The following is a 57,671-nucleotide window of genomic DNA, read 5'->3' on the forward strand; positions in this document are numbered from 1 at the left end:
TCCAGGATACGCTGGTTCCCTACGGCGATTTCGACACCAACGTCGTCCAGTACTACTTCGACGCTGGCAACGGCTTCTCGGCCGTGGTCTCTCTTGAAGAAGGCGCGGGCGCTGGCACACCTGGTTTCTACGGCAGGGGCACGATCGACAGCTACGTTCCGCATGTCGTCGGCGGCGTGAAGTACACGCAGGGCTGGGGCGCCATCACCGGTGTCGTCGCTTATGACAGCAACTACGAAGAAGTTGCCGGCAAGGTGCGTTTGGACGTGAACGTCAATGACGCCATACAGCTGTGGGTCATGGGCGGTTATGGTTCCGATGACAATCTCTCGGATCCGACCTATGCCATTCCGGCTGGCGGTCGCGGCTTCTTCAAGCAGTGGGGCGGCAACTGGGCGATCTGGGGCGGTGGCACCTACAAGTTCAACGAGAAGACCTCGTTCAACACCCAGATTTCGTATGACGAAGACGAGAACCTCGGCATCGCTGCGAACATCGCCTATGACGTCGTTCCCGGCCTCACGGTCACAGCCGAAGTCGACTACGTCAATGCGGGCAGCTTCCCGGCGTCTAACTGGACCGGCGCTGACGATGACAGCGCCATCGGCGGTCTCCTCCGCTTCCAGCGCTCGTTCTAAGGGCTGGTTCCTTACAGGTGAAATCCAGCCCGGGCGCTTCAACGCCCGGGCTGTTTTTGTTTCGTGACTGGGTTTGGGCAGACAGAAGGAAAAGGGGGATTCGGTAGCTGAAAAAGTCTGAAGGGTGATTTCGTGGGATCCTCCCTAGGGTGGATGAAATCGACCGTCCGACTTAAAACTCTTGAAAGGACGTCTCCGAGCGGCTAGGGCTGGACCTATCCACTGGGGGGGCGTGGCTCACAATGACAAACGAAGCGATTCAAGAGGGATATCCCTCTGACCATTTTGCGGTGTTTTCTTCTCAGAATTCGAAGTTTAACTACACATACAACAAGCTCCGAGAAGTAAAGTCGTATAGGGTTGGAGAGCTATTTTTAGCGTACCGGGACATATTATGGGATGATGGGCGGCATAAATACAATGTCAGCTCTTTCATCGGCGAGATAGATGAGCTTCTCCTTGGAGAGCGATTCAGCGCCTTTGACCAGAGTACCCTGGACAATCTTATCGGCACCTTGCGCCAGCGCGGCAACAGCAACGCAACCATCAATCGAAAGATGGCTGCCCTCAGCAAACTGCTGCGCAAGGCTCATAAGATGGGAGATATCCACAGCCTGCCCGAGTTCCGCCGCCAGAAGGAGCGGGCGGGGCGGATTCGTTTCCTCGAAAGGGACGAAGAGGCACGGCTGTTCACCGCCATCAAGAGCCGCAGCGAGGACGCTTACAGGCTTTCCGTGTTCCTGGTCGATAGCGGCTGCCGTCTCGGAGAGGCGCTTGGGCTGATCTGGAACGACATGCAGGAGCATCGCGTCAGTTTCTGGATCACCAAATCCGGTCGCAGCCGGACGATTCCGATGACCGAGCGGGTCAAGGAGGTCATCAAGCTGCCACCCACCGAAGGCCGTCGACCCAAAGGCCCATTCACCAAACTCAGCCAGGCCCAGTTCCGTGCCATCTGGAATGATGCGAAGGCCGAGGTCGGCCTTGGCGCCGACGACCAGGTGGTGCCGCACATCTTGCGCCACACCTGCGCCTCGCGTCTTGTCCAGGGCGGCATCGACATCCGGCGCGTGCAGATGTGGCTCGGTCATCAGACGCTGTCGATGACCATGCGCTACGCGCATCTGGCCACCAACGATCTCGACGGCTGCGTAGTCGTGCTGGAAACACCTCGATGCGCTGGGGCGGACAGCCCTTCTTCATCGGCGAGAACGCAGGAAACAAGGAGCGAGGCGCCCGCAAGTAAAGCACTCAAGGTCGCCAAAAGTGCCAAGTCTTGACGGAGCTTTCCAATTTAACGCCATTCTAATGCATGTCGCCCAAAAGTGTCCTCGGTTTTGGGGGAACGACATGCATGAAACAAGGACCTGAAGCGGGTCGCCTGAATCCGTTCAAACACGATACGCTCTAGCCGAGCCAAGGATTGCTCTCAGGCAGTTGGGCAGCCCTGAATCGCGTCTCCTCCCGACGAACGCTTAGTACGGTCCACCCTTAGGTGCTGCGCCGCGCCGCTCGAGCGCGGTCTTGCGGATGATTTCCGCGATTTCCGGGCTGCTGCTGCACAGCATCTGGAAATCCGCCGAGTGCAGCGACAGGAGTGAGACCGCCGTCGCGGCACTGACGGTCGCCGAGCGCGGTTCGCCGCTGATCAGTGCCATCTCGCCGAAGAAGGCGCCAGGGCCAAGCTCCACCGGGTTCGGCGTCGCGACGCTGACGCGCCCCTCCACGACGAAGAACATCTGATCACCGGTCTCGCCATTGCGGCAGATCACGGCGCCCGCCGGCATGACGCGAGGTCTTAACGCGCGCACGATCTCGACCAGCACGGCCGGGCCGAGCTTCTGAAACAACGGCACAGCGGCGACCAATTGCCAATTACGGACGAAATCCTCGCGGCGGACTTCTTGATAAAAGCCGGTGGCAAGAATGCCAGCCCAGAGCGCGAAGATGCCGATGCCACTCATCATGACCGCCCCGGCCAGGACGCGGCCGGCGAAGCTTTCCGGAATAGCGTCGCCATAGCCGGTGGTGGACAGCGTGACCACTGCCCACCACATTGCCTGGGGGATGCTGCCGAACTTTTCCGGTTGGACGTCGCGCTCGATGACATAGGCCGCAAGCGCGACACCGAACAGAACGACGCCGAAGAGCGTCGTAACGCCGATCAGGTTGCGCGCTTCGTTGGTCAGGATCCTGCCCAGCAGCGGGAAAAAAGTCGAGTCTCGCAGCGGTTTCAGCAGCCAGACAGCACAGTAGAGGCTCCGGTCGGGCATGCCGACGAGCAGAAATGCGGCGAGCGGAACCAAAACCGCGAGCACATCAATTGCGATTGCCGGCGCCCTGTCTCGAACATCTTTCGCCCGGCGCTTGAGCAGCGTCTCCGCCAGTTGCAGGAGATAGACGCCCCAGATGACCGCGAGGACTGCAGCCAGCGCCAGTCTGCTTCGTCCGGACATGTCCGGTGTCGTGAGCGTAGCCACCGCCACAAGCCCAATCGCAGCCAGCAGCGCGTTGAGCGGCGCGTAAATTCTTACGAAAGGCAGTGACATTCTATGCCCACGAGCAGCTGCTACCCTCCCAAACTAATATGCCTTCAAGGCAAGTGCAAAGGTGCTTGCAGTCGCTGCGATGTGCATCACCAACGGTGAACTCAGATATCCCGGGTTGCTTCGTGACCGGACGTGAACAGACAAGCCACAACCGACGAGAATGACCCGATCACGACGCTCACTCCGGTCAGTGGTAACGTCCGGATTTGGCGCGCGATTCCGACCTCAGCGAACGAACTTATGACACGCCATTCCAGTGTACGATTGCTTCGCCAAATTGGGTGTGCGCTGCAATAGCAGCCCGAGACAGCCGCGCTTGCCGAAGGGGCTGTCGGCTCTGACGGGATTGGCGTAAGCTACAGTTAAGGGGGTGCACACATGCACCGCATCATCGCCATAGCGATCTTAGTTCTCGCGGCCGCGTTCAGCTCCGCGCGGGCGGAGGTGCTGATCGGCGTCTCGGCTGCGATGACGGGACGGCTCGCGTGGATCGGCGAGCAGGGACAGCGCGGCGCGGAGATGGCAGTGGCCGACGCCAACACGGCGGGCGGCGTGCTCGGCCAGAAGGTGAGGCTCATTTCGGTCGACGACTTCTGCGATCCCGAGCAAGCTGTGGCGGCCGCCAAGAAGCTGGTGGCTGACGGGGTCGTGCTCGTCGTCGGGCATTATTGCTCCGGGGCCTCGATCCCCGCATCAAAAGTGTACGAGGAGGCGGGCGTCGTTGAGATATCCCCAGGCTCGACCAATCCGCAACTGACCGAACAGGGCCGTGCCAATGTCTTTCGCACCATTGGCCGCGACGACGCGCAAGGTTTCATCGCCGGCAAATACCTTGCCGATCGCTGGGGCAACAAGAAGATTGCGATCCTCCACGACAACTCGACCTATGGGAAGGGTCTCGCCGACGAGACCAGGAAGCAGCTGAACAAGCGGGGCGTGACTGAGGCCGTTTACGCCGCATACATTCCCGGGAAGGACGACTATTCGGCCGAGGTCGCTGCGTTGCAGACCGCCGGCGTCTCCGCCTTATATGTGGGTGGGTATCATGCCGAGGTTGCGCTGATTGCTCGCGCTGCACACGACAGTGGCTACACGGTTCAGCTCATATCCGGAGATGCTTTGGCGACTGAGGAATTTGCCCTGATCGCCGGCCCCGCGGCAGAGGGGACCCTCTTCACGTTCCCGGCGGACCCGAGGCGAAGCCTCGAAGCGGCCGCGGTCGTTGAGCAGTTCCGGGCGGAGAATTTCGAACCCGCGGGCTACACGCTATTGAGCTACTGCGCGGTCCAGGTTTGGGCCCAGGCAGTCTCGAAGGCAGGTTCGCTGGAGCCGAAGGCCGTCATTGCGGCACTGCACGAACAGGAATTCGACACCGTCATCGGCCGGGTCGATTTCGACGACAAGGGCGACCTCACGAAGCAGAGCTGGGTTTGGTACGTCTGGCGCAGCGGAGAATACGTGCCGGTTGAATAGGGTTCGCTGATCGCCGGCATGCCGGCTGAGATGTCTAGTCTGATGCAGACCAGTGTGGCCGGACTGTTCCGACTCGCCGAGATGCTTGAACGCCTCGGCATACGCGGCCGGCTGTTGCTCGCCTTTTTCGGGATCAGCGCCCTTGCGGTGCTGGCAACCGCTGCGGCGCTTTATGCCTTCCTCCAGGTTGGCAACGTCGTCGACCGAATTACCACGGATCGAGTGCCGTCGGCGCTCGCCTCCCTCCAGCTGTCGCGCCAGGCCGAACGGGTCGCTGCTGCCGCGCCATCGGTGTTGGCAGCGACAAGCAGGGCTCAGCACGGCGAGGTTTCGGCTGCCGTCGCGCTCGAGATGTCCCGCCTCGAGGCCCTGCGCAGGGACCTCCGGGATGCCACGTTGGGCACAGTGCCTTTGGCCGAGATCGAGGAAGCCGCGATTGTTCTGAGGCGCAACCTGAAGGAGCTCGACGCTCTTGTTGTCGCCCGGCTCGACGTGGTCGCCCGCAAGGAGGAGCTCCTGAACCGCCTCGCCGCGACGACGACCGGAAGCCAGCGCCTTGTCGCCACCGGCATCCTAGTGATGGATTCCAGGCTCCCGCAATGGCGGGCGGTCGCGGCCGACACGTCGCTGTCGCCCGATCAACGCGCAGCGGCGATGGCCGACCTAGTCCAGGCGATTGCCGCCTACATCCCCCAGCAGAAGGCGCAGCTGGAGATCTCGGCCGTCAACGACGCGCTGGTGAAGGTCGCGAACGCGCCGACGCCGGGCGACCTGGCGTTGATCCTTTTCCCGCTACGCCGTTCGCTCACTGCTCTTGAAAAGGTTTCCACGGAGATCGACGAAAAGCTGCGGACCCGATTCCGGCAGCGTGTCGACGAGTTCAAGGGTTTGACCGACGGCGAGGACAGCATCCCCAGGGCGCGGGAGGACGAGTTTGCTGTCCTGGCACAGGGCGAAAGACTTCTGGCCGAGAACAATCGACTGTCGCGCAATCTCACCGCTGGCGTCGATGGCCTAGTCGCCACGGCAGACCAGGAGATCGCTGCGTCCGGTCGCGAAGCCGCGCTCGTCCAGCGCTACGGCACTGCGGTTGTGCTCGGCTCCGCCTTCCTCAGCCTCCTGAGTTCGGTTCTGGTTGTCTGGCTCTATGTCGACCGCAGCCTCCTCGCCCGACTAGGGGCCGTGAGCCAGGGCATGCTCGCGATTGCGGGGGGCAACCTTCGTGCGCCACTGCCCGCGGCTGGCAGCGACGAAATCGGGCGCATGGCCGAAGCGCTGAGACTCTTCCGGGATACTGCTGTCGAGGTCGAGGAAAAGAACCTGCGCGACGTTGCGGAAGCTCGTCAGCGGCTCATCGATGCCATCGAAAGCATCTCAGAAGGATTCGCTCTGTACGACTGGGAGGATCGGCTCGTCCTCAGCAACAGCCGCTACCGCGAATTGCTCTACACCGGTCTGGAGACCGAACTCACGCCCGGCACGACATTCGAGCAAATCATTCGCCGATCCGCTGAGCGCGGCTACATCAGGGACGCCGAGGGGCGGGTCGAGGAGTGGGTCGCCGAGCGCCTCTCGCGGCACCGCAACCCTGGCGAACCTTGGGTGCAGCGGCGAGGCGACGGGCGATGGATCATGATTAGCGAGCGGCGGATCAGCGCCGGCGGCACGGTCGCCGTCTATTCGGACATCACTGAGCTGAAGCAAAGGGAAGAGAACCTCGCCGAGAAATCCGTGGTTCTGGAGGCGCTTTCCAGCAAGCTGGCGAAGTATCTGGCGCCCCAAGTGTATCGCTCGATATTCACCGGCCGCCAGGAGGTCAGGATCGCCAGCCAGCGGAAGAAACTGACAATATGCTTCTCCGACATCGCCGGCTTTACCGAGATCACTGACAAAATGGAATCCGAGGATCTCACCCAACTCCTCAATCACTATCTGACGGAAATGTCGAAAATTGCTTCGGATCACGGCGCGACGATCGACAAATATGTCGGCGACGCGATCCTGATGTTTTTCGGCGATCCCGAGACTCGCGGCGTCAAGGAGGACGCACTGGCTTGCGCGCAGATGGCACTTGCAATGCAAAAGCGGATTAGCGAGCTTGCCGAAGTCTGGCGGGACATGGGGATCGAAACACCGCTGCGCTGTCGCATCGGCATCCATACCGACTACTGCACCGTCGGTAACTTCGGCAGCGAGGACCGGATGGACTACACGATAATTGGCGGCGCCGTGAATCTCGCCTCGCGCTTGGAGCAGGAGGCGCCGCCGGGGGCCATCCTCATTTCCTACGAGACGTTTGCGCAAGTGAAGGACTCAATCGACTGTGAGGAGCTGGGGCACGTCCAGGTCAAGGGGATCGCCTATCCCGTCGCCACCTACCGCGTCATCGATCTGAAGGCCAATCTGGCGGCTGCTCGTCGTGCTGTTCGAACCGAGCTGCCGCACTTCAGGTTGGAACTTGAACCGGAGCTGATGTCCCCTGACGAGCGTGGCGATGCCACCACTGCACTTCGAGACGCGCTGGATCGGCTTTGTCACAAGCCCGGGTAGGTAGCGAGTTCGCTGATTGCGGGGCGATCTGGGGTTTTTTGCTAATACAAATTGAAAATTGCGCCGTCATGTTTCACAACAGGTCGGTACAGCCAGGGGGTTCCGAAACCTGCGGGTTTGTCACGGTCCTCAAGGCGAGAATTCGAAAAGACGTTCAACAATGACCCAGCACGCAGAAAATGCTCGAATTCTCATGTACAGCCACGACACGTTCGGGCTCGGCCACTTGCAGCGCTGCCGGACGATCGCGCATTCACTGGTCGAGGATTTCCGGGGACTTCAGGTGCTGATCATTTCGGGTGCGCCCATCGCGGGCGCCTTCGACTACCGCGCCCGTGTCGACTTCGTGAAGATCCCCAGCGTCATCAAATTGCGCAACGGCGAGTACACCTCGCTGGAAAAGGATATCGATCTGCACGAGACGCTAAGGATGCGTCAGTCGATCATCCGCCACACAGCCGAGACCTTCCGGCCGGATATCTTCATCGTCGACAAGGAACCGCTCGGCCTGCGCGGTGAGATTGAGGACACGCTGTCCTACCTCAAGACGCGGGGAACCACGCTGGTGCTTGGCCTGCGCGAGGTGATGGATGCGCCGCATCTGCTCGAAGCAGAGTGGGCGCGCAGGGATGTGATGCGCAAGATAGGCCTGTTCTACGACAAGATCTGGGCCTATGGTCCGCCGGATTTCTACGATCCGTTGACCGGCTTGGATGTGCCGCCGCTTGTCAGGGCAAAGATGAGATTCGTTGGTTTCCTGCAACGGAGCCTGCAGCGGAACGAGTTGCCCGGCCACCGGCCCGAGGGCGATTATATCCTGGTTACCACCGGTGGCGGAGGCGACGGCGCCGAACTGATCCACGACGTCATCGATGCCTATCAGCAGGATCCGCAATTGCAACACAGGGCGCTGATCGTCCTTGGACCTTACATGCCGGCGCGCAAGCGCAACAAGCTGATCAAGAAGGGGTCCAAGATCCCCTACATCAAGATCATCGAGTTCGACAACCGCATGGAAGACCTGATTGCCGGCGCCAAGGCGGTTGTGGCGATGGGCGGTTACAACACCTATTGCGAGATACTATCTTTCGACAAGCCGGCGCTGATCGTGCCGCGCGTCGAGCCCCGCGAGGAACAACTGATCCGCGCCCGGCGCGCAGCCGAACTCGGCCTCATCGAGATGTTTTTGCCGGAAGAAGCCAAGGATTCCCAGCGGTTTGCCGATGCACTGGTGGCACTGCCGGACTGGCCCCGCCCGTCACAGAGCAATCCGCATCTGACGCTGGAAGGGCTGCCTCATATTTCCGAAATCGTCGCGGAACTGCTCGACCGGCGGCCCGGCCATCGCCTGTCGGTCATTGAAGGAATGAACTGACTTGCGACATCGCAAGATTGTCGTGGTTCTGAAGGGCTATCCGCGCGTCTCGGAAACCTTTATCGCGCAGGAACTGCTCGGTCTGGAGCGTGCGGGGTTCGAGCTGATACTCGTCGCGCTCAGGCGGCCGACCGACGCAAAACGCCACCCCGTGCATGACGAGATCAAAGCGGCCGTCCACTATCTGCCGGAATATCTGCATGAAGAGCCGCTTCGCGTGCTTCGCTCGCTGTTCGCTTGTTTGCTGCGGCCGGGCTTCTGGCGCGCGCTCGGATCGCTGGCTGCCGATATCCCCCGCGACTTTACCCGCAATCGCGTGCGCCGTTTCGGGCAAGCGCTCGTGCTGGCGGCCGAATGGCCGAAAGACGCGGGGTGGTTGCATGCACATTTCGCGCACACGCCGGCATCGGTGACGCGCTATGCCAGCCAGCTTCTTGGCCTGCCCTGGAGCTGCTCAGCCCACGCCAAGGACATCTGGACTTCGGCGGACTGGGATTTGGCCGGCAAGCTTTCCTCGGCGCGCTGGACGGTCACCTGCACGAAGACCGGCTTCGACCGTCTGAAAGAACTTGCTAACGGCAACTCGTCTGTGCATCTGAGCTACCATGGGCTCGACCTCGATCGTTTCGGCAGTTTTGGCGAGGCGCGAAAGCATCATGACGGCTCGGCGCTGGACGAACCGGTTATCCTTCTGAGTGTCGGGCGCGCCGTTGAAAAGAAAGGCTACGATACCTTGCTGGAGGCTCTTGCCCTCTTGCCTGGCGATTTGGCGTGGCGTTTCGAGCATATCGGCGGCGGCGAGGAACTGGAACGGCTCAAGGTATTGGCGCAAAAGCTAGGACTGAGTGGTCGCGTCTCTTGGAAAGGCGCGCTTGCGCAGGAGGAGGTGCTTGAGCACTACCGCTGCGCCGACATCTTCGCCCTGGCCTGCAGGATCACAGCTAATGGCGACCGGGACGGTCTGCCGAATGTTCTGATGGAGGCGGCTAGCCAGCGGCTTGCCTGCGTGTCGACCAATATTTCGGGCGTGCCGGAGTTTTTATCGCCGGATGAAACCGGGCTGCTGGTTCCGACGGAAGACCCACTTGCCTTGGCACAGGCACTGGAGCGCCTGATCCGTGATCCCGTGCTGCGCGCCCGACTCGGCGAGGCCGCAGAGCGGCGCGTGCGCGGCAGTTTCGATCATCTGGCAAGCATTGGACAGCTCAAGGAACTGTTCGAGCGCGAGTGGCGGGCCGCCGATTGAACCGGCTGCGCGCCTTTCTTTATGTCCAGCACCTGCTCGGTATCGGCCATCTCGCGCGCTCTAGCCGCGTCGCGGCGGCTCTGGTCGATGACGGGTTTGACGTAACCGTTGTGACCGGCGGAGCGCCGGTCGCGGGGTTTCCGGGACTCGGGGTGAAATCTGTAACCTTGCCACCTGTCACCTCCGGTGATGAAGGATTTTCCGGACTTGTCGATTTGCAGGGCAAACCCATCGACGATGATTTCAGGAAACGGCGTTCAGAGATGCTGCTGCAGGCATTCCGGGATTGCAGGCCGGATATCGTCATTATCGAGGCGTTTCCATTTGGACGCCGGCAGATGCGTTTCGAACTCTTGCCGCTGCTCGAGGCCATCGACGCGGCGTCGCCCAGACCGCTGCTGGCGACGTCCGTGCGTGATATCCTTCAGGAGCGCGTCAAGCCCCTCCGAAACGAGGAAACGGTCGATCTCATTAACCGGCATTTCGACCTTGTTATGGTCCATGGCGACCCGGCTTTCGCAACCATCGACAAGACATTTCCGCTGGCTGGGGCGATCAGGGCCGAAGTCACCTATACAGGGCTCGTTGCCGCGCCGCCGTCGCCCCTGGGCTCCGAGCGCTTCGACGTTCTGGTGTCGGTTGGCGGCGGGGCTGCTGGAAAGAGCCTTGTCGGCTCCGCCATCGCAGCGGCGCGGAACGCCAACAACCGTTGGAAATGGTGTCTGATCACCGGCCCAAACCTGCCGAAAGACGAGTTTGACGCGATCGCAGGCGATGCCACGCCGGGCCTGTCCATCTTCCGGTTCCGCGAGGATTTCGCCAGCCTGCTGACCGGCGCCCGCCTGTCAGTGTCGCAGGCGGGTTACAACACGGTCTGCGATGTCCTGCGCGCGGGTTGTCGCTCCCTGCTCGTCCCATTTGCAGCCGGCGGGGAAACCGAACAAAACGTTCGCGCCCTGATGCTCGAAGAACTCGGTCTTGCAACGGTGCTGATGGAAAAGGACCTAACGCCTGAAGGTTTGACGCAAGCGATTGAACAGGCGCTTGTGGCGCCGACGCCATCCGCGCATCGTCTCGATCTAGAAGGCGCGCGTCACTCGGCGCAAATCCTGCGCGAACGGTATCGAACATGGTCCCTAAAAATGCGGCCCGGTTTCGGAAAAGCTCATGATCAAACGGACCTTGGATCCTAGACTTGGTCTAGACCGCTCCGATCAGCATGAAGCGCGTATAATTTTTTGTCGGCAATTCGCCGGAGAACCGCACCTCCCGTAGCGCCGCCATTGCTTCGAAGGCTGCCAGCGAAGCCACGCAGTTGATGTGCGTCGGCTCGCTGAAATAGTCGTTCGATTGCAGCAGCACATTCGTGCCCCGCGGAAGCAGAGCAAGCCAGGCGCGCAGATCGGCTATGTGTTCGCAGCTCGTATTGACCGTCAGGTCGGGCCGCCCGGCCGCATAGTCGAGCGCGTACATATCTGCCGTCAGCGCCCGGAACCGGTCGCCGGCGTCCCGGTTGAGAGTCCGGGCGACCGACGCGACTTCGGGATCGATGTCGATGCTGTCGACCGCCGCGATGTCGAAGCGAGCGTCGTTGAAAAGCATTGCGGGCAATACGCCGTACCATCCACCCAGAACCCATATGCGGCCGAACCGGCCGCCGCAGCTTTCGAACAGCCTGTCGAGCGCCCACATCTTGCAGGCGACCTGCTTATGGTTGAAGGCGTTGGCGATATCGGCCTTCGGATGCTTGCTGATGACGCGCGCCAGCCCGGCAACGAGAGGGTCGTTGACATAGGCAGCAATTCCCCGCGTGAGGTCCAGTGTTTGTTCGTGCCAGTCCATGCCGGCATTGCGTGGTTGCGTGACATCCATCATATTCGTCTTGTATGTTGGGATTTCGGGCGACACAACGCAATCTTGCCTCCCGCAAGGCTGTTCGTTCCGCGGACGTGATCATGCTGCAAGCCGCTTCGCCATTGCCCGATGCCGGAGAGAGCCGGCTGCGTCTGTCCGGACCATCGGCGTCCATCTGCCAGTACCAGCCGCGCAGCTGCAGCCTCGTGCTCGCCTATTCGCCAAAACCCTTCGGAAGCCGCGAACCGTCTGAGCGCAGGACAATCTCCCTGCACTGCAGGTTTGAGATTGTCGTTGGCAACGAAGAAATTGCCGATATCCTATTTGCCAGCAGGTGCGTCTCCATCCCGCATCCTTCCAACTGAAGGATCCACAGTCTCATATGGAACCCAGCCTAGCCCGCTATATCTGGACGCACACCAAGAAGCAGCAGCTCTGGATATTGATGATCGTCCTGCTTTCGATGATCCCGTATTTCATGTCATTCGACCTGCCGAAGCTGATCGTCAACGGCCCGATCCAAGGCAAGGGTTTCGAGCAACCGGGCGCGACCCAGCCATTCATGAGGCTGCACTATAACGTGCCGTTCATTGGAGAGGTTCAGTTCTTCTCCGGCTTTCAGCTCGACCGTAAGGAAACGCTGTTTGCCCTGAGCCTTGTGTTCCTCTTGCTGGTCGTCATCAACGGCCTGTTCAAACTCTACATCAACACCTACAAGGGCCGCCTCGGCGAACGTATGCTGCGGCGTATCCGCTTCGATCTGGTCGATCGTGTGCTGCGGTTTCCGCCGGTCTACTTCAAGCGGGTAAAATCCGCCGAAGTGGCGACCATGGTGAAGGACGAGGTGGAGCCGCTGGGCGGCTTCATCGGCGATGCCTTCCTGCAGCCGGTGCTGCTCGGCGGCCAGGCGCTGACGTCCATGCTGTTCATCATGATCCAGAACGTCTGGCTCGGAATGATAGCGGTCGTGATCGTGGTGATCCAGATCGTGCTCATCCCGCGAATGCGGCGGCGGCTGATCGTGCTCGGGCGCCAACGGCAGTTGACGGCGCGCGCGCTTTCGGGCCGGGTTGGCGAAATCGTCGACGGCATCGGCGCGGTTCACGTCCACGACACATCAAACTACGAGCGCGCCGACATAGCTGCCCGGCTCGGGCTCATCTTCAAGATCCGCTTCGATCTTTACCAATGGAAATTCATGGTGAAGTTCCTCAACAATTTTCTCGCGCAGCTCACGCCCTTTCTGTTCTACATGATCGGCGGGTATCTGGTCATCCAGGGGCGGCTGGACGTCGGCCAGCTCGTGGCCGTGATCGGCGCCTACAAGGACCTGCCCGGACCGATGAAGGAACTGATCGACTGGGATCAGGATCGGCAGGATGTCCAGGTCAAATATCAACAGGTGGTTGAACAGTTCACCGTCGAGAGTCTCATCGCGCCGAAAATCGTGGCATTGACGATCGACGATCCCGATCCGATGACCAACCCCCTGTCGGCGATCGGTCTGTCCATAGCAGACGATGGCGGTGCGATGCTTCTCAACCGTGTCTCCCTCCAGGTCAAGCCCGGTGAGACGGTGGCGCTGGTCAGTACCGCAACAGGTGGAGCGGAGGCGCTTGCAGAAGCTTTCGCGCGGCTGAACTGGCCGGACAGCGGAAGAGTCGCTTCGGGCGCAGACGACCTGCTTGAACTCCCCGAAGCAGTGACCGGCCGGCGCATGTCCTATGCCTCGTCGGATGTTTTCCTGTTCCAGGCAAGCCTTCGCGATAACCTGCTCTACGGGTTGAAGCATGCGCCGCTGATATCGGCGTCTTATGACGGTGTCGCGGCGGACCAGCATCGCTGGAACGTCCACGAGGCGCACCGGTCGGGCAATCCGGATTTTGATATCCACAGCGACTGGATCAACTATGCTTCCGCTGGCGCTACCGGCCCGCACGACCTCTTTGAAGCCGTGCGCCGGGTGCTCGACGCGGTTGTTCTGTCGCGCGATATTCTGGATCTTGGTTTGCGCTCTTCGGCCGACCTCAAGCGTCACACGGAGCTTGCCAGGCGGATCGTCGAGCTGCGTGCGGCGCTGCGAACCCGGCTGGAACAGGAAGGGCTAAGCGAACTGGTGGTTCCTTTCGAACCGGGCGCCTACAACAAGGAAGCGACGATCGGCCAGAACCTGCTCTTCGGCGCTGCCGCCGGCCCCGAACTGGCCGACAGGGCCCTGGCGGCCAATCCCTATTTCGCTTCTGTGCTGAAGCAAGCCGGCCTCGACCGCACGCTCTACGAAATGGGCATGGAAATCGCCCAACAGGCGATCGAGCTGTTTGCCGACCTGCCGCCCGATCACCAGTTCTTCCAGCAGCTCGCCTTCATGAGCGCCGACGAGATACCCGCCTACGAAACCTTGCTGCAACGGCTCAAGAATCGTCCCTACGAGGCGGTTTCGGAGAACGACCGTGCCATGATCGTCACCTTGAGTTTCGCCTACATCGAGCCTCGGCACCGCTTCGGGCTGCTGAGCGATGAGCTGATGAGCAAGATCGTCGCTGCCCGCAACCGGTTCTATGAAAACCTGCCGCCCGAACTGCAAACTGCGGTCGAACGGTATGACCCTGCCAGATACATTGCCGCAGCTACCGTCATGGATAATGTCCTGTTCGGGCGTGTGGGCAACAACCATCCCGACGCGCCGGACCGCATACGCTCCATCCTCTATGACGTTCTTGACGAACTGGGGCTTTATGCCGAACTTCTGGATGTTGGCCTGGACTTCAACGTCGGCTCCGGCGGCAGGCGGCTGACCGGTGGACAGCGACAGAAGCTCGATGTTGCCCGAGCCCTGCTCAAGCGTCCCGATTTTCTCATTCTCAACCGGCCGCTATCGGCGCTCGACCAACGCATGCAGGATAGGGTGCTGCGAAACGTGCTCGAGGAAGCCAGAAGCGACGGCCATTCGCCGGCAATTGTGTGGGTCGTTACGAATCCGTCAATGGCGATGATGTTCGATCGCGTTATCGTCTTCGACTCGGGTCAATTGGTGGAAGACGGAACACACGAGACCCTTTTGGCAGAGAACGGTATCTTCAAGGAACTGGTGTCGTAGAGCGATGTCTCGAAGACGGAATTAATTCCATCTGGGCGCCCATTGCTCTAGTCTGGCAAACGCGAAATTTGAGGTTTGCGACAATGCTGCTCAAGGATGAAGTTGGAATGCTGCAACGCGTTCCCTTGTTTTCTGGCATCGAGCTGACAAAGCTCAAATTGCTTGCGTTCACATCCGATCGCGTGAGCTACAGCGCCGGCCAGATCCTTTTCCGACAGGGCGACGAGGGAGATGCCGCCTATGTCATCCTTTCAGGCAGGGCAGATATTCTGGTCGATTCCGACAGCGGACCGATAAAAGTTGCCGAAATGGTGCCAAATTCGATTGTTGGCGAGATCGCCATACTGTGCAACAGCTCCCGCACTGCCACCGTCAGAGCGGCAAGTCAGCTGGAAGCCTTAAGAATCCGCAAGGACCATTTCCTGAGGCTTATGAAGGAGTCCCCGGAAATGACCATTGAGATATTGAGGGTTCTTGCCGATCGCCTAAGCCATACCACCGCGGATCTGATCGACGCACGAAGCGCCAAATAGCAACTGACGTGCGGTCGATCCTCCCCGTCGTGATAGCACTGGCCTCTTGCTGAGAAGGTCACTGGAGGAACCCTGTCTCGCCTCTTGTTTGGACGCAAATTCCGGACGGAAAACCGGTTCACACTTTTCCTGGAATTGCTCTAGCAGCAGTTGTTTGGCTACGATGAGCGACGGGAACCGCGAAGGGGCTACCATGGACGACGTTTTCCTGGTCAGGTTTTGGGGTGTGCGCGGCAGCATTCCGGTATCGGGGCCAGAATTCTCTCGCTATGGCGGCAACACAAGCTGCATTGAGTTGCGATGTGGTAAGCATACGCTTCTGTTCGACGCCGGCTCCGGCCTGCGGCCTGCCGGCGGCGCGCTTCGGACGTCGGGCGTGACCGATTTCGACCTGCTTTTCACCCATTGCCACTACGATCACATTATCGGGCTGCCGTTCTTTGCGCCGATCTACGACCGGAGCGTCAAGGTTACGCTTTGGTCCGGGCATCTTGCAGGACGCATGACGACCCGGCAGATGGTCGATGAGTTCATGCGGCCGCCATGGTTTCCGGTGAAACTGGAGGTCTGCAAGGCAAGCCTCGACTGCCGCGATTTCGTATCCGGAGACGTGCTTCGGCCGCGCGAAGGGGTGGTGGTCCGAACCGGCAGTCTTGTTCACCCAGGCGGCTGCATCGGCTACCGGGTCGAATGGGGCGGCCGTGTCGTGGCGGTGATCACAGACACTGAGCACGAGCCGGACAAACTTGATCGTGCGGTGCTCGGCCTGATCGAAGATGCCGACCTCGTCATCTACGACTGCACCTACACCGAGGAGGAAATGGAACGCCGCCGCGGCAACGGGCACTCGACATGGCAACAGGGCGTCAAGCTCTGTGAGGCGGCCGGTGCGCGAGGGCTCGCGCTGTTTCACCACGATGCGACACGCACCGACGAGGAACTGGATGAGATCGAGAAACTGGCCAAAGACAGGTTTGCCGGCGCTTTTGCCGCGCGCGATGGCCAGACGCTCGAATTTCCAGTCTCATTGCACAAAAAGCGCTGAGCTATTTTACTTTGCCGGCGCTGCGCCCGATCAATGTCCTGATTGGAAGCCATGCGCAGGGGGCAGTCTGTGCAGTGATTGTGAACAGCCGTTCGAGGAAAAGCCAGGCCGATTCATCATGTACGAGATGGTGGGTGAGCAGGCCGACCGGTTCGTCGTCGAATGCATGCTGTAAGTGCGCGATGATAGCCTGAACCAATAGGCCATGGTCGCGGCAGCCGCGTGTGCCATGCCAATCCATGATGTCGACATTGCTGTTGATGACCGCCAGTGAAGCCGGCATTGGCGGCCCATAGACCGACAATGCCGCAAATCCTATCGATCCAAGGTCGGATACCAGGCCGGCGTCGATCCTGTTCCAGGGGGGCACCAGCATCGGAATGGTGCGCGCGCCGTGCAGGCCGGTTACGTGCGACAGCCCGCCAGCCAGTTCATCGAGCATCGCCTCGCGTGGCCGATGGGCGCCGAGTTCCTGCTTTTTGTGACCCTCGGGCGCATGATTTCGGTGCACCCAGCCATGGATGGCGACCGTGGCATGCGGCGCCTCGTCAAGCCGGGCGACAAGCTTCTCATCAGTGAGGGCCGGAATAACGGCCAGAGTGACCGGAACCGCGAATTCACCGGTGAGGTCGAGCAGCCGATCAAGCGCGGGTGTCGGATCCACGGCATCATCGTCGCGCAGCCAGAACTCTGCCTTACGACCCGCCCGTTGCCGGCTCGCCAGTTCTTCCACCAAGGGCTGCCAGATCCGATCGGATGTCATGAAACGGAGACCTTCGGAAGAAGTTCGGCCAGACGCGCCGCTGCAACGCCGAGGGAACGTTCTTCGAGGATGAAACGTCTGGCTTCTGCGGCCATGATGGTTCTTTCGTCGCTACAGGCCAGAAGCCTTTCAATGGCAGAAGCGAACGCCGCCACATCGCTCGGCGGGGTGAGAAACCCGGTCTGGCCATCTCGCACGACTTCCGGCACGCCGGCGATGTGCTGAGCCACCACCGGAAGGCCGGCGGCCTGTGCTTCAAGATAGGCAACGCCATAGGCCTCGCCGTGACCCGGCCAGACGTAAATTCCTCCACCATAGAGGACATCCGGCACGGCGGCTGGCTCAATCGCGCCAAGCCATTCGATACGGTCGGCGGGCAAGCCGGCGAATTGCGCCTTGACCTCGTCACGGGCGGGCCCGTCGCCGACGACCGACATGGTCCAAGGCAGGTGGCCGATCACACCGAGCGCTTGCGCCAGCATGCGATAACTTTCGACTTTGTCGCCCGGGCGCATCATGGCAACGGTGACTAGGCGCGTCGGACAACCTCGTCCCGGCATTTCCCGGAATACCGATGTGTCGATAAAGGGCGACAGCATATCAAGGGCGACGTCGGGTATCGCATCTGCCAGTCCCTGACGATCCCTTTGCGTGAAGCAGATGTTCAGCGCCGCCTGTTCGACGGCTCGCACCACCAACGCTTGCGTATCGGCCCACAAACCGGCATTGCGCCGCCTCGAATAGGAAGCTTCCGCTGTCACATACGGGATAGCAAAGGTCGACGCCAGCTCGGACCCGATCAGGTCGGGCGCTTTGTAATAGGGATGATAGCAGAACCATAGATCGGGCTTGCCGTCACGATCCCAAAGTCTGGTCAGCCGCGCGGCTTCCCCTCGGGCCTCTATCTTGAGCGCATCGAAACTTTTCGGCTCCGGTTCGCGTAGATAGAAGCGCAATTCGGATGCCAGTTCGACGCTGTGTCCTCCATGCTCCAGCGCCTTGACCAGCATCCGTGCCATCTGGCGGTCGCCGGAGGCAACGGGATGATTGGGCGACTTCAGCGGCGCGTAGAAGGCAATTCGCATCACGCGACCCTATCATCGGAAAGCATGCGCAAGTCAATTTCGAAGCATGATCGACTTCACCTTCAAGCAGTGGAATGTGCTATCTGATGCTCATGGAAACAGCTGCCGCGCCCGACCCGTTTGTCGCTTCTCTGCCGGTCTTCGCAAAGTTCGAAAGCGTTGCCGATATCGACAACTATCGGCCTCTCCCCGATGGCTGGGCGCTGGCCACAGCCGACATCGTCGGCTCGACCAAGGCGATAGAGGCTGGGCGCTATAAAACGGTCAATGTGGCCGGCGCCAGCGTCATTTCGGCGCTGCTTAATGCGCTGGGTCGGCAAGATCTGCCCTTTGTCTTCGGCGGCGACGGGGCGCTCGTCGCATTTCCCGGCTCGGCGGTGGAGACCACCCGCAACGCGCTGGCGGCTGTCCAGAGATGGGTGGCGGACGAGTTGGACTTAACCCTGCGTGCCGCAATCGTGCCGATAAAGGATATTCGAGCGCAAGGCCTCGACGTTCGCGTGGCAAGGTTCCAAGCCTCCGATGCGGTCTTTTATGCCATGTTCGCCGGCGGTGGCGGCAGTTGGGCGGAAGCCGAGATGAAAGCGGGGCGCTACCGTATCGATCCTGCGCCAGCCGGCGCGCGGCCGGATCTGACCGGCCTCTCCTGCCGCTGGAACCCGATCGAGACCCGGCATGGCGAAATCGTCTCGATCATAGCCATACCGGGGGCGTCGCGCGACTTGCGCGGTTTTCAGTTTCTGGCATCAGACATCATCGCCCTTGCCCGCAGGCAGGAACGCGATGGCCACCCGGTGCCGGTGAACGGACCGGACTACAGCTTGCTGCCCGCCGGCCTGGATATCGAGGCGCGGGCCACGGCGCCGGCGGGACGGCGGTGGTTGTCGAAGGTGTGGATAGTGTTCCTGATGGCACTTGCGGCCGTCACCGATAGATATGGCTGGACGATCGGCAGTTTCGATCCGAAAATCTACAAACGCGACGTGGCCAGCAATTCGGATTTCCGGAAATTCGACGACGGCTTGAAGATGACCATCGACGTTGATGCTGATGTGTTGCAACGGATCGAGAACCGGCTGAAACAGGCGGAAGAGGCGAACATCTGCAACTATGGCCTGCACCGCCAGAAGTCGGCCTTGATGACATGCCTCGTCGCCTCGCCTCTGCAGCGCGATCACGTTCATTTCATAGATGGTGCCGCCGGCGGCTATGCGATGGCTGCCGCAAGCTTGAAGGCAAAGTTGCCGGTCTGATGACGGCTTGCGGGAATCCTTTTTCCGCAATATGCCTCGGCCATGGTTCCTGGGACCATGGTAAGCCGCGCCATGGGACCGGCCAGCCTATCCGAATTAACGGGGAAGCAGATTTTTGGACGCTTCACGATCGGCATATGACCGTCTGCTGAACCGTATCTCGACGCACGCCGCGCAAGTCGGCGTGATCGGATTGGGCTATGTCGGGTTGCCGCTGGCAATTGCGGTCGCACGCGCCGGCTTCCCGGTTTTCGGCTTCGACATCGAAGCCCAGAAGGTCGAGAGCCTGAACAACGGCCAATCCTACATCGAGGCGGTGACATCGACAGCCCTTGCCGGCCACGTGGCGAGTGGACGGTTCCGCGCCACGGCAGATTTTGCCGAACTGTCCGTCTGCGATATCATCATCATCTGCGTTCCGACACCGCTGACGAAAAACCGTGAGCCGGATCTCTCCTTTGTCAGGAACACCACTGGCACCATCGCAAAGCATCTGCGTCTCGGCCACCTCATCGTGCTGGAATCTACTACCTATCCCGGCACCACCGACGACGTGATCAAGCCCATACTGGAAGAAACCGGCTTGCAGTCGAAGATAGACTTCTTCCTCGGCTTCTCGCCCGAACGCGAGGATCCTGGCAACCGCAACTTTGAAGTCGCGACGATCCCGAAGGTCGTGGCAGGTGACGGCGTTGAAGCGGCGACGCTCGTGCAGGCTTTCTACCAATGCGTGGTCAAAACCGTCGTTCCGGTTTCCACCACGGCGACCGCCGAGGCAGTCAAGCTGACGGAAAACATCTTCCGTTCGGTCAACATAGCCCTCGTCAACGAATTGAAGGTCGTGCTCGGCGCGATGGGCATCGACATCTGGGAGGTGATCGAGGCGGCCAAGAGCAAGCCCTTCGGCTACATGCCTTTCTATCCTGGCCCCGGATTGGGCGGACACTGCGTTCCGATCGACCCCTTCTACCTGACGTGGAAGGCGCGCGAATACGAACTGCCGACGCGCTTCATCGAGCTGGCGGCGGAGATCAACACTGCCATGCCGCGTCATGTGGTCGATGAACTGGCGAAAGCGCTGGACCGGCGCTGCGGCAAGGCGCTCAGCCGCTCGCGCATTCTCGTCATCGGGCTCGCCTATAAGAAGAATGTGCCCGACATACGCGAAAGCCCCTCATTGCGGCTCATTGAGCTCATCGAGGAATGGGGCGGCAAGGCGGAATTCCACGATCCGCATGTTCCCGAGATCCCGACCACAAGGGAGCATATGGCGATCAAGGGGCGCCGCTCGGTCGAATTGACCGAGGCGGCCTTGAAGGACTTCGATGCTGTCGTCGTTGCAACCGACCATGACGCGATCGACTATCAGACAATCGCTGATCACGCCCTTCTGATCGTCGACACACGCAATGTTTTTGGCCGTCTCGGGCTCGTCCGAGAGACGGTGGTCAAGGCCTGACTGCGTCCCAGCCGGCGAATTTTCTGGCCGATGTCAGGATCGTGATTGCACTCCGTCCGCAGCTTCGCCACATAACGCCACAAGGCATGAATGCAGTTAAGCCTGTTCCTTGGTTGCAAGGACAGTCATTCGGGAAATTCTTTCGCCGTTCTGCCGCCGGAGCCGGCCTCGTTGACTTTGGGGCACCTTTGGGTCGCTGGCGGACTGTGTTATGGCGGATCGAAGGATAATGGCTCCGTCTTCGACGGGTTTCGAGGTGGTATGAGCACGGCGCAAGCAGAAATTTCCACAATTCTCATGGATAAGGTTGCCGATTGGCTGACTCAGTCGGCGCTGGCGGGCAACGAGCTGGAAACATTGGTAAAGGGGTTTTGCGAACGGCTGGCTGCTGCCGGCCTGCCGCTGAAGCGGGTGCATTTGAGCTTTTCGATGCTTCATCCGCTTTATGACGCGCTCGGCTTCACCTGGGTTCGCGGCCAAGGCATGGAAGTGGAAGGCTTCCGCAAAAAGGACGGCGTTCATTCTGACAGATTCCTGACCAGCCCATACTACTATCTGCTCAGCAACAAGCTCGACCATCTGCGGCGTCGGCTCGACCAGTCAGTCCCGTCGGAATTTCCTGTTTTCGATGAACTCAAGCTTATGGGCGTGACCGATTACATTGCTTTCGTCCATCCTTTTAACGGCAATACCAGTCAGGGCATGATCGGGTCCTGGTCCACCGACAGTGCTTCAGGTTTCACCGACAGCATGATTTCGGCGCTGCTGCGTATCCAAAACCATCTCGCCATCGCCACCAAAATGGCGGTGCTCACCAAGCTGGCCGACAACATGATGACCACTTATCTCGGCGGCGACGCCGGCAGACGCGTGCTGGACGGCCAGATCAAGCGTGGCGAGGGCGACACAATCCGGGCCGCACTGGTCATGGCCGATATGCGCGGGTCGACAAGGCTTGCCGAAACTTCCGGCCGCGAAATCTACATCGATACGCTGAACCAGTTTTTCGATGCCATTGCTGCACCTTTCAATCGCAAAGGCGGGCAGATCATGAGTTTCATAGGGGATGGCTTCATTGCCGTCTACCCTTGCGAAAGGCATCGCTCGCAGTCCGAAATCGCCTGCCAGTCTGCTCTGGCGGCAGCGCACAAGGCCACTGCGCGCATGGTGGATCTCAATCTGCGAAGGAAGGAAAAGGGGTTGTCCGACATAAAATTTGGCATCGGCCTGCATGTCGGCAACGTGATGTTCGGCAATGTCGGGCTTACCGACCGGCTCACATTCTCTGTCTTCGGCTCGGCTGTAAACGAGGTCCAGCGCCTCCAGACCCTGACCAAGAAATATCCGCACCGCGTTCTCGCCAGCAAAGACTTCGCCAGCTATTGCGGCACCAACAGCTGGCTGACGCTCGGCAACGAGGAACTGGCGGGGATCAAGCAGAAGCTGACGGTGCTTTCACCCGATCTGTCGGGCGCTCTCGCACTCGATGAAGACGGTGCGCTGGAGTCGATTTACGACCGGAGATCGGAGGCCGAGCAGGTCATGCTGCTTCATCGCGATGCCGCACGGCTGTCGGCCGGCGACCCGAGGAAGCTCCAGTAGCGCGCCCCAATCTGATCCGAACGCCTTTGGTAAGCAGTCCGGTCGCCGGATTCGCCATTGGCGACCGTTTCGAATCCAAGTTGCTCTAGGCTGGTAATGCGCTAGTCTCACTTTCTGGGCCTGCCGCTCGGCGGGCCGCCAGAGTGGGGCTGGTGTGAGAATGAATTCGGGCGTTGATCTACTTCGGGTCGAAGACGTTGGCATCTCTTTTGCCATTATCGGAGGACCGTTGCATGCCGTCAGGCGTGCAAATCTTCGCGTCCTTCCCGGCAAGGTTACCGCGCTTGTGGGCGAGTCCGGGTCCGGAAAATCGGTTCTTAGCCAGGCAGTAATGGGCATTTTGCCGAACACAGCCCATGTTCGTGGCCGTATCCTGTTTTCCGATCCTGAAAAGCCCGGCACGACTCAGGATATCCTGCGGATGCCGCGTGATGGACCCGAAATCCGGGCGTTGAGAGGCAGCCGCATCGGCAAGATCTTTCAGGAGCCGATGACATCGCTGTCGCCGCTGCACACGATCGGCAACCAGGTCAGCGAATCCCTGCAGATTCATACGCCCACGGCTCGGGCGGAGCGCAAGGCGCGGACCGAGGAAATGCTCAGCCTTGTCGGCTTTCCCAATCCCAAGCGCGCCTATGACATGTATCCGTTTGAACTTTCGGGAGGATTGCGTCAGCGCGCCATGATCGCCATGGCGCTTATCTGCCGGCCCGCTTTGTTGATCGCCGACGAGCCAACGACGGCGTTGGACGTCACCATCCAGGCGCAAATCCTGCAATTGCTGCGCGAGCTTCAGACGAAGCTGAACATGGCGATGCTGCTGATCACGCACGACCTTGGCGTAGTCGCCAACGTCGCCGACGAGGTGGTGGTCATGTATCATGGCGAGATCATGGAAGCGGGACCTGTGGAGGCGATATTCCGCCGGCCGGGCCACCCTTACCTGAGGGGCCTGATGGCAGCCGTCCCGCATTTCGACCTGAAGCCCGGTGAAAGGCTAAAGGCGCTCCGCGAGGTGCCGGTGAATGTCGGGAACCTGCTCGGCAAGCAGACGGCGCCGGCATCGAAGGGGGCGGACGACATCCTGCTGTCGGTCAGGGATCTGACAAAGACCTTCACGATCCGCAAGTCCGGTTGGTTCGGCGGAGATCATCAAACCTCTGTTCGCGCCGTGGACGGCGTGAGCTTTGATATCAGGCGGGGTGAGTGCCTGGGTCTGGTCGGCGAAAGCGGCTCCGGCAAAACCACCGTCAGCAAGATCCTCATGCGGGCTGTCACCCCTAGCGGCGGCTCTATGATCTTCAATGGCCGCGATGGTCCGATCGACATCTTGGAAGCCGAGGGAGACGCCCTGCGCATGCTGCGCGCGAAAATCCAGATGGTCTTCCAGGATCCGGTTTCGTCGCTTTCACCCCGCATGACGGTGGAGAACATTTTGAGCGAGCCGCTGGAAATCCATCGACGTGGCAATGCCGCGTCCCGACTAGCCACGGTCAAGAGCCTGATGCAGGCAATCGGGCTCGACCCGCGCTTCATAAAGCGTTATCCGCATAGTTTCTCCGGCGGGCAGCGTCAGCGTATCGGCATCGCGCGCGCGTTGGCGCTGGGGCCTGAACTCCTGATCTGCGACGAGCCGGTTTCGGCACTTGATGTCTCTGTCCAGGCGCAGATCCTGAACCTTCTGAAGGACCTGCAGAAGGAACTGGGACTGACCTACCTGTTCATATCCCACAACCTGGCGGTGGTGGACTACATGGCAGACCGTATCGCGGTGATGTGCGGCGGGCGCATCGTCGAGCTCGCGCCGCGCGAAATTCTGCTTAGGAAACCGGTCCACCCCTACACGCGCTCACTGGTCGCCGCAGTACCTTTCCCCGATCTCGACAGGCCGATGGATTTCAAGACGCTGAAACTCAGCGGCGCTTCCGACACCAGCGCATGGGCACCGCAATTCCGCGACGAGGGCGACGAAGACATGCTGTCGCCGCTCGATCTTGGCGGCGGCCACCTCGTGCTGGCCCGACGTTCGGCCGATGTCAGCGAGCTACGCCATTGATCAGCCGGCGCACCGTCCTTGGACTCATGGCTTCGGCATTTCTGCCGGGCACGTTGCGCGCCGGCGATCTGGAGCCGGAATTTCTTGAGCCGCAGCTGAAGGCCAGGGCGCTGCCGGCACTCGCCGAACGCTTGCCCAAGCGCCCGCGCGAGTTGAATCTCGCTGCGATGGGCCGGGAGCCCGGCCAGTATGGCGGCACGCTGCGTACCATCATCGGCAGCCAGAAAGATATCCGGATGATGACGATCTACGGGTACGCTCGCCTGGTCGGCTATGACGAAAAGCTTAACTTGCAAGCCGACATTCTCGAAAGTTTCGACGTAGCGGATGATCGCGTCTTCACATTCAAGATTAGGGAAGGACATAAATGGTCCGACGGCAGCCTGCTGACGCCGGAGGATTTTCGTTATTGTTGGGAAGATGTCTGGCTGAACGATGAGCTTTCGCAAGGCGGGCTCGCCCCGGCCCTGCTGGCGGACGGCAAGCCGCCACGCTTCGAGATCGTCGACCCGTTGACGGTGCGCTACAGTTGGGATGCGCCCAATCCCGACTTCCTGCCCAAGCTTGCCGCTGCTTCGCCCACACCGCTTGTTTTGCCGGCCGCCTATCTCAAGCAGTTCCACAAGAAATACCAGGATCCATTCCGGCTCGCCGGCCTGATGAAGGAGAACCGGACCGCGAAATGGACGCTCCTGCATATCCGCATGTCGCGGCAGTATCGCCCGGAGAACCCGGATCTGCCGACGCTCGATCCCTGGCAGAACCGGACCAAGCCGCCGGCCGAGCAGTTCATCTTCGAGCGCAACCCGTTCTTTCATCGAACAGACGAGAATGGCCGGCAACTGCCCTATGTCGACCGGATCATCATGAATGTCAGCTCGTCGGCAATCATCTCCGCCAAGACCGGTGCAGGCGAGAGCGACCTGCAATGCATGGGAATTGACTTCAGCGATTACTCCTTCCTGAAGGACGCGGAGAAGCGCTACCCGGTGAAGATGCATCTGTGGAAACGCACACAGGGTTCGCGGTTGGCGCTGCTGCCCAATCTGAATTGTGCCGACCCGGTGTGGCGTGGCCTTTTGCGTGACGTGCGCGTGCGCCGCGCACTTTCGCTCGCTGTAGACAGGCGCGAGATCAATATGGCCGTGTTCTACGGATTGGCGCAGGAAAGCGCCGATACGGTCCTGCCGGAGAGCCCGCTCTACCGGCCGGAATTCGCGAAGGCCTGGGCTACCCATGATCCCGACCAGGCCAATGCCCTGCTTGACGAGGTCGGGCTTCAGGCACGTGACGATGACGGTCTGCGGATACTTGCCGATGGACGCTCGGCGCAGATCATCGTGGAAACGGCCGGCGAAAGCACGCTGGAAACCGACGCGCTCGAACTCATCACCGATCACTGGCGCAAGATCGGCGTCGCCCTATTCATCCGGACTTCGCAGCGCGACATCTTCCGCAGCCGCGCGCTTGGTGGCCAGATCATGATGTCGATGTGGTCGGGCATCGACAATGGCGTGCCGACCGCCGACATGAACCCATACCAGCTGGCCCCCACCATCGACGACCAACTGCAATGGCCGCTCTGGGGCGCTTACTATCTGTCCCATGGCAAGATGGGTGAGGCGCCCGATCTTCCTAAAGTGGTCGAGTTGATGGCTTTGCTTAGGCGCTGGAACTCCTCGACTGAAACCACGGAGCGCGCCGAAATCTGGAATTCAATGCTGTCGATCTACACCGATCAGGTGTTCTCGATCGGTACGGTGAACGGAACGCATCAGCCGATTCTGGTGTCCTCGCGCCTGCGCAATCTGCCTGACAAGGCACTCTTCGGCTACGACCCGACCGCCTATTTCGGTGTCTACATGCCGGATACATTCTGGCTTGGAGGCTCCTGAGCGTGCTTCGATATCTAGTCTGGCGCATCGCCGTGATGGTTCCAACGCTGCTGGTCATATCTGCGCTGGTGTTCACGATCATCGAACTTCCACCGGGTGACTATTTCGACAGCTATGTTGCCGAGCTTCGAGCCCAGGGCGAAGCGGTGGACTCCGATCGCATCGAGATGATGCGCAAGGAATACGGTTTCGACCAGCCGCCGGTCATTCGCTACTTCTACTGGATCGGCGGGATGCTGCACGGCGATTTCGGCTATTCCTTCGAATATGAGCTGCCGGTTCGCGACGTCGTCGGGGACCGAATGTGGCTGACCGTGCTGGTTTCCTTCGTCACCATCATCTTCACCTGGCTCATCGCCTTTCCGATCGGCATGTACTCCGCCACCCATCAATACAGCTGGGGCGACTACGGCCTGACTTTCTTCGGCCTTCTCGGCCTTGCCATTCCAAATTTCATGCTGGCGCTGATCCTGATGTATTTCGCCAACATCTGGTTCGGCACGTCCATCGGCCATCTCATGGACCTGCAATATCTCGGCGAGCCGATGAGTTGGGCCAAGGCGAAGTCGATCCTCGCCCATCTCTGGATTCCGGTCTTGATCATCGGCACCGGGGGCACGGCAAGCATGATCCGGCGGCTGCGCGCCAATCTACTCGATGAGCTGCACAAGCAATATGTCGTGACAGCGCGCGCCAAAGGCCTTCATCCGTTCAAGGCACTGGTCAAATATCCGCTGCGCATGGCGCTCAATTTCTTCATTTCCGATATCGGCTCCATCCTGCCGGCCATCATCTCCGGCGCTGAAATCACGGCGATCGTGCTGTCTTTGGAAACGACCGGGCCGATGCTGATCAAGGCGCTGCAAAGCCAGGACATGTATCTGGCGGGTTCGTTCCTGATGTTCCTCGCCTTCCTGACGGTCATCGGCGTGCTGATTTCCGACCTGGCGCTGGCGCTGCTTGATCCACGAATTCGTTTGCAGGGCGGCAGCACCAAATGAACACGCAATCGCCGCTGCCCGCTCCGGGCGCTCCACTGCAACACTACGTTTCCATCGCGCCCTTTGACCTGCAGTCGGTCGAGGCGATGACGCCCGAACAGTCGAAGGTCTTTCAGGCGTCGCAGTTGCGGCTGATGTGGTGGAAATTCCGCATGCACCGGCTTGCCCTCGTATCCGGCATATTCCTGGCAGTGCTGTATTTCGGGATACTGATCTGCGAGTTCCTGGCGCCCTACAATCTGCACACGCGTAATATGGACTACATCTATTCGCCTCCGCAGCGAGTGCACCTTTTCCACAACGGCCAGTTCGTCGGGCCGTTCGTCTATGGCCGCCAGATGACGCTGGATATGGACACGCTCAAGCGGAACTACATCGAGAACCAGGATGATGTTCAGCGGCTCCGTTTTTTCTGCAAGAGCGACAGTTATCGGTTCTGGGGCTTGATCGAAGGTGACAGGCATTTTGTCTGCCCTGCCGAAAACGGCCAGCTCTTTCTAGCCGGCACTGACAGGCTGGGGCGCGACGTGCTCTCGCGCATGATCTATGGCGCACGCATTTCACTGACAATCGGCCTCGTCGGCATCAGTTTCAGCTTCCTGCTCGGCATCGTCATCGGCGGACTGGCCGGCTATCACGGCGGTATCTTCGACTTGGTCGTTCAACGAATAATCGAAGTTCTGCAATCGATTCCCAGCATTCCGCTATGGCTGGCCCTGGCGGCGATCATGCCGATAACCTGGAGTCCGATCCTGATCTATTTCGGCATCACCGTCATCCTCGGACTGCTCGACTGGACCGGGCTGGCGCGGGCCGTGCGGTCAAAGCTTCTGGCCTTGCGCGAGGAGGATTACGTTCTGGCCGCGCAGTTGATGGGCGCCGGGAGCAGCCGCATCATCAGGCGGCATCTCATTCCCGGCTTCATGTCGCATCTGATCGCGACGGCGACGCTCTCCATACCCGGCATGATCCTGGGCGAGACTGCGCTGAGCTTCCTTGGACTCGGCCTGAGGGCGCCGATAACCAGCTGGGGCATCCTGCTCACCGAGGCGCGCAGCGTCAGCGTCATCGCGTTCTATCCATGGCTGCTCTTGCCGATGCTGCCCGTCGTTCTCGTCATCATGGCGTTCAACTTCCTCGGCGATGGCTTGCGAGACGCCGCGGACCCCTACAAATGAGATCGCTGCTCCGCCGCGCGCTGTGCCGCCAGCTCCATCCGGCATGATGCTTGTCGGCGGCCTGTTCGGTTGTTGCAGGGTTCGTCGTTGGCCTCTATATGCGGCAAGCCTCGATCGGGGTTGCTGGTTCAGGACATACAATCGCATATGAGTCGCCTCGACAGTTTCATCCGCAGGATGACCGCACAGCGCGACATTCTCGATCTTGTCTGCGCCGAGGTGGCGAAGATGGAGGGGCCTGTGGTCGAGCTCGGCCTCGGCAATGGTCGGACGTTCCATCATCTGCGCGAGCGTCTGCCCGGACGCCGGATCGTGGCGTTTGACCGCGCACTTGCCGCACACGCCAGCTCAATTCCCGAAGCTGAAAACCTCGTGCTCGGCGAAATACGCGAGACGGCGAGCAGGTTCATTGGCATCGACGCCGCTCTTGTTCATGCCGACATCGGCACCGGCTATGAAGATCGCGATGCAGTGACCTCTACCTGGCTTCCCGATCTGACCGCGCGCCTGCTTCGCGTCGGCGGCATCGCGGTCAGCGGCACGCCGCTCGATCACCCGCAGTTGCAACGCCTCCCGCTGCCGCCTTCGGTGCCCGCCGATCGTTATTTCATTTGTAGGCGCGTGTGAGGGCCGAGACGACCCAAGTCTTCAGGGGATCGTATAGACTGCTATCTCCCGCTCAATGCCAGGCAGCGAGACCTCGTGGGGCACGGGCGTCAGTGCGTTCCTGTGCAACAGATCGGCGGTGAGATTGTCGTCGACCACCGCACGAGTGGCGAAGATCGCCTGTGCGGTGGCAAGGTTCTGGACCCGCGAAGCAATGTTGACCGTCTGGCCGAAATAGTCCTGTCGCTCGTTCATAGACACGGCGATGCAGGGGCCGGCATGGACTCCGATCTTGAGCAGCAGATCCTCGCGCCCGCTCTTGTCGTTGAGCGCACGCATGGCATCTCGCATCCTGAGGGCCGCCGCAATCGCACGATCAGGCGTCGCGAAGGTCGCCATCACCGCATCACCGATCGTCTTCACCACCGCGCCTGCCTCCGCCGCGACGATCTCGTGCAGAACCTGGAAATGCTCGCGCACGAGATCGAAGGCTGAAAGGTCGCCCACCCGCTCGTAAAGCGCGGTCGATCCGCGCAGGTCGGTGAACAGGAAGGTCAGGCTGGTGATCTTCAGGCGCTGGTTGATGTCGAGGGTATCCGTGCGATAGAGATCGCGGAACGTCTGGTTGGTGAGCAGGCGCTTGGCGGTCAGGAAGGGCCGCCGTTTGCCAAGCAAATCATGCAATGCCTGGCCGGCGATGAAGACCGTCGGCAGCACGCGGGTGTCGGTCCTGTTTTCCAGCGAAATGCGCATCGGGCCGGGTTGCATCTCCAGCGTCTGGCTCTGGACATGGTCGCGGTCGAAGACCAAAGAGAGGCTTCGGCGCTCCTTTGTTGGTTCGCCCTTCCCGTCGATGAACTGCGCTGAATGGGTGACCGGCTCGAAGACGATGATGAATTCGGACGGAAGCTGTATGGGCAGAACCGCCTTTTCACCGGGCGCAAGCTCGATATCCTCCAGCGAGAACGCTTCCATCTTTTTCGCGAAATCGTCTTCCGGCAGATCGACGCCGGACGCCCAGTAGATCTGGCGGAAATATTCCACCAACGGCAGTTCGTGTGGATTGTGTGCGGCAATCCTGCGCACGCGGGGACTGACGGTGAATGTCACCTCGACCATCTCGTCGAGGGTCGGCGAATAGCCCTCGGAGCACAGCGCGCAGGTGTATTCGTCCTTCTGCAGGGTTTTCAGCGTGGCGTTGGTGTCGAGCACGCCGCCACAGCCGGGGCACAGCACATTCCAGGAAATGTCGAAGATGCCCACCCGCGCCGCGTGGAGAAAGGCGCTTATGGCGCGTTCTTCGTCGAGGCCATGCTTGCTGGCGAAGGCTGGCGCATTGATGCGACAAAGTTCGCGGTCCTTGCCCTCCGCGACGGTTCGCTTGATCGCGTCGATTGCCTGTGGATCGACATCGGTCGATTGCCGCAGAAGCGAGAACAGATCCTGAGCTTCGTTCATCGTGCAGGCTCCGGAAAATGCGCCCCCAAGGCGTGTTGACCGGACCGGTCTTTGGTCCGAGTGCTCCATTTTACTTCGAAACGGACCGTACGGCCATTCGAATAGATAAGCCTGGTGAGAGTTCAATTTCCGTATATTGTACTTCGCGTACCCAAAGGGATATAATCCTGAGATCTGATTCCCTTTCGGTAGTCCCGCCAGTCCAGAATGAGGCGGACTACCTTGACTTCATGGGTCGAATGACTGAGTACCCGCGCCTTGCCTACAGCATGAAAGCCGTTCGCAAGGCAGGCGACCGGCTGGCAAAACCTATTCAGTTCGGACGAGACATCACTGCCGGCCAGTACGTGGACGCACTCGAAATCTTCTCAATCGCCAATAGCTGGCGCGACTCGCACTTTCTGCCGATGCGGAGCGTTCGGTTCTCTGTCGGTCACCACATGAGAGCCCTGCGACTGAAGGGCGACATGGCATCCCGTCCGAAGCGTATGGCATCCATTCGTCGGAAGCTTCGAGAGTCCACCACCAATTTGGACACCATGAACGACATCGGCGGTTGCCGAGCGATCATGGCCGACATCAAAGGTGTTCGCTCGCTTCTCGCATCGATGCGAGACAAGTTCCCCCATGAGATCCACTCTCGGGAATTCAACTATATCGATGAGCCGAAGCCGGACGGCTATCGAAGTCACCATATTGTTTTCAAGTACCGACCCAGAGATGCCGACACTGAGGCTTTCGAGGGACGACGCATCGAATTGCAAGTTCGGACCACACTTCAGCACTCATGGGCAACTGCAGTTGAGGCTGTCGGGCTATTCGGGGACCAGGATTTGAAGCACGGAAAGGGCGAGCAGGATTGGCTACGCCTTTTCCAGCTTATGTCGGCGGAATTCGCGCGCGTTGAGCAGTGTCCCGTTCATATCGGTGTTCCGGATCACAATGACCGGGTGCGAGAATTGCGGGATATCAACGAGCGTATAGGTGCGACCAGCATACTAGACGATATCAAGAATCTTACCCATTACTCAGAGCATTTCGTACAGCCCACGGAAAAATCTCGATACTATTTGCTCCAATATGGCGAAGCTCATAACGTGACCATCAAACCATTCCGGACGCTTATGTTAGGCGCGCGGACATTGGAACAGATAGAGAAAAAAATCGAGCTAAGGGGCGTTGGTGCAACGGCTGTCTTGGTCGAGGTAGATAAAGTCGAAAAGCTTGTTGAAATGTATCCGAATTACTTCGGAGAGGTTTCCTTATTTGTTCGCAATCTGAAATCCATCTGCACGGGAAAAGCGGCTATCGAATACAGTCTAGCCCCGCAAAAGGTGGTTGCTCCTTAAGCCCTACGAAAAGCCCGATTATGGTTGGCTTAAGCGTCGCTTCCGTTTGAAGTAGCTGGACCATAGGCCTTCCTCGGCAGAATTCGCCCTATAGCCCGTTCGAAATCCTTGCCGCTTTCATCAGCCTCTAGCTCACGAGCGGCTTCCTTGAACCGCTCGGATTGCTCTTTCTGACTAAGCTTTCCAGCCTTTTTGAGCTTTGGCACGGTATTTGGACGGTCGCCAGACGCCATGGGGTGCATCACCTTGCACCAGTCGTTTCATAGGTCAGACGCTTGCCGCCAAGCGGGCCAAGCTTGCCGTCGCGCGTGGCTTCACGGATGCGGTGCAAGATGAACCAAGCGGTTTTCAAGGTCACGCCAAGGGTGCGGTGAAGCTTATTGCTGGAAATACCCTTCTTGGACGAAGCGACAAGGAAGATCGCCTGTAGCCAATGGTTGAGCTTGACGTGGCTGGCTTCAAAGAAGGTGCCAATCTTCACGGTGAAGGGCTTGCGGCACTGGTAGCACTTATAGGTGCCGATGCGGGTGCTCTTGCCTTCCATCTTCGCAATGCGCTCAACGCCGCCGCAATGCGGGCAAACAGGACCGTTCGGCCAAATCCTGGCTTCTACGAACTTGTAGGCTGCGGCTTCGTCGTGAAAGTGGCGGTCTGAAAGACCGGACATCTGTATAACTCCTTATAAAATATAATAAATCCGTTTATATGGGTACGTCAAGTATAGTATATGTGGTTCAATTTCTGTTCGACAGTTTTCATAGGCCGGGAGCGGCACTATGATGGTCCATGGGGTATTCATCTTTGGGAGTCTCTCCCACGCCGACATCCAACAACCCGCCATTTCCCGCGGCCCTGCGGCTTTTCTCTGTGGTGGTCATTATCGTCCTGATCGTAGGCGCCGGCCTGTTTTTCGCGCCTGCACTGGTCAAGCCGCGCTGGCCTTGGGCCGTCACGCCGTTCAACGCCCGCTTCCTCGGCGGCTTCTACACCGCCGAAATGGTCGTGATGGCGGCGCTGCTGTTCTGGAATCGCTGGTCGCCCGGCAGGCTTGTGCTCGTCATGGCCTTCATCTTCACCGTCATCGTGTCGGTGGCTTCGTTCATCAATCTCGGCTATTTCAACTTTGAGCGCAAAGCGCCCTGGCTCTGGTTTTTGGTCTATCTTGCTTCGGTCGCGGTATCCGGGCTGTTCCTGTGGCGGGCCAGGGCCCGTCCTTCTGCAAAAGGCGTGACCTTAAGCCCCGCATGGCGCGGCTACATGCCGGTGGAATCGGCGATCCTTGGGCTCTATGGCGTCGGCCTGTTGCTATTTCCCCTGACATTCAGCAGCGTCTGGCCATGGCCGGTTGATGCCTTTCACGCTCAGGTCTACAGCGCCATCTTCCTCGCCGGTGCGGGCGGCATATATCTCGTCTGGAGAAGCGCGCCCCGCGAGGAACTGCTGGTACTCGGCTTGGCGCAGTTTCTGCTTGGCCTTCTCGCCATCCTTGGCCTCGTCATCACCGACGCTGCGATGCACCGGATCGACTGGACGGCGACCGGGACATTGTGCTGGCTGGCCTTCTTCGGCTGGATAGGCATCAGCGGCGTTTTCAAACTCTACGCCGCCTGCCGGTATTTTAGCTCGCAATCGGCATCATAGGTTGCGGATACGGCTGGATTTTCAGGTGATGTCCGGTGCATCGTGCCAGGCCGATTGCCTTCGCCGGGAACGCCATGACCAGCACGACCTCGCCATCCTCCGAGAAAATCCAGCCGCAGCTCCGGGCCGTTCGGCCAAGCGATGCGGAGGCCCTTTGCGCTATCTTCAACATGCCGGGCTTCCGCTGGGGCACGCTCAGAATCCCGTTCGAGATGGTGGAGCAGGTGGAGCGGCGCATCGCCAAATCCGGCCAGGAGACCACCTGGATCGTTGCCGAGCTGGACGGCAAGATCGTCGGCCATGGCAGCCTGGTCGTGCAGGGTTCGCCGCGCCGCTCGCATATCGGCGAGATCAATATCGGCCTTGACGATGGCTTTGTCGGCAAGGGCATCGGCTCCGCCATCCTTGGCGCGCTGCTTGACGTGGCCGACAACTGGCGCGCCCTGAAGCGGGTGGAATTGAGCGTCTATGCCGACAACGAACCGGCTATCCGCCTCTACACAAGCCACGGATTCGAGGTTGAAGGCCGGCATGTGAAGGCAGGTTTTACCGACGGGCGGTACCACGACCTCCTAACCATGGCGCGGCTGCGGTTCTGATGACCGCCGTCTTTGATCCAACCCCTACGCCTCCGGCGGAAATTCTGGCTGTGCTGTCGCTGCTCTGCCCGGAAGTCGTGCGTGACATCGAGCAGAACTGGAATGCACCGGTAGCCGATTACGCCCGCCATCTGTGGCGGCCGGTGGCAAGGCCTGCATCGGACCCGGCGATCGCTGCCCGCTCGATCCTGCGCGAAGTCCTGCATCAGCGCCTTGATGTGATCATGCAGCCTGAAGAGATCGGCAAGGCCCTCGAAGAGTTCGAGCACAGACCGGTGATTCAGTCCGGCCTGCACTGCCTGCTTCTTATGGACCGGATCACCTTCGATGCCCTCCTGCTTGCCTGGCTCGGCGCGGTCGAAAACGGGCTGTCGGCCTTCTTCGGCTTCATGGGAACGACGATGACCATGGAGACAATTGGCCGGGAGGGGCCGGGATGGCTCGATGTCGGCGACGACAAGGTCAACCTGTTTGGCATGGGCCGCCATAAACTGTGCCGCAAAAGCGTCTGCGTGGCTGGTCCTGTCTCCCTCAACAAGCACGCGCTCGAAGCGGTGGGCGATGAAACGGATGCCAGCCGCTGGCTGGGCACACTGCTTGCCAGCCAGGACAAGGTGTTTGGAACCGCCGCCGATGCGCTGACAACCCTCAACGAGGATCTGGTCGCCAATTGGGATCGTTCCGGCATAGCCCTGCCGGTTTTCATCGATGATCGGCTCGCCGCTTCTGCCATGGCGCGGCACCTGGAATATGACGGCAGCTTTCTTTCCAGGCTGCTCATTGAGCCCGCAAGGCGCCAGCGTCTCGACCATGCTATGCAAGAAGCCGCATCAGGCCCATTCGGCAGGTTCCTGCCCAACACCACGGACTATTTCTGGGGCATCCGCGAGGAGCGCGTGCGTAAGCTCGTCCTCGATAACGGGCACCTGATCGAGCCTGACAGGCCGCATGGTGTTTCCATCCCGTTCGAGCGGCTGCATCTCAGACAGGCGCTGCTGGACGGCGTGCTGCTGCCGAACCTGTTTCTGATGTTCCTCGTCCTGGCTATATTGCCGCGCGTGCGGGTTGTGGGCGGTCTGAGACAGATTGGCTATGTCGCGCTTTTCCACTCGATCCTGCTGGCTGCGCTGGACGAAAACGCGCCGGAAGAGCGCGATCTGGCTGCGGAGCTGCAGGTTCGGGAAAATGCCTGGGGCATGCGGGTCATTGATGAAAAGATCTCGGTCCGCGAGCAGCTTGCCGGCCTGCCGGAAGGGGCGCTCTTCCCGGACCTGCTCCGGCAATACCGTTTGCGGACATTTGCCGAGACGACCGACGACCTGAAACTGGTTCGCGAAAACGCCCGATGGCGCAAGGTCGGCCAGGCCTCCGGCGCCTGATCCGGCCGCCACCTGTCATTGCACCACACCGGCCTTGCGGAGGCCGTCGACCATGAGTTCGAAATCGGCAGGGTTCTTGTAAGGCAAGACCTTGCGACGGTATTCCAGCGAATAGTCGGGATTGACGCGAAGCACCTCTTGCCATGCCGCGCGGGCCTCCTCCAAACGGCCCAGATGGCCGTAGCTGGCGGCCAGAAGCGCGCGCGAGACGTCGGTGACAGCGTTGCGAGCCAGCCGTTGCAGCAGGAGGTTAACGGCCTCTTCGTACCTTCCCAGTTGAAACAACGCCAAAGCCTGGAAGTGCAAAACCACATCCGGAAAGTATGGGTTTAAGGTCTTTCCTCGGGCGAAACTCCCGAGGGCCTCCTCGGGTCTGCCTGAATAGTACAGCGTTTCGCCGCGGCAGACGTGCCCTTCGGCGAAGTTCGGATTGAGGACCAGTGCGCGCTCGACCTCGTCGACGGCCTCATCGTGCCGTCGTGTGTACAGCTTGGCTATCGCCAGCGCCCAGTGCGCCCAGGGATCGTTGTCATCCAGCGTTACCGCTCGCGTTGCGGCCTCTTCCGCTTGCGCCATCGATTCCGGCGGCGACGCACTCCACCTGTTCAGGTAGTCGAGTCCGTGCGTGAGGGCGAGGAAAGCGTGGGCAAGGGCAAACTTCGGGTCCAGTTCGATGGCACGTTGCAAGAGGTCGCGGGCTGCGACGTTCGTCTCCTTCGTCAGCCGGTGCCACAACTCCCGGCCGCGCAGGAAACAGTCATACGCCTCGGTGTTGCGCGGATGCTCCAGCGCCAGCCGCTGACGGGCGTCATCAGTCAGGTTGAGCGCCAGCGCACCGACGATCTGCTGCGTCACGTCGTCCTGTACGGCGAATATGTCGGTCAGGTCGCGATCGAACCGCTCCGCCCATAGATGGCCGCCCGAAATTGCATCGATAAGCTGCGCGGTGATGCGCACCCTGTTACCCGACTTGCGGACGCTGCCCTCAAGCACATGCCGCACGCCGAGCTTCGCGCCCACCTCCTGCACATGCACGTTCTGGGCCTTGAAGGTGAACGACGAATTGCGGGCGATGACGAAGAGCTGCGACAGTTTGGACAGCGCCGTGATGATGTCTTCAGAGATGCCGTCGGCGAAGTAGTCCTGCTCGGCGTCTCCGCTCATGTTGGCGAACGGAAGGACGGCGATCGACAGCTTCGGCGGCGCTGCCGTCGCCGGGCTCATCGCGGTTTCCCAGGTCGCGGCCGCCTTGGTCCCAGCGCTGCCGACCTGCAGCGAATAGACGCGGATCGGCTCGGCAATGTTCTTGAGCTGCGTGCTGCCGAGATCGCTGACCGAGAGGTCGAGCCTCGCCTTGACCTGGCGATAGGCATCCTCGGACAGGCAGATGGCGCCGGGCGCTGCGACGCCCTCCAAACGCGAGGCGATGTTGACGCCATCGCCCATCAGATCGCCGTCGCTTTCTTCGACCACATCCCCCAGATGGATGCCGATCCTGAACTCGATGCGGCGGTCTTGAGGCACGCCGGCATTGCGCTCAACCATACCATTCTGAACCTCAACAGCGCAGCGCACGGCATCCACCACACTGCGGAACTCAACCAACGCCCCATCCCCGGTGCGCTTGACCATCCGCCCGTGGTGCACTGCGATGATCGGATCGATCAGGTCGCTGCGCAGTGTCCGCAACCTCGCCAAAGTACGATCTTCGTCCGCGCTCGCGAGCCGGCTGTATCCGACCACATCTGCAGCCAGGATCGCGGCTAGCTTACGGTTCTCGCTCATCTGTCCGTCTCCTCATCTCCACGATAGCAGGAAGACGGAGGTAAGAGGGAATTTCGTAAACGACGGCCACGCAGCCGCCCGAATCGGCGGCGCTCTGCCACGGACCCGCACGGATCGCTCGATGCCCATTTGCGCTGCCGCTTGCCGGTTGACGGCTATCGGTTCATCCTTGTGAATACCCTGGCCGTGAAGTGCGTGGCGAGATCACGCCGTCACGGCCCCAAGAGAGGTGTCTATGGACTGCTCGGGCTGCGGTTTCGAGATTGAGGGCGGTTACGCCTTCTGTCCGAAGTGTGGCCGGCGCCAGCCCGTATCATGCGCCAGTTGCGGCTACGTCTGCGCACCTGATTTTGAGTTCTGTCCGAAATGTGGGGCAAACGTCGCGCCCGCCAAAGCCGTCGAACGGCCTGCTCCGACACCGAGCCGGACCATTGTGCCGTCTTCTCGAACTCCGTCGCCGGACATCGAAAGCGAAGAAGGGCTGCCTCCTGTCTCGGACGCCGATCGCCGGACGGTAACGGTCCTGTTCGCCGACCTTTGCGGCTTTACGACACTCAGCGAGCAGCTCGACCCCGAGGTGATGCAAGCGCTGCAGAACGAACTGTTCAAGGAATTGACGGCGGCCGTGCGAAACTTTGGTGGTTTCGTCGACAAATTCATCGGCGATGCACTGCTGGCTTTGTTCGGTGCGCCGGTCGCTCATGAGGACGATCCGGAACGTGCGCTTCGCGCCGCTCTCGACATGATCGTCCGGACAGCGCGGCTCGGGGAAAGGGCCTCCCGCTCCGGCTCGCCTCTGTTACTTCACATCGGCATAAACACTGGTCCGGTCGTCACTGGCGGATTGGGCATCGGCACCGCCAAATCCTATTCGGTGACTGGCGACACAGTGAATACGGCGCAACGCCTGCAATCGCTGGCCGCACCGGGTGAGGTGCTGGTAGGCGAGCTCACTCACAGGCTGACCCGACATGCCTTCACTTACGAGTCGCTGGGCGATGTGGTGCTTCGCGGCAAGGCTGGCAGTGTGCTCGTTCATCGACTGGATGCACCGCTTGCGGCGCCGCGTGCAGCGCGTGGGCTCGAGGCGCTCGGTCTCAGCGCGCCGATGATAGGTCGTGGTGCGGAACTCCATAGAATGATGGCGAGCCTTGACCTGGCGTGTGGCGGCTCGGCCCAACTTGTCCGCCTCGTCGGAGAAGCCGGTATCGGGAAATCGCGGCTGGTGAAGGAGTTCGTCGCCCGCGTCGGCGACGAGGATCGTTTTCGCAACGTCGCCGTGCGGCAGGCCACGTGCTCACCGCTGGGCGAACAATCATTTGGCGCCTTGGGCGCAGTGGTGCGCAGCGCTGCCGGAATGATGCAAAACGACAATGGGGACGAAATGCGGGGGAAGCTCGCAGGCTTGCTTACCGATCTCGGCCTGCAGGGCGAGGAGGCGAAGCGGCTGATGCCTTTGCTCTACCATGTGCTTGGCCTTGGCGACCCCGATGCGACCTTGCAGCATGTCGAGCCCGAGCAACTGCGGCGGCAAATTCTCTACGCAGTCCGCACAATCATCGAACGACGGCTTGCGTTGTCGCCGCTGTTGATTGTCGTTGAAGACCTGCACTGGGCCGACGCCGTGTCGCTCGAGGCACTGCGTTTCGTGATGGACAGGTTGGAACGCACGCGGTTGATGTTGCTGGTCACGCATCGTCCGGCGCCGGACAACGACCAGCTCGACTCAAGTCGGGTCAGTCACACTGCGCTGAGGCTTTCGCCGCTCAACAGCAATGACGGACGCAGCCTGCTGGCGGCGCTTTTCGGCGAGAGCTGGGTAAACTCCGCAGGAGCACTTCTCGATCAGATCCTCGAGCGCGCGGGCGGCAACCCCCTTTTTGTAGAGGAGATCGTTCGCGGCCTTATCGATCGCGGTGTACTGGTGCGCGAGGGCCAGCGATGGCTGACTGCGGCAGGCGAAGTCGCAACCGGCATTCCCGCCACCATCCAGGCAATGTTGCTTGCTCGCGTCGACCGGCTGCCCCAAGACGTGCGCCGGTTGGCCCAGGAAGCCGCGGTAATCGGCCCGCGCTTCGATGCCGCACTTCTGAAGGCCGTGACAGCCGACCCCGGCCGGCTAGAAGCCGGCTGCGAACTGCTTTGCGATGCGGAAATCATCGAGGAAGTTGCCGGATCAGGCTCGGTCTCGTCGCAAAGCTACCGCTTTACGCAAACATTGCTGCAGGACGTGATCTACCAGAATCTGCTTCTGCAACGCCGGACCGACATCCACGGGCGGGTCGGTGCCGCCTTGGAGCAACTGTGCGGCGACAAGCCGGAACGGCTTGAGGATTTGACCGTGCTCGGTCATCATTTCGCGCAGAGCGCCGAACGGGAGAAGGGCGCGCATTACCTGCAGGCAGCGGGCGATCGCGCTCGCATGATATACGCCAACGATGACGCCCTTCGTCTCTACGAGCGAGCACTGACTGCGTTGGGCGCGGTCGGGCAAACACCGCTCAAACTGGCAATTCAAGAGCGCATTGCCGATTTGAGCGGCCCGGCAGGCCACCGCGAGATCGCGCACAGCCACTACGACACGGTGTTGCAGGCATACCGCGAGTCGGGCGATCGTGTCGCTTCGGCGCGCGTTTTGCGTAAGATCGGCCGGCTGCTCTGGGACGTCGGCAAGCGGGACCACGCAGAATCCCGCTATGCTGAAGCGGCAGCGCTCCTCGATGGAGCGGATGCCCCGGTTGAGCAGGCGCATCTCTGGCAAGAACGTGGCCGACAGGCGTTCCGTAGCGGAGATCACGCTCTCGCGGCAAAATGGGCGGACGCGGCGCTGGATTGCGTACGCTCTCTGACAACCGAGCATGTCTCCGAGGTCGGGCGCGATGCCACTCTTGTGACCGCCGAGGCACTTAATACCAAGGCTGTCGCGCTGGCTCGTCTTGGGCGAAACCGTGAAGCCGTGCGTCAGGTTGAGCGTAGCATTGAATTGGCCGAAGCCGCCGGTCTACTGGGCGCGGCCTGCCGCGGCTACACCAATCTCGGCGTGCTTTACACGACCATCGACCCAGCCCGGGCGATGGAGGTCTGTCGGCGCGGTCTTGAAGTAGCGCGCCATATTGGTGATTTGGGTTTCCAGGCGCGCCTCCTCGCCAATCTGGCAGTCGCTTGTTGTACTTTCACGGATCGCTGTCCAACGGAGGGCGTGCCTGCTGCCGAAAAGGCCATCGAGATCGACCGGGCGCTCGACCAGCGCGAGCACTTGCCGGTGCCTTTGATCGTGCTTGGGCAGATCCACCAGTGCAACGGCCGTCCGGAACTGGCGGTTGGCTTGTTCCACGAAGCACTGGACGTAGCCCGCGAAACGGGCGAACCCCAACTGCTGTTTCCGTGCTATGATGGTCTCGCAACGCTTAATCTCGACCTCGACAATCTGGCCGAGGCCGAACGCTACTTTTCCTTGGCGCAGGGTATATGCGCCCAGCACGGGCTCGACCCGGAAGCGCTTGTGGTGCTGCCTTTTCTCGACTAGCCGGGGTGGGAGGTTGGAAATGTCCGCGCCTAGTGACTTGGTACCGCTTCAACCGGGCGACCGTGCGCCGAACTTGGTACTCGACGCCATTACCCAGGAAGGCAAGATCGCGCTTGATGACTTTCGCGGACAAAAACCGGTGCTGGTCGGCCTGTTTCGAGGTCTGCATTGTGCGTTTTGCCGGCGCCATATCGCCGCCCAGGCGCGGCTTGATCCGGAGCTGCGCGAAAAGGGCGTGGAGAGCCTGACGGTGGTCAACACGCCGATCGAACGGGCGCGTCTCTATTTCCGCTACCACCCGATGCCGAATCTGCTGGCAGCCTCCGACCCTGAACGCGCTTCACATCGTGCTTTTGGACTGCCCAATCTCGAATTCACCGAAAACGAGACGAACTGGCCGTACAAGGTCTCGATGGCAGCGGCAATGGATATGCGGGTCGACATGCCAGGCGAGTTTCCCGGTCCTATAGATCCTGTTACGGCCAGCGAAATCCTCAACAAGAAGGACAATTACGAAGTGACCGAAGCCGACGAGCAGATGATGGCGACGGGACACGGACAATTGATCGGTCAGTTCCTGCTGGATCGGCAGGGGATTGTCCGCTGGAGCTTCACGGAGGTTCCAGAGGGTGGGCGATACATGTTTGGGGCGCCAAACCCGAAGGAGCTGATGTCAGCCGTATCCCAGGTCGCCCAATAGACTTGAGCGCACGATAGAACTGGGCGTGCACGCTGCGGAGCGTCTCGTTGATTGTATCCTACGCGTTGCGAGCGGGAACAATCACACTAAAAAGCTGCACCGTTCATTCGAGCACGGCCTCGACAGTGGCAACAAAGTCGTCGAGCGAGCGATCCCCGCGAATCTCGATGCGCGGAAGGTCGATGGGATCGCAATCGAGGTCCGCCGGCCCGTGTTTGCGGCCGAAGCCTACTCGATAGCCGCACTCCCTGGCCAACCGGCTAAGCCGCCGGTCGGTGACAGAGAAGGGTGCCGCGAACGCCGTGGTTGGCCGACCCGTCCACCGTTCGATGAACAGACGAGAGCGCAGGAACTCGGCGGCCAGGTCGGAGCTCGACAGGCCATCGATCGCGCGATGCGTCGCCAGATGGCTTCCGAAGAACGCACCTTCGGCGGCGAGGCGTCGCACCGTCCCGGCGTCCATAAGCCGCGTCGGCGGACCGATATCGGCGTCCCACTTTGCACTTTCGCCCACCAGATCCGTCACCAGGAACACTTCCGCGGTCAGGTCGTTGGCGCGCAAGATCGGCCAGGCATGGTCGGCAAAGTTCTGGAAGCCGTCGTCGAAGGTGATGACCACCGGGCGGCCAACGAAAGGCTGACGGTTGGCGATGAACTGTTCCAGCTGCTCGGACCCAATCGCGTGAAAGCCATTGGCGCGCAGCCATGCCATCTGGTTGGCGAATGCGGCGGGCGTGAGCCGAAAACGGGCGAGCGCGGCCGGGCCATCATCGGCGACGCTGTGATACATGAGGACAGGGATATGCTGGCGCCGCTCGGTGCGTGCGACGTCGCGGCGCAAGGCCCGCGCCCCGCCCCAGACGATATTTCGTGCGACCCCGATTTCGATGGGCGCGCGGATTGGCACATGATCGATCACCGGTTCCGTCGCCACATCGTCCGGCGACAGCCGGCGGAAACGGTCTATGCGGTAGAGCTCGGTCTGGATCGATTGCTCAAGGACGAGGCCTTCGGTCGCTGCCAGCGTCTCCGAGATCGCTTGCGCACCGAATGTGTTCCAGTCGAAGCCCGTCCTTTCAGGATTGTCACGAAGCACGAATGCGTGTGCGCTGATGAAACTGCCGCCAGGCGCCAACGCCCCAGCGAATTTTTTGGCTATGCGCCGCAACTCGGCGAGATCGTCCAGATAGTAGAGCACTTCCGAACAGAAGATCAGATCCATCTCACCCGGCAGCATGTCGGCAGAGAAATCCAGCACGCCGAATTCAATATTCGGTTGATCGCTGCATCGCGCACGGGCCCGCTCGATGGCTATGGCGGAGATGTCGGTTGCAGTCAGATGGCCCACACGCGGCGCCAGCTGCCGCGTGAAGTGGCCCTCCGCGCAGGCCAGCTCAAGCGCCCGTCCGATGGGACCAGCAGGCAGGATTTCGAGCTGCCGCTGATACTTTTCCTGCTCATAGAGCGAGCCGTACTTCCACGGGTCCTCGGTCGCGAAATAGCTGTTCCAGAACGCCGTGCGATCACTCCTGTCCGCGGTCCGTGCTCGGCGCGGCGTTGCAGGAGGTGGTGCAGGTTCGGCGCTCGACCTAACCAGCTCCCGCGCTTCCGCGGCCAATTGGGCGAGTTTGCCGAAATGGCTGTCTGGATCGGGCCCGCGTTCCGCTATGGACAACAATGCCTCGGCTGCGAGCGTGTTTGACGTGGCGGCGCCAGCGGCCTGTTGCGGTACAGGCGATCGTCCCGCAAGCCTTGCCGCACTGTCTACAACCCGCTCAGCGGGCACCACATTCTGGATCAATTCAATCCAATGATCCCTTGTCACTGCTCCGAGTACGCCGAACTGCACGACAGCCTCGATCTGGCCATCGATCATCAGATAGGCATAGATTTGATCGATTCCGTGCGGCAGTTCGGTCGAGGTCGGATTTCGAGAGTCGACGCGAATTCCAAGTGTCCGTGCCAGCCTGCGCGGCGCGGCAAGATCGTCGACGTCGAGAAGCATTTGCTCAAGCTGATACTGGATGCGGCGACCCGCTGCGGGATTGTCCCAGACCTTGCCGAGTTCGATGATCAACCCGGTAAGTGAGCCGCCGAACCTGTCCCACCTGGCAGCCAATTGCGCCGGCACCGAGAGGCTTCCCACCATAAGGCCATCGACGATCACCTCAGCGATCTCACGCGCCCACTTACGTCCGGCCGGGAGAGCGCGCAGGGATTGCGGGTCGATCAAGCGCGAGCCGCTGCCGCAATCCGACGCGGCGTTCCACAACGCGAACCACGCGAGTGCTTCGGATGCGGTGCAGCCGTTCGCATCGAGAGCTCCATTGGCGTGTGCCAATGCCGGGTGCTTGACCCGGGGATCGGGAGAGAAGCCGCGGGCGATCACGATTTCCGCGTCTGCCAGCATCTGCGTCGAATTCCGGCTGAGCGCGTTGGGGCTGATCCGATAGAAAGCGAGCGGCTCGTCGACCATCACCCAAGTTTTGCCCAGACGCGCGAGGCGCTGCCACAGATCCCAATCCTCGCAGGTCCGCAGCGACACATCGAAACCGCCCAACTCGACAATTGTTTCCCGGTCGACCAGTAGCGCGTGAGTGCGAACGGCACACCGGCGAGCGAATGTTTCGAAGGGCTGGATCGCAACCTCGGTTGAAATGCTCGACGGGGTGAGTTCGCCATCGGGCATCACGCGCCGAGAACCGCAATAGGCGGCCACTGCATCGGGCGCGGTTTTCAGTGCGGCCAGCATTTTTGCAAGGAAGTTGGCATCCACCCAATCGTCCGCATCCAGAAACATGAGCCAATGGCCGCGCGCTGTCGAAATCCCGGTATTGCGCGCGCCGGCGGCGCCATACGCGCGAGAGCCCAACGTCCGAAATCGGGCATCGCGCTCCACATAGCCGGCGATGATGGCGGGGGTGCGGTCCGTGGAGGCGTCGTCGACGACGATCGCCTCCCAATCCACTATTTCCTGATCGAGAAGGCAATCGAGTGCGCGCGCCAGCGTTACCTCCGCATTGTGCGCAGGAACCACGATCGAAACCAAGGGACTATGCGCCACGCCGCTTACCCGCGCCTGGTTCGATGGTAGAACAAGAGTCCCGAAACGTCGCCGGCGATTTCCTGCCAAAGGAGACGGTCTTGCTGGCCGATGCTGGCAAGCGTTGCAACGATGGTTTGCTCGGGATCGAACATCGGGACCACACCAGTTGCGGTAGCATTGTCCTGGATCATCGAGCTTTCGTTTTCTTTTGCAGGAGTCGGCGAATGTCAAAAACGGATGATGGCATCGGATGGCAGCACCGCTCTGTCAAGATCGGGGCGAATTAGCGGCAGGCAAAAAAGACTTGAAGATAGGGCCGAATGGCAAGCGCTCATGCCCTCGTGGTATGGGCTTGGGATCCTGGTGCCCTTGCACCTCAACATCGGTTTCTCCAAGGTAGGGCAACAACGGACATAATGTCGTCGCTTACCGATTTTGACCAGAAAGTTAACAGCACGATGCCACTCATGATTGGACGATCGGGAGCCGCGAACCTGGCGCGCCCGGCACAATGTCTCGGAGACCTGACGGCGATGCTTGTCCTGATTGCCAGACCGTTCGTTGTTGGGATCGCCCTCTTGCTGGCCGGTCACGCACAGGCGCAGGCGCCGGCAACCGTCCCGCCTGAAAGGGTCAAACAGCTGTTCGAGCTTCTCGACGATCCGTCGGTGAAGGCCTGGGTGGCCGAACAACGGAATCAGGACGCCGGATCGACGGGCGCGCCTGCCGAGGCGGGAGTTTCACCGACCGACGCATCGTCCGACCCCGTGGCCGCACCAGTGGCCCCACCCAGCCAGATGAATACGATGGCATCCTCGACGCTCGATCGGATCAGGCACCATATCGAAAGGATCGTGCGGACTTTGCCCCTGCTGCCAGGCCAGTTCGCGCGCGTTCGGGCAGAGACCATGCAGGATATGTCCAGCAAAGGGCCTGCCGGCGTATTGATCCTGATTGCGATGTTCATCGCTGCCGGCCTGGCGCTTACTTGGGCAACGTACAAGCTCACCCGTCCATTTCGGCTTTGGATTATCGCGCAACCGAAGGATACGCCCACGGGGCGAGCCAAGAAGATTGGTGGTCGCGCGCTTTATTCCAGCATGCTGATCGTCTCGTTCGCACTGGGCAGCGCCGGCGCGTTCATGTTGTTCGATTGGCCAATGCTTATCCGCGAGATTGTGCTGACATTTCTGATGGCGGCAGTCGTTACATGGGGTGTGCGCCTGTACGTGATGGCCACGCTCGTCCCTTCCTTCATGAACGTCGAGAACGCCGTCGAGGTTCGTGCCTTGCCGATCACCAACGAAACGGCTGATCATTGGTCCTATTGGCTGCCCCGGATCGTCGGCGTCTTCGCCTTCTTCGGCGCCGCGTTCATCCTCTTGCCGGGTCTCGGCATCGATCAGGACGGAATGACGGTCCTGTCCCTGGGCGCCGATTTTGTGCTGCTGTTACTCTTGCTGCTTGCCGTTTGGCGGCGGCCAAGAACGCAGCGAGACGGTGCGCGCCACAGCGGTCGCACGGCAGCGACATGGCTATTGACTGCTTATTTCGTCGTTCTGTTTCTGCAGCGCAATGCCGGCCTTTATATACTCTTCTGGTTTACCTTCGCCGCATTCTTCCTGCCTTTGGCAATCGTGCTGACGCAGCGCGGGGTCAATTTCGTTCTGCGGCCGGGTTCGGAAGATGCCGGCCGGCCGACGATCCCGGCGGTGACGATCGCCGTCATCGATCGCGCAATCCGAATGATTTTCATCCTGGCGGCGGCTTACTTTCTCGCGCGTGTCTGGGGTCTGAATATGCAATCCATGCACGACAGCGATACGACGACGATGTTCATATTGCGCGGCTTGATCAATGTCGTGGTCATTGCCCTCGCAGCCGATTTCGGCTGGTCGATCATCAAGGCGTTGATCGAACGAAAGCTGGGCATCCAAACATCGCACGAGCTGATAGGCGACGAGGATGTCCTACCCCCCGACTCGCATCAGGCGCGGCTGCACACCCTGTTGCCGATCCTCCAGAACATTCTGCTCGCATCGATCATCGTGATGGCGGTGCTGATGATGCTCGCCTCGGTGGGTATCCAGATCGGCCCGCTGATCGCCGGCGCCGGCGTCGTCGGCGTCGCGGTGGGCTTTGGCGCACAGACGATCGTCAAGGACATCATTTCGGGCGTGTTTTTTCTGCTCGATGATGCGTTTCGTGTCGGCGAATATATTTCCTCGGGCAATTACAAGGGTACGGTTGAGAGCTTTTCACTGCGCTCGGTGAAGCTGCGCCACCACCGTGGCCCGCTGTTCACGATACCTTTCGGTGAACTCGGGGCAGTGCAGAACCAGAGCCGTGACTGGGTTACCGACAAGTTCAACATCACCGTCGGCTACGACACCGATATCGACTTCGCCCGCAAGCTGATCAAGCGCATCGGCCTCGAACTGGCGGAAGATCCGGAGTTCAAACACTGGGTGATCGAACCGATCAAGATGCAGGGCGTACAGGAGTTCGGCGAGTACGGCATCGTCTTGAGGGTCAAGGTCACGACCAGACCGGGGGGTGCCTTCAGCATGAAAGGCAGATTCTTTTTACGCCTCCGCCAGGCATTCAAGGAGCAGGGCATCGAACTCCCGTTTCCGACCGTCCACATTCAGGGGCTACAGAACCCACATGGGGCAGAGAATGCGCCGTTGGAGGTCACACCCGAGTTGCAAATGGCCGTCGCGCAGTCGCACACCAATCGGCGCAGAAAAAAAGCGAGCACGACGGAGTAGGAAAGCTTTGACAGCTGCCGGTCACAGCGCGGTGCCGTTGCTGAGGTTCCTCGTCGTAACCGCAGTTCGGTCGTAGGGGAATGCTCGCCACCATGCTTGTCGTCATCGCCGCAAACTGGATCCTGATGTCCGGTCTGGTCACGCCTTTCGCCGCCCATCGTTTCCGGGTCTTCGGCCGCGATCTTGCCGACGGCGCTGGCGACATTGCGCGCGTCTGAGGCAGCGGCTTTGCTCGTGCCGGCGAGCTCGGGGCCGCAAAGTGGATTGGCCGAGATTTCTGAGTCGGAGGGAGTAGCGCTCGGCTGCCCCACGAATAGGTATAAGTCAAGACGAATCCGGCTTGCGGGTCGGGTATTTTGCTGCCATGGTTTCCGTCGCGGCAGGTATGCAAATGGGGTATCAGGATGGCCAAGGAATCTTCGAATTCCGTTTCTTCAGAAAAGAAGGCGGACGCAAATCTGATAGGTAACGCAGAAGGAAACGGGCTGAACTTCATGGGGGTCCAGGCTCGTGAAAACGGGGGCTCCGGCGACCCTGTCGGTGTCGACAAGATACGTGATCTGCTGTTCGGCAACCAGATGCAGGACTATGACCGCCGCTTTTCCAAGCTTGAAGAACGGGTCTTGCAGCGCTTTAAGGATGTTGAATCCGAGGCCAAGCGCAATCTCGACATGTACGAGTCAAATGCAAAGAAGCAGGTCGATTCGCTTGCGGCGCAATTGCGGAACGAAAAAGATTCACGGGCCGATGCCGACAAGGAGATTGACCGGAATCTTCGCGAGCAAAACCAGACACTTGAAAAGCAGGTGCGCGCGCTGTCGGATCAATTGAGCGCGCTTGAGCGCGACGTTTCGGACCGGATAAATCGAAACGATCATTTACTGCGTGAGGAAATCAAGCAGAAGAACGAAGGCGTTCAGATGCTGATCGAGAAAATGTTTGCCGATCTCAGCAACGTCAAGACCGACCGAAATCTTCTGGCCGGCTTGTTTGTCGAGGTTGCAAAATGTCTGAATCAGGATCCTGTTGGCAGCAAGAGCAACTCGGAACGTAACTGGAAAGTGAGTTGATGGGACCTTGACGTCAACCGTCGACCCAATCAGCCTTCCGCAAAGAACAGCCTCGAACGATACAGAGATTGATCGCGAGGCTCTGGCTCGTCTTTTGATCGAAATTGCCCGGAACGTTGATCCGGACTATCGTGCGCGTTTCGACGGAGTTCCAGCCGCCGATCCTCGCATGGAAACGCTGCGCCAGTTGCTGGTCAGCCGCGAAATTTCGGAGCTTTCACGAGTTACGCATCTGCTGGACGAACCCGAGCAGCTTGCGGCAGCAGTGGGCGACGTTCTTCCCAGTGCCGCCGCGCGAGCGCCTCATGCGCAGCTCGGCGAGGCGCTTGCGCCCGCTGTCGAAAGGGCTGTGCAACGGTCAATCCAGAAGAGCCCGCGCACGCTGACAGATATATTATACCCGGTGTTTTTGCCGGCAATTCGCAAGTCGATCGGGGAAAAGATCGACCAGACATTTCAGTCGCTGAATGAAACTTTAAGACATATATTTACTTGGCATGGTCTCAAGTGGAGATTTGAAGCCTGGAGGACAGGTGCGAGCTTCTCAGAAGTTGTGCTAAAGCATTCTCTTGTCTATCGTGTAGAGCATGTCTTTCTCATTAACCGTAATTCCGGGCTTTTGATAGCCCATGTAACTGCCGATAATGCAACGAGCGAAGATCCTCAACTCATTTCATCGATGCTCAGTGCAATCCAAGATTTTGTAAAAGACTCATTTAATGAGAAAGAGCAGAGCGGCCTAGACACAATCCGTTTTGGCGACCTTCGTCTCTGGTCGGAAGTTGGACCGTTTGCCACCCTGGTTTCGGTGATCCGAGGAAATCCGCCAGAGGAATTACATGAAATAGTTCGCGATGTATTGCTTCGCATCCATGATGAATGCTCACAGGCTTTAGAGCAGTTTGACGGCGACAGTTCGCAGTTGGCCGGCGTAGAGGCGCAGTTGCAGACCTGCGTTGAGCTGAAGCAGGAGGAATCAAACCAGGGATTTCCGTGGCTGGTGGTGGCTGCAGCCCTGCTGTTTTTGATTCCGGCAGGCGGTTGGTTCTTTCTTTCCTGGCAATCCGGGCAGCGCTGGCAGGCCTATGTGTCGCGACTGGAGACCCAGCCGGGCATCATCGTTGCAGAACAAAAGATGCGCGGCGGCCAATTCTATATTGCCGGCCTGAGAGACCCGCTTGGCGCCGACCCGCAGTCGCTGTTGTCTGGAACGCAGGTCGATCCCGCCCGCGTTCATTCACAGTGGCAATTCTATCAGAGCCTTGAGCCGGAGTTCGTGTTGAAGCGGCTGACTGCGTCGCTGGCTCCGCCGGATTCAGTACGGCTTTCGATCGTCAATGATCGCATCGTTGCCGAGGGCGAGGCTCCCGACACCTGGATAGATCGGGCGCGCGCAGCGGCCCGACAGCTTTCGGCAGGCGGACCGGAATTCGACATCTCCAAGGTTCGTGATGTGAGCCCCGAAGCACGCGCGGCGGAGCGCTGGCAGGCCTATGTGTCGCGACTGGAGACCCAGCCGGGCATCATTGTTGCAGAACAAAAGATACGCGACGGCCAATTCTATATTGCCGGCCTGAGAGACCCACTTGCCGCCGACCCGCAAGCTCTGCTGTCCGGAACGCAGGTCGATCCCGCCCGCGTTCATTCACAGTGGCAATTCTATCAGAGCCTTGAGCCGGAGTTCGTGTTGAAGCGGCTGACGGCGTCGCTGTATCCGCCGGATACGGTACGACTTTCGATCGTCAATGATCGCATCGTTGCCGAGGGCGAGGCTCCGGACACCTGGATAGATCGGGCACGCGCAGCGGCCCGACAGCTTTCGGCAGGCGGACCGGAATTCGACATCTCCAAGGTTCGTGATGTGAGCCCCGAAGCACGCGCGGCGGAGCACTGGCAGTATTATGTGTCGCGACTTGAGGCCCAACCGGGGATCATCGTCGCCCAACAAACGGCGAGGGGCGGACATTTCTACATTTCCGGCCTGAGAGACCCGCTTGCCGCCGACCCGCAAGCTCTGCTGTCCGGAACGCAGGTCGATCCCGCCCGCGTTCATTCACAGTGGCAATTCTATCAGAGCCTTGATCCGAAGTTCGTGGTGAAGCGGCTGACGGCGTCGCTGACCCCGCCGAAATCGGTCCAGCTTTCGATCATCCAGGGTCGCATCGTTGTCGTGGGTGAGGCTCCTGCCGCCTGGATCAGCCGGGCGCAGGCCGCCGCCGAACAACTTTCGGCGGACGGAGTGGTTCTGGATGTCTCGCAGCTGCATGAGCTGGACCTTGCAGAACTCAATCATTTGAGAGAGGCCATCCAGACGACCGATATTTTCTTCTCTTCCGGCAAAGTTGTGCCGGGACCAGAGCAGGTGCCGGTCCTCGACAGATTGGCCGGTCAAATAAAGGAATTCGCCCAAGATGCCCGCAAGTCAGGCGTAACAGCGCGGTTCATGTTGACCGGCCATTCGGACGCCACGGGCCGTGAGACGGCCAACGCGTCGATCAGCGCCGCCCGCGCCGAGACAGTTCGTGCGCTTCTCAACAAGCGCGGCGTCGCTCCTGAACTGCTGCTGGTTCGGGGCGCGGGCACCTTTGAACCGGCGGTGCCTGAAAATAGTCAAACTGGTAGCTCCACCAATCGCCGGGTTTCAATTACGGTAAACCTGGATTAGGGCGGAGCCCAAGATGTTGCAAAAAAAGATCTGTATGTTGGGCGGGTTCTCTGTCGGAAAAACCAGCCTGGTTCGCAGGTTTGTGCAAAGCATCTTTTCAGAAACCTACTTGACCACGGTGGGAGTGAAAATCGACAAGAAGAGTGTCGCGCTCCCGGACAAAACTGTGGATCTGATTTTGTGGGATTTGGCCGGCGAAGACGATATCGGCTCATTCCGCGTCAGCCATGTGCGAGGTGCGACAGGGCTCGTGCTTGTCGTCGACGGAACCCGCGCCGCTACTCTTGCCGCCGCGCTCACGCTGCGCGAGCGGGTCGAGGCCGAATTCGGCGCTATGCCGTTTGTGTTGCTGTTCAACAAATCCGATCTGGCCGATCGATGGGTAATACCGGATAGTGAGATAAACGGACTGAGGCAACGTGGATGGCAAATCTATCTAACAAGTGCGCTTTCGGGTGAGCATGTCGATGATGCGTTCCTTCAACTTGCTTCGATGGTCACCAAATAGACCATGCGTAGATTGCCAAGAGAAGTCGGAAACTGGATTTACGATTTCTTCTATAACGAGCACTCTGTCGCATATGTCAAAATTGACGCCCAGCTTTGCATAGCCGCGAAGGGCGGTAACGTTGAACATTACGGGCTCTTATCCGTTCGCATCGGTAGGCCTGTCACCGATCAGCTTCAATTCATGGAAGGTTTGCTGCCTTTCCCGGAGCTTCCATATCATATGGCTATGGTCGAACTGCCCAGCGGGCGTGTCGCGGACCTTCATTTCTTTGCCGACGACGACTGCGTGTGGTTGCTCTTTCTTGACGCCACTGCCGAACGCGACAACAAGCAGCGGCTTCAACAGAAGGCTTATGAAATGACGCTCCTGCAAGAGAGGGAGCGTCAACTCAACGAGAAATTACAATCGACAAACGAGGCGTTGAGGAAGAGCCAGGAGGGATTGTCGCGAGAATACCAGCGCGCCGAAACCCTCCTCCTCAACATTCTTCCGGCCTCGATCGCGGAGCGGTTGAAAGCGCACAAAAAAATTGCTGACAACCACGCGGAGGTGAGTGTGCTTTTTGCCGACATCGTCGGTTTTACGGAAAGAGCGCGAAGCGTCGGTGCCGTAACGACGCTCGCTATCTTAAATTACTTCTTCAAGGCGGCGGATCGGCTCTCGGAACGACACGGCTGCGAAAAGATCAAGACAATCGGCGATTGTGTAATGGTGGTCGCTGGCCTGCCCACCGCGCGATCCGATCATGCACTAGCCCTTGCGCGCTATGCAGTTGAACTGCGGAGGGCGGTCAAGCGCGAACGTTTCGCAGGGGAGCCGCTGAGACTGAGAATTGGAATTCACTCAGGACCGATCGTCGCTGGCGTCATAGGCAAAAGGCGGTTCGCCTACGACCTGTGGGGCGAGACGGTCAACCTCGCCTCACGCATTCAAACGTCCGCGGAGCCCGATGAAATCCGTATTTCCGATGCAACTCGCCAACTGCTCGGACCAAAATTTGCTTGCGACCCGCTCGAGGAAACGGAATTGCGTGGTACAGGTCGTGTGCGAATGTGGCGGCTGCCGGCCTGATTGACCGATTGGAAGTGCCGACCCTGGAGCCTAGGGCCGTGCTGTCATGACCGCACACATCTGGATGCTGAAGCCCTACGGGATGCAGCAGGGGACAGACCCGCGCGCATGGCGCACGACGACGGTTTTCAAACCGGTCGATCCAGCCCTTCCGGATAGACCAAAGGTGCTGTACTGAGTTTGCTCGACGTCCAAGAAGCGATCCGTCCACAACGTCACCACCACGGCCTTTCCATCGTTGCAACATGATGCGACATGGAATTGTTCAAGTGGACAACTTTTCCACTTGATAACCCGTTGAATTTGCTAAGGAAAATGATGGTGCCCAGAGGCGGAATCCAAGTGAAGAAAATCCCGTTTTCCTTTCAGAGACTTATACGAAGGCTAGTCGCATCTGCTACCAACAGAAATACCAACAAAATATTTCTGTGGATTGGTTCGGTTCCTGCTATTTCTCTCAATGCCTCGCACCTGCACCTTGTCTCTTCCGGTTCGGTCTAGATCCTTCTTGGGTTATTTATCATCATGCAGGGGGTCGAGTGAAGACCACGGCTGCCCAAGACCACTCAATGAGAACGGATGGCCGCTTGCGGCCCAAATGCGCCTGATGTCGGTCGTTCATTCGCTGTGCAAATGGTCCCAAAAGCCGCCGTCGTCTAAGCTAACCTGCTACGTCGCGCCTTACTTGCACGCCCTACTTTCAAGCGCTCTTCGTACTCCTTCCAAGCCATATAGTCTTCCTCGTTGTCAAAATCGGGCTGTGAGAAATCGGTGAGTTCATCGCAGCTTAAACAGTGAAACATCTGCGATGCGTCCTGAAAGTGCATGCCGCACAAGCAGCCACAAAACGGGCAGCACTCTTCAAGCTCGAGGTTGCTCCAGTCCCAGACGCCGAGATATTCAGGTGAGCCGTCACGATCGTGACCGACGACTTCAAAGGCATCTGCATTCTTTTCGACGAAACCCTTGATGCCCGCGCGTTTCAGATCCTCGAGAATGTCGGCGGGTTGAAGGTAGAACCACTCTCTGGCGCTACTCCCTCCATGCCGGCCAATGTTATGCGCTGCATATTTCTCGTGGAGCCGCCTTTCCGTTTCGGCCTCATTCTCCGCTTCGATCCACCCCACTACCTTTAGCGGGCGCGAGTTGCCGGTCTGTAAGGCACCTCGACGACCTCTAAGGTTCGTCGCGCGACCGATCTTCATCCGCCAATCGGCGTTATTCTCCTCGAGGATGAAATAAATGGGCATCGCTAATCGCCTCCCATGTCAAACAAGCTACGCGGCTCTTACGTGCGATCCTGTCTCGTCATCGGTTCGCTGGCCGAATTTCAATTTGATCGTGGGACGAATCTCCCGAAGTTTCGCTCATTCGAGCTTCACCGGCGCCACACCAATCGCCCAGAAATTGTCACGTTCGATGAGTTGTTGGAGCGCGCGAGGTTCATCGTGGAACATGGTCCAGAGCAGATGGATCAAGGTTGATTGTCAACAGGGATGCTGCGTGTAGTGCAGGCCTCCGCTCACCGCGCTTGACTACCCACAATCCGACCTACCCGTGGTCGCCTGCTGACGCGCAACTTTTGGCTGTTAGAAGCCGACACGCCAGCTCAGGCCCACCCCATCGCGTTGCGAATGTCTCGGATACTTCAAACCAGCTGCCGTCATTGCCTGCACCATGGTTCTCGCCCATGCAGGAACATTCGCAATCGTGCCCAGTTGCGTTGAGGCAAGCAGGGGAACATTTCTCCTGCTCGCGGTACGGCTGAATAATGTAAACGCTGCGGTAGCGTACAAGCGCGCGATCGACGAAATCATTTAGCCAGGCTTTCGGCAAGTCCCAGCAACGCAGCTCCTCGATCCATTCCGGGCGATGCCGGCGTTCATTGCGCAGCCACTTGCGATTGCCTTCTCCGTAGGGCAACCGCACCCGTAATTTCTCGCCCTTACCGATGCGTCGCAAGATGACCGGGATGGCTTCTTGATTCCACACCCGCTTCAGCTGCGCGTCGTCGAACAAAAGGTCCATGTCATCTTTCCCCGAGCGGCCGTTATAGTACGCGTTCGTTGTGCCGCAAGCGAGGTCGCCCTGGCTGGCCTTGCGCCTTGCAGGAACGCGATGCGGTCGTCGAGCGCTGGCCTCGCGAGGAGGTCGCGCCGACCTATGGCCGCGTGAGGGCCGATCCAAGCTGCGGCATCGCTGCCGCTGACGCGCTCGCGGACCATGTGAAACCGCGCGAAGTCATCCTTTTGCCCGAGACCCGACACCCTCATTGCCGAATGCGGTGCAGCCGAAAAAGCTTCTCGAAGAAATCCGTGATCCTCGCCTCGGCACCGCTACCGACCAGTTCATTCGCGCCGAACCGGTAGACCTCATATCCTGCAAGGCGCAGTTCACGGTCAGCCGACACCATGTCGGCATAGACATTCAATGATGGGAGGTCGTTTTCCGAGAAATGGTGCTTGCCATCGACCTCGATCACGATGCGTTGACGGTTGCGAAGTAACATAAGGAAGTCCATGCGCTGACGCGGCAGAGGCAGTCGATGACGCAGGGTCTTCACCACTGCAGGGTCATAGTGAAGATAGACTTGCGGCAGGAGTGCGGGCAACTCCTCGCCGAGGGCGGAGCGATAGGACTTGAAGTAGGTCGCGAAAAGCTTGCGTTCCGCGTCCGAGGCCAGCGATTCCTGAAGGCGCGCCCCGAGTTTTGCGGCATCTGCTCCCGGCGCAACCTCGCCCCACCAGGCGACGAGCTCCGACCACAGAAGTCCGCTCGCGCCGATCGGCCGGTCGTAAACAAGGCAGCTCTCTTCGCCGGACAGTATGACGATGTCGTTGTTGATCGCATCGGCGAAGCCGATCTCCGGCTTTGGTCCCCGCGAGGCAAAGATCAGGTTCTTCGGCCTGCCACCGACCCCGCGCACAACAGAGCGAAAACTGAAGAGCGGATGACCGGAGATTTCGCCATCCTGGGCCAGCTCATATCCATCCCGCGAAAGGACCTTGTTCAGGGCAGCGACCGTCTTCGCCTGCTCATCGCCAGATCGGGAAAGGGGGTGAACAGCCTGTTCGAGCAAAGCGCCGAACCTGGCCCTTGAACAATCGAAGGCCCCGATCTCAGATCGAGCCGACGGCAACGCAAGACGAAGAGACCGTCTCGATCGCGAGCCAGGTAATCTAATGCGACAATACCGCAGATCCCGTGCTCGCGGCCGTGCCTCCCGCCACTAACGACCCATCAGCCGAACCGGACGGCTTGCGCTTCCGTGCCCGTGCTGCGGCGGACGCATGATCATCATCGCGATGTTCGAACGGGGAGGCAGTTGCTCAGACCGCCACACCATTTTGTGATGCGATCTTTCAAAGAACGGCAAGTTGAAGCGCCATAGCCGACGCCTCCCGCGAGATTCTGACCTTCCTATGCATTGCACCCACAGTGAAGAGACCGTCGAGATGGATCTTTCGTTCAGAAGGAAACTGCCATGCGAACCACCGAACGTGATCGACCGCCTTCCGGCTGGTTTGTGGTCGACGTGATGCGCCGCGAAGCCCGGAAGTGGGACTGGACGGCGCTTATGACCGATACGCATCCTGATGACGATCTAGAAGCTCGGATCTTTGCGAAGCAGTGCTGGGTCCGCATTCCCGGCAAGCACCGAAACCGAGATGAGGCTTGGGATATGTTCGAGGCGATGTCAGCCACGCGGCACTGACTGACTTTCATTCCGCAGAAGAGAAACGAACAGCCCGCTGCCGCTGGTGGCGGTGTTTCGTGTCGCCTTTCATGTCGCGCACCATTAAAAACCGTTGAAAACCAAGGATACTCAGTTGCAACATGAAACGCGGACATTTCTGCATTTGAGGGTACGTTAAGATGCTAAATTCAGTACAGAAAGAAGTGGTGACCAGAGGCAAATGAGGAAATATGTCTGTGCCTTCAGGTGTTACCACTCTCAAAGAAACCAAGAAATACAACAATATATTTCTGTGGCTTATTTCATTCCTCCCGGAATGTCCGACTGATTTGGTCCGACAGCGGCTTCACAAAATAGGAAAGCGCCGTACGCTCGCCCGTCTGGACCATCGCTTCGGCCGGCATGCCGGGCACGAGCGTCAGGTCCTTGAGCTTCGTCAGTTCCGCATGCGGAACCGATAGACGCACCAGGTAATACGAAATGCCGTTTTTTTCGTCCGTCGCCAGATCTGCTGCGATCCGGCTGACATATCCGTTCAATTCCGGCGTGGTTCTCAGATTGAAGGCTGACATCCGCAGCACGGCCTTGTGACCAAGCTGGATTTGGTCGATGTCCTTCGGGGTGATCCGTACTTCCAGCGCAAGATCGTCGCCTTCCGGCACGATTAGCATGATCGGATCGGCGGGCGTAATCACTCCGCCGAGCGTATGAACTGCGAGTTGTTGAATGGTGCCTGACTGCGGCGCGACGATATCGATCCGTCGCAGTTCCTGTTCAGCCGCCACCTTGCGCTCACCATACTCCCCGATCTGCGCCTGAACCTCTCTGAGCTCCTGGCCGACTTCGGTCTTGAAATCCTGATCGATCTGCGGGATCTGCAGGCGCGTTTCGGCTATGCGGGCTGCTGTCTGTGCCTGATGTGCGATCTTCTCACCGCGTTCGCCACCGAAAGTGGCAACCTGGATCTTCAGGCTGTTCAACCGTTGGTCCGAGACAATGCCTTGGTCGCGCAGCCCACTCAGAACAGCAATTTCCTTAAGGAGAACCTCGATCCTTTTTTCACAGGCAATTTCCTGCGCCTCGAATCCTTCGATCTCGTGGTGATATTGAGTAATGTGTTCCGCCAGTTGCGCCTGCTTTCCGTC

46 protein-coding genes and 1 pseudogene (1 of these 47 running past the window's edge) are annotated in these 57,671 nt (G+C 59.8%); 33 read left to right on the forward strand and 14 right to left on the reverse strand.

Translation table 11 applies throughout. From position 1 onward, the window contains the following. A partial coding sequence (locus NKJ06_RS07175; protein WP_352809473.1) for a porin occupies nucleotides 1-638 on the forward strand: 638 nt, incomplete at its 5' end. A 242-nt stretch (nucleotides 639-880) separates the two neighbouring features. Then, a complete protein-coding gene (locus tag NKJ06_RS07180) occupies nucleotides 881-1,918 on the forward strand; it encodes a tyrosine-type recombinase/integrase (protein ID WP_352630029.1) in 1,038 nt (345 codons plus the stop codon). A 195-nt stretch (nucleotides 1,919-2,113) separates the two neighbouring features. Here NKJ06_RS07180 and NKJ06_RS07185 read toward each other — a convergent pair whose 3' ends face one another. Next, complete coding sequence (locus NKJ06_RS07185; RefSeq protein WP_352630027.1) at nucleotides 2,114-3,187, reverse strand: cyclic nucleotide-gated potassium channel; 1,074 nt, start codon at nucleotides 3,185-3,187, stop codon at nucleotides 2,114-2,116. A 378-nt stretch (nucleotides 3,188-3,565) separates the two neighbouring features. Here NKJ06_RS07185 and NKJ06_RS07190 point away from each other — a divergent pair, with 378 nt between their 5' ends. The 5 genes from NKJ06_RS07190 to NKJ06_RS07210 all read left to right on the forward strand — a co-directional run bounded on the left by NKJ06_RS07190 (nucleotide 3,566) and on the right by NKJ06_RS07210 (nucleotide 11,024). After that, nucleotides 3,566-4,660 carry a branched-chain amino acid ABC transporter substrate-binding protein gene (locus NKJ06_RS07190; protein ID WP_352630025.1) on the forward strand — a complete coding sequence of 365 codons (1,095 nt, stop codon included), beginning with the start codon at nucleotides 3,566-3,568 and terminating at the stop codon, nucleotides 4,658-4,660. Nucleotides 4,661-4,741: 81 nt separating this feature from the next. Beyond that, on the forward strand, nucleotides 4,742-7,210 hold the full coding sequence (locus NKJ06_RS07195) for an adenylate/guanylate cyclase domain-containing protein (protein ID WP_352630201.1): 2,469 nt from the start codon (nucleotides 4,742-4,744) through the stop codon (nucleotides 7,208-7,210). Nucleotides 7,211-7,370: 160 nt separating this feature from the next. Further along, nucleotides 7,371-8,585, forward strand: a complete 1,215-nt coding sequence (locus NKJ06_RS07200; RefSeq protein ID WP_352630024.1) for a glycosyltransferase family protein — start codon at nucleotides 7,371-7,373, stop codon at nucleotides 8,583-8,585. A gap of 1 nt (nucleotide 8,586) precedes the next feature. After that, nucleotides 8,587-9,831 (forward strand): glycosyltransferase family 4 protein, encoded by a 1,245-nt coding sequence (locus tag NKJ06_RS07205; protein ID WP_352630021.1) that lies wholly within the window; start codon nucleotides 8,587-8,589, stop codon nucleotides 9,829-9,831. Then, entirely contained in the window at nucleotides 9,828-11,024 is a 1,197-nt protein-coding gene (locus NKJ06_RS07210; protein WP_352630019.1) for a glycosyltransferase family protein, read from the forward strand. The genes NKJ06_RS07205 and NKJ06_RS07210 overlap by 4 nt, the downstream gene beginning before the upstream one ends. A gap of 7 nt (nucleotides 11,025-11,031) precedes the next feature. Here NKJ06_RS07210 and NKJ06_RS07215 read toward each other — a convergent pair whose 3' ends face one another. Beyond that, entirely contained in the window at nucleotides 11,032-11,706 is a 675-nt protein-coding gene (locus tag NKJ06_RS07215) for a class I SAM-dependent methyltransferase (protein WP_502905591.1), read from the reverse strand. Between the two features lie 80 nt (nucleotides 11,707-11,786). Here NKJ06_RS07215 and NKJ06_RS07220 point away from each other — a divergent pair, with 80 nt between their 5' ends. The 4 genes from NKJ06_RS07220 (at nucleotide 11,787) to NKJ06_RS07235 (ending at nucleotide 16,360) form a co-directional block, all read left to right on the forward strand. Beyond that, on the forward strand, nucleotides 11,787-12,050 hold the full coding sequence (locus NKJ06_RS07220) for a hypothetical protein (protein WP_352630017.1): 264 nt from the start codon (nucleotides 11,787-11,789) through the stop codon (nucleotides 12,048-12,050). 17 nt (nucleotides 12,051-12,067) lie between these two features. Then, nucleotides 12,068-14,782 carry an ABC transporter transmembrane domain-containing protein gene (locus NKJ06_RS07225; protein ID WP_352630015.1) on the forward strand — a complete coding sequence of 905 codons (2,715 nt, stop codon included), beginning with the start codon at nucleotides 12,068-12,070 and terminating at the stop codon, nucleotides 14,780-14,782. Between the two features lie 83 nt (nucleotides 14,783-14,865). After that, on the forward strand, nucleotides 14,866-15,315 hold the full coding sequence (locus tag NKJ06_RS07230; RefSeq protein ID WP_214474341.1) for a cyclic nucleotide-binding domain-containing protein: 450 nt from the start codon (nucleotides 14,866-14,868) through the stop codon (nucleotides 15,313-15,315). A gap of 193 nt (nucleotides 15,316-15,508) precedes the next feature. Further along, the gene (locus NKJ06_RS07235) at nucleotides 15,509-16,360 is read left to right on the forward strand and encodes an MBL fold metallo-hydrolase (protein WP_352630014.1); all 852 of its coding nucleotides are present in this window, start codon (nucleotides 15,509-15,511) and stop codon (nucleotides 16,358-16,360) included. A 1-nt stretch (nucleotide 16,361) separates the two neighbouring features. Here the strand turns inward: NKJ06_RS07235 and NKJ06_RS07240 are convergent, their stop codons facing one another. Together NKJ06_RS07240 and NKJ06_RS07245 are read right to left on the reverse strand one after the other, a co-directional pair. After that, entirely contained in the window at nucleotides 16,362-17,123 is a 762-nt protein-coding gene (locus tag NKJ06_RS07240) for a polysaccharide deacetylase family protein (RefSeq protein WP_352630011.1), read from the reverse strand. Next, a complete protein-coding gene (locus NKJ06_RS07245; RefSeq protein WP_352630196.1) occupies nucleotides 17,120-18,208 on the reverse strand; it encodes a glycosyltransferase family 4 protein in 1,089 nt (362 codons plus the stop codon). Before NKJ06_RS07245 ends, NKJ06_RS07240 begins: the two co-directional genes overlap by 4 nt. 92 nt (nucleotides 18,209-18,300) lie before the next feature. On the opposite strand from NKJ06_RS07245, the gene NKJ06_RS07250 reads away from it, so the two are divergent. From NKJ06_RS07250 to NKJ06_RS07285, 8 genes are all read left to right on the forward strand, one after another. Next, nucleotides 18,301-19,461, forward strand: coding sequence for a DUF3095 domain-containing protein (locus NKJ06_RS07250; RefSeq protein WP_352630194.1), 1,161 nt, complete (start codon nucleotides 18,301-18,303; stop codon nucleotides 19,459-19,461). A 115-nt stretch (nucleotides 19,462-19,576) separates the two neighbouring features. Beyond that, complete coding sequence (locus NKJ06_RS07255; protein ID WP_352630009.1) at nucleotides 19,577-20,920, forward strand: nucleotide sugar dehydrogenase; 1,344 nt, start codon at nucleotides 19,577-19,579, stop codon at nucleotides 20,918-20,920. A 261-nt stretch (nucleotides 20,921-21,181) separates the two neighbouring features. Beyond that, nucleotides 21,182-22,522, forward strand: coding sequence for an adenylate/guanylate cyclase domain-containing protein (locus tag NKJ06_RS07260; RefSeq protein ID WP_352630007.1), 1,341 nt, complete (start codon nucleotides 21,182-21,184; stop codon nucleotides 22,520-22,522). Nucleotides 22,523-22,682: 160 nt separating this feature from the next. After that, complete coding sequence (locus NKJ06_RS07265) at nucleotides 22,683-24,578, forward strand: ABC transporter ATP-binding protein (protein ID WP_352630005.1); 1,896 nt, start codon at nucleotides 22,683-22,685, stop codon at nucleotides 24,576-24,578. Further along, complete coding sequence (locus NKJ06_RS07270) at nucleotides 24,575-26,473, forward strand: ABC transporter substrate-binding protein (protein ID WP_352630003.1); 1,899 nt, start codon at nucleotides 24,575-24,577, stop codon at nucleotides 26,471-26,473. The genes NKJ06_RS07265 and NKJ06_RS07270 overlap by 4 nt, the downstream gene beginning before the upstream one ends. Nucleotides 26,474-26,475: 2 nt before the next feature. After that, entirely contained in the window at nucleotides 26,476-27,474 is a 999-nt protein-coding gene (locus NKJ06_RS07275) for an ABC transporter permease (RefSeq protein ID WP_352630000.1), read from the forward strand. Then, on the forward strand, nucleotides 27,471-28,652 hold the full coding sequence (locus tag NKJ06_RS07280; protein ID WP_352629998.1) for an ABC transporter permease: 1,182 nt from the start codon (nucleotides 27,471-27,473) through the stop codon (nucleotides 28,650-28,652). The genes NKJ06_RS07275 and NKJ06_RS07280 overlap by 4 nt, the downstream gene beginning before the upstream one ends. A gap of 147 nt (nucleotides 28,653-28,799) precedes the next feature. Next, nucleotides 28,800-29,279, forward strand: coding sequence for a class I SAM-dependent methyltransferase (locus NKJ06_RS07285; RefSeq protein WP_352629996.1), 480 nt, complete (start codon nucleotides 28,800-28,802; stop codon nucleotides 29,277-29,279). Nucleotides 29,280-29,300: 21 nt separating this feature from the next. On the opposite strand, the gene NKJ06_RS07290 is transcribed toward NKJ06_RS07285, so the two are convergent. Next, nucleotides 29,301-30,716 carry an adenylate/guanylate cyclase domain-containing protein gene (locus tag NKJ06_RS07290; protein ID WP_352629995.1) on the reverse strand — a complete coding sequence of 472 codons (1,416 nt, stop codon included), beginning with the start codon at nucleotides 30,714-30,716 and terminating at the stop codon, nucleotides 29,301-29,303. Nucleotides 30,717-30,955: 239 nt separating this feature from the next. Between NKJ06_RS07290 and NKJ06_RS07295 the strand changes: the two genes are divergently transcribed. Beyond that, nucleotides 30,956-32,065 (forward strand): RelA/SpoT-related domain-containing protein, encoded by a 1,110-nt coding sequence (locus tag NKJ06_RS07295; protein ID WP_352629993.1) that lies wholly within the window; start codon nucleotides 30,956-30,958, stop codon nucleotides 32,063-32,065. 29 nt (nucleotides 32,066-32,094) lie between these two features. Here NKJ06_RS07295 and NKJ06_RS07300 read toward each other — a convergent pair whose 3' ends face one another. Both NKJ06_RS07300 and NKJ06_RS07305 read right to left on the reverse strand, forming a co-directional pair. Then, nucleotides 32,095-32,298 carry a hypothetical protein gene (locus NKJ06_RS07300; RefSeq protein WP_352629991.1) on the reverse strand — a complete coding sequence of 68 codons (204 nt, stop codon included), beginning with the start codon at nucleotides 32,296-32,298 and terminating at the stop codon, nucleotides 32,095-32,097. A 44-nt stretch (nucleotides 32,299-32,342) separates the two neighbouring features. Continuing rightward, nucleotides 32,343-32,732: pseudogene (locus NKJ06_RS07305) on the reverse strand (transposase); the annotation flags it as partial. A 203-nt stretch (nucleotides 32,733-32,935) separates the two neighbouring features. Here NKJ06_RS07305 and NKJ06_RS07310 point away from each other — a divergent pair. From NKJ06_RS07310 to NKJ06_RS07320, 3 genes are all read left to right on the forward strand, one after another. Then, nucleotides 32,936-33,706, forward strand: a complete 771-nt coding sequence (locus tag NKJ06_RS07310) for a hypothetical protein (RefSeq protein ID WP_352809475.1) — start codon at nucleotides 32,936-32,938, stop codon at nucleotides 33,704-33,706. A 74-nt stretch (nucleotides 33,707-33,780) separates the two neighbouring features. Continuing rightward, nucleotides 33,781-34,305 carry a GNAT family N-acetyltransferase gene (locus NKJ06_RS07315; RefSeq protein ID WP_352809476.1) on the forward strand — a complete coding sequence of 175 codons (525 nt, stop codon included), beginning with the start codon at nucleotides 33,781-33,783 and terminating at the stop codon, nucleotides 34,303-34,305. Next, nucleotides 34,305-35,684: a hypothetical protein gene (locus NKJ06_RS07320; protein WP_352809477.1), complete on the forward strand. Its 1,380-nt coding sequence runs from the start codon at nucleotides 34,305-34,307 to the stop codon at nucleotides 35,682-35,684. The genes NKJ06_RS07315 and NKJ06_RS07320 overlap by 1 nt, the downstream gene beginning before the upstream one ends. Nucleotides 35,685-35,699: 15 nt before the next feature. On the opposite strand, the gene NKJ06_RS07325 is transcribed toward NKJ06_RS07320, so the two are convergent. Further along, the gene (locus NKJ06_RS07325) at nucleotides 35,700-37,469 is read right to left on the reverse strand and encodes an adenylate/guanylate cyclase domain-containing protein (protein WP_352809479.1); all 1,770 of its coding nucleotides are present in this window, start codon (nucleotides 37,467-37,469) and stop codon (nucleotides 35,700-35,702) included. A gap of 235 nt (nucleotides 37,470-37,704) precedes the next feature. Here NKJ06_RS07325 and NKJ06_RS07330 point away from each other — a divergent pair, with 235 nt between their 5' ends. Both NKJ06_RS07330 and NKJ06_RS07335 read left to right on the forward strand, forming a co-directional pair. Beyond that, a complete protein-coding gene (locus NKJ06_RS07330; protein WP_352809481.1) occupies nucleotides 37,705-40,995 on the forward strand; it encodes an adenylate/guanylate cyclase domain-containing protein in 3,291 nt (1,096 codons plus the stop codon). Between the two features lie 19 nt (nucleotides 40,996-41,014). Beyond that, nucleotides 41,015-41,695 (forward strand): peroxiredoxin-like family protein, encoded by a 681-nt coding sequence (locus NKJ06_RS07335; protein ID WP_352630193.1) that lies wholly within the window; start codon nucleotides 41,015-41,017, stop codon nucleotides 41,693-41,695. 103 nt (nucleotides 41,696-41,798) lie between these two features. On the opposite strand, the gene NKJ06_RS07340 is transcribed toward NKJ06_RS07335, so the two are convergent. Together NKJ06_RS07340 and NKJ06_RS07345 are read right to left on the reverse strand one after the other, a co-directional pair. Beyond that, a complete protein-coding gene (locus tag NKJ06_RS07340; protein WP_502905592.1) occupies nucleotides 41,799-44,759 on the reverse strand; it encodes a glycosyltransferase in 2,961 nt (986 codons plus the stop codon). 5 nt (nucleotides 44,760-44,764) lie between these two features. Further along, nucleotides 44,765-44,932, reverse strand: a complete 168-nt coding sequence (locus NKJ06_RS07345; protein ID WP_352809483.1) for a hypothetical protein — start codon at nucleotides 44,930-44,932, stop codon at nucleotides 44,765-44,767. 342 nt (nucleotides 44,933-45,274) lie between these two features. On the opposite strand from NKJ06_RS07345, the gene NKJ06_RS07350 reads away from it, so the two are divergent. The 6 genes from NKJ06_RS07350 (at nucleotide 45,275) to NKJ06_RS07375 (ending at nucleotide 52,829) form a co-directional block, all read left to right on the forward strand. Further along, entirely contained in the window at nucleotides 45,275-47,512 is a 2,238-nt protein-coding gene (locus NKJ06_RS07350; RefSeq protein ID WP_502905595.1) for a mechanosensitive ion channel family protein, read from the forward strand. A 92-nt stretch (nucleotides 47,513-47,604) separates the two neighbouring features. Continuing rightward, nucleotides 47,605-47,730 (forward strand): hypothetical protein, encoded by a 126-nt coding sequence (locus NKJ06_RS07355; protein ID WP_352809485.1) that lies wholly within the window; start codon nucleotides 47,605-47,607, stop codon nucleotides 47,728-47,730. Nucleotides 47,731-47,916: 186 nt separating this feature from the next. After that, nucleotides 47,917-48,582 (forward strand): hypothetical protein, encoded by a 666-nt coding sequence (locus tag NKJ06_RS07360; protein WP_352629975.1) that lies wholly within the window; start codon nucleotides 47,917-47,919, stop codon nucleotides 48,580-48,582. A gap of 7 nt (nucleotides 48,583-48,589) precedes the next feature. Next, nucleotides 48,590-51,247 (forward strand): OmpA family protein, encoded by a 2,658-nt coding sequence (locus NKJ06_RS07365; protein WP_352809486.1) that lies wholly within the window; start codon nucleotides 48,590-48,592, stop codon nucleotides 51,245-51,247. Nucleotides 51,248-51,260: 13 nt separating this feature from the next. Further along, nucleotides 51,261-51,755: a Rab family GTPase gene (locus tag NKJ06_RS07370; RefSeq protein ID WP_352629972.1), complete on the forward strand. Its 495-nt coding sequence runs from the start codon at nucleotides 51,261-51,263 to the stop codon at nucleotides 51,753-51,755. Between the two features lie 3 nt (nucleotides 51,756-51,758). After that, entirely contained in the window at nucleotides 51,759-52,829 is a 1,071-nt protein-coding gene (locus tag NKJ06_RS07375) for an adenylate/guanylate cyclase domain-containing protein (RefSeq protein ID WP_352629970.1), read from the forward strand. 656 nt (nucleotides 52,830-53,485) lie between these two features. Here NKJ06_RS07375 and NKJ06_RS07380 read toward each other — a convergent pair. Next, nucleotides 53,486-54,079, reverse strand: coding sequence for a GIY-YIG nuclease family protein (locus NKJ06_RS07380; RefSeq protein WP_023736263.1), 594 nt, complete (start codon nucleotides 54,077-54,079; stop codon nucleotides 53,486-53,488). Nucleotides 54,080-54,094: 15 nt separating this feature from the next. Here NKJ06_RS07380 and NKJ06_RS07385 point away from each other — a divergent pair, with 15 nt between their 5' ends. Further along, on the forward strand, nucleotides 54,095-54,313 hold the full coding sequence (locus NKJ06_RS07385; protein ID WP_352792532.1) for a Shedu anti-phage system protein SduA domain-containing protein: 219 nt from the start codon (nucleotides 54,095-54,097) through the stop codon (nucleotides 54,311-54,313). Between the two features lie 67 nt (nucleotides 54,314-54,380). Here the strand turns inward: NKJ06_RS07385 and NKJ06_RS07390 are convergent, their stop codons facing one another. Then, nucleotides 54,381-54,857 (reverse strand): hypothetical protein, encoded by a 477-nt coding sequence (locus NKJ06_RS07390; protein WP_023736264.1) that lies wholly within the window; start codon nucleotides 54,855-54,857, stop codon nucleotides 54,381-54,383. Between the two features lie 241 nt (nucleotides 54,858-55,098). Next, nucleotides 55,099-55,968, reverse strand: coding sequence for an AbiJ-related protein (locus NKJ06_RS07395; RefSeq protein WP_280813643.1), 870 nt, complete (start codon nucleotides 55,966-55,968; stop codon nucleotides 55,099-55,101). A gap of 345 nt (nucleotides 55,969-56,313) precedes the next feature. Here NKJ06_RS07395 and NKJ06_RS07400 point away from each other — a divergent pair, with 345 nt between their 5' ends. Beyond that, nucleotides 56,314-56,544, forward strand: a complete 231-nt coding sequence (locus tag NKJ06_RS07400; RefSeq protein ID WP_023736267.1) for a hypothetical protein — start codon at nucleotides 56,314-56,316, stop codon at nucleotides 56,542-56,544. A gap of 284 nt (nucleotides 56,545-56,828) precedes the next feature. Here the strand turns inward: NKJ06_RS07400 and NKJ06_RS07405 are convergent, their stop codons facing one another. Continuing rightward, nucleotides 56,829-57,671, reverse strand: the 3' portion of a protein-coding gene (locus NKJ06_RS07405) for an HlyD family type I secretion periplasmic adaptor subunit (protein ID WP_352809487.1). 471 nt of this gene lie beyond the right edge of the window; the window shows 843 of its 1,314 coding nt (coding positions 472-1,314); its start codon lies beyond the right edge, outside the window; it ends in the stop codon at nucleotides 56,829-56,831.

The organism is Mesorhizobium sp. M0293, assembly GCF_040321735.1.
Classification (GTDB): domain Bacteria; phylum Pseudomonadota; class Alphaproteobacteria; order Rhizobiales; family Rhizobiaceae; genus Mesorhizobium.

What these genes read in the sequence shown, in the direction of transcription:
- NKJ06_RS07250 (WP_352630194.1), top strand. Translation starts at nt 18,301, where the DNA reads ATGGAAACAGCTGCCGCGCCCGACCCGTTTGTCGCTTCTCTGCCGGTC.
- NKJ06_RS07325 (WP_352809479.1), bottom strand. Translation starts at nt 37,469, where the DNA reads ATGAGCGAGAACCGTAAGCTAGCCGCGATCCTGGCTGCAGATGTGGTC.
- NKJ06_RS07345 (WP_352809483.1), bottom strand. Translation starts at nt 44,932, where the DNA reads ATGATCCAGGACAATGCTACCGCAACTGGTGTGGTCCCGATGTTCGAT.
- NKJ06_RS07385 (WP_352792532.1), top strand. Translation starts at nt 54,095, where the DNA reads ATGTCAAACAAGCTACGCGGCTCTTACGTGCGATCCTGTCTCGTCATC.
- NKJ06_RS07300 (WP_352629991.1), bottom strand. Translation starts at nt 32,298, where the DNA reads ATGGCGTCTGGCGACCGTCCAAATACCGTGCCAAAGCTCAAAAAGGCT.
- NKJ06_RS07235 (WP_352630014.1), top strand. Translation starts at nt 15,509, where the DNA reads ATGGACGACGTTTTCCTGGTCAGGTTTTGGGGTGTGCGCGGCAGCATT.
- NKJ06_RS07375 (WP_352629970.1), top strand. Translation starts at nt 51,759, where the DNA reads ATGCGTAGATTGCCAAGAGAAGTCGGAAACTGGATTTACGATTTCTTC.
- NKJ06_RS07290 (WP_352629995.1), bottom strand. Translation starts at nt 30,716, where the DNA reads ATGAACGAAGCTCAGGATCTGTTCTCGCTTCTGCGGCAATCGACCGAT.
- NKJ06_RS07200 (WP_352630024.1), top strand. Translation starts at nt 7,371, where the DNA reads ATGACCCAGCACGCAGAAAATGCTCGAATTCTCATGTACAGCCACGAC.
- NKJ06_RS07280 (WP_352629998.1), top strand. Translation starts at nt 27,471, where the DNA reads ATGAACACGCAATCGCCGCTGCCCGCTCCGGGCGCTCCACTGCAACAC.
- NKJ06_RS07355 (WP_352809485.1), top strand. Translation starts at nt 47,605, where the DNA reads ATGCTTGTCGTCATCGCCGCAAACTGGATCCTGATGTCCGGTCTGGTC.
- NKJ06_RS07225 (WP_352630015.1), top strand. Translation starts at nt 12,068, where the DNA reads ATGGAACCCAGCCTAGCCCGCTATATCTGGACGCACACCAAGAAGCAG.
- NKJ06_RS07295 (WP_352629993.1), top strand. Translation starts at nt 30,956, where the DNA reads ATGACTGAGTACCCGCGCCTTGCCTACAGCATGAAAGCCGTTCGCAAG.
- NKJ06_RS07265 (WP_352630005.1), top strand. Translation starts at nt 22,683, where the DNA reads ATGAATTCGGGCGTTGATCTACTTCGGGTCGAAGACGTTGGCATCTCT.
- NKJ06_RS07260 (WP_352630007.1), top strand. Translation starts at nt 21,182, where the DNA reads ATGAGCACGGCGCAAGCAGAAATTTCCACAATTCTCATGGATAAGGTT.
- NKJ06_RS07245 (WP_352630196.1), bottom strand. Translation starts at nt 18,208, where the DNA reads ATGCGAATTGCCTTCTACGCGCCGCTGAAGTCGCCCAATCATCCCGTT.
- NKJ06_RS07190 (WP_352630025.1), top strand. Translation starts at nt 3,566, where the DNA reads ATGCACCGCATCATCGCCATAGCGATCTTAGTTCTCGCGGCCGCGTTC.
- NKJ06_RS07330 (WP_352809481.1), top strand. Translation starts at nt 37,705, where the DNA reads ATGGACTGCTCGGGCTGCGGTTTCGAGATTGAGGGCGGTTACGCCTTC.
- NKJ06_RS07230 (WP_214474341.1), top strand. Translation starts at nt 14,866, where the DNA reads ATGCTGCTCAAGGATGAAGTTGGAATGCTGCAACGCGTTCCCTTGTTT.
- NKJ06_RS07285 (WP_352629996.1), top strand. Translation starts at nt 28,800, where the DNA reads ATGAGTCGCCTCGACAGTTTCATCCGCAGGATGACCGCACAGCGCGAC.
- NKJ06_RS07185 (WP_352630027.1), bottom strand. Translation starts at nt 3,187, where the DNA reads ATGTCACTGCCTTTCGTAAGAATTTACGCGCCGCTCAACGCGCTGCTG.
- NKJ06_RS07360 (WP_352629975.1), top strand. Translation starts at nt 47,917, where the DNA reads ATGGCCAAGGAATCTTCGAATTCCGTTTCTTCAGAAAAGAAGGCGGAC.
- NKJ06_RS07350 (WP_502905595.1), top strand. Translation starts at nt 45,275, where the DNA reads ATGCTTGTCCTGATTGCCAGACCGTTCGTTGTTGGGATCGCCCTCTTG.
- NKJ06_RS07215 (WP_502905591.1), bottom strand. Translation starts at nt 11,706, where the DNA reads ATGATGGATGTCACGCAACCACGCAATGCCGGCATGGACTGGCACGAA.
- NKJ06_RS07400 (WP_023736267.1), top strand. Translation starts at nt 56,314, where the DNA reads ATGCGAACCACCGAACGTGATCGACCGCCTTCCGGCTGGTTTGTGGTC.
- NKJ06_RS07315 (WP_352809476.1), top strand. Translation starts at nt 33,781, where the DNA reads ATGACCAGCACGACCTCGCCATCCTCCGAGAAAATCCAGCCGCAGCTC.
- NKJ06_RS07240 (WP_352630011.1), bottom strand. Translation starts at nt 17,123, where the DNA reads ATGACATCCGATCGGATCTGGCAGCCCTTGGTGGAAGAACTGGCGAGC.
- NKJ06_RS07195 (WP_352630201.1), top strand. Translation starts at nt 4,742, where the DNA reads ATGCTTGAACGCCTCGGCATACGCGGCCGGCTGTTGCTCGCCTTTTTC.
- NKJ06_RS07390 (WP_023736264.1), bottom strand. Translation starts at nt 54,857, where the DNA reads ATGGACCTTTTGTTCGACGACGCGCAGCTGAAGCGGGTGTGGAATCAA.
- NKJ06_RS07370 (WP_352629972.1), top strand. Translation starts at nt 51,261, where the DNA reads ATGTTGCAAAAAAAGATCTGTATGTTGGGCGGGTTCTCTGTCGGAAAA.
- NKJ06_RS07320 (WP_352809477.1), top strand. Translation starts at nt 34,305, where the DNA reads ATGACCGCCGTCTTTGATCCAACCCCTACGCCTCCGGCGGAAATTCTG.
- NKJ06_RS07220 (WP_352630017.1), top strand. Translation starts at nt 11,787, where the DNA reads ATGCTGCAAGCCGCTTCGCCATTGCCCGATGCCGGAGAGAGCCGGCTG.
- NKJ06_RS07380 (WP_023736263.1), bottom strand. Translation starts at nt 54,079, where the DNA reads ATGCCCATTTATTTCATCCTCGAGGAGAATAACGCCGATTGGCGGATG.
- NKJ06_RS07180 (WP_352630029.1), top strand. Translation starts at nt 881, where the DNA reads ATGACAAACGAAGCGATTCAAGAGGGATATCCCTCTGACCATTTTGCG.
- NKJ06_RS07335 (WP_352630193.1), top strand. Translation starts at nt 41,015, where the DNA reads ATGTCCGCGCCTAGTGACTTGGTACCGCTTCAACCGGGCGACCGTGCG.